Here is a 57,257-nt window from a genome sequence, read left to right as displayed (position 1 = left end):
GCGACCGGTCGACCGTATGCCTGTCCCCGCCTGGATTCGGCGCGCCGTGGCCGGAGGGGTTCGGCGCGACGGCGGTCGAGTACCGCGACTGGCTGATCGCCGAACTGGAGAAGTTCTCCGAACCGGTCGACCTAGTCGGGCACGACTGGGGTGGTGCGCACGTTCTCAACGCCGTCATGGCTCGTCCGGAATTGGTGCGCACCTGGGCCAGTGACACGGTCGGCGCGTTCGACCCGGATTACGTCTGGCACGACCTCGCGCAGGTATGGCAGAAGCCGGGCGTCGGCGAGGAAGCCGTCGCTGCGATGTTCGGCGCGCCGGTGGAAGCCCGGGCCGAGCGCCTGGTCAGTGGTGGCATGCACGAAGCGGTGGCGGCCAAGGTCGCCGAGGGAATGAACGACGACATGGCCCGTGCGGTGCTCCCGCTCTACCGGTCCGCGGCGCAGCCCGCGCTCGCGGAGTCCGGTCGGAATCTCGGACGCGCGGCGGAGCGCCCGGGTCTCGTCGTGCTGGCGACCGAAGACCACTACGTCGGGACGGACGAGCAGCGCCGCCGTTCGGCCGAGCGGGCCGGGGCGAAGGTCGCGGTGCTGGAGGGGCTCGGGCACTGGTGGATGACGCAGGACCCGGTCCAGGGCGCGCGGGTGCTCACGGAGTTCTGGGACTCGTCCAAATAGGACAGTTCAGGCCCGCGCGACGAGATGGAACACCCGGCTGAGCCGCCGGTACGGATCTCGTCGCGCGGCCTCCAGTTCGACCTCCGCGATCTCGCCGATCCGGCTCTCGTCGACGTCCAGGTCCATCCAGTCGGCGAACAGCCAAACCCCGTACCAGGCAAGCGGTTCGGCTCCCTGTCCGACGAGCAGCTGCGACAGCCTCGCGACCGTGTCGGCACGCGTGTCCACGCCGAGGACGCCTCGCTCGCCCTGCGCGTCGAACGCCGTCAGCGCGTCGCTCCACCGTCCTTCCAGCGCGGGGAGGACGGCCAGCGTCTCGGCGTTGAGCGCCATCACTGAGACGATCCCGCCCGGTGCCGCGCAGGCGCACAGTGCGTCGATCATCGGCACGGGATCGTCCACATACATCAGCACGCCGTGGCACAGCACCGCGTCGAATTTCTGGCCCGCGACCGCCGTGACGGCGTCCTCGCCGCGGCCGCGCACCAACTGGACGCGCTCGCGAACCTCAGCCGATTCCGAAGCGAGACGCTGCTCCGCCTTCGACAGCATCGCGTCGGACGAATCCAGCAGGACGACGTCGTAACCTAGGCGTGCCAAGGGGAAAGACTGATGCCCGGCCCCGCCGCCGACGTCGAGCACTGTCGCCGGCGGCGGAGGCAGGTGTGCCAGGAGCTGCTGGTGCAGGACGTACGTGCGCACTCGGCCTTTGACGGTCGCGTACGCGCCTTCCACGAACGGACTCGCCAGCGCGGCCCAGGCGTCGGTCTCCATGCCGTTCATAGTGCGCCCGAGCTGGGAGTGACGCGCGTCACATAAAGTCCATGTCCAGAATCCGCCCGCGCCTCCGACCACTCCGCGAAAGACCCCGAAACCACGAGGAGCAAGACGATGAAGTTCCTGATCAGCCTGCACATCAACCAGTCCGTTCTCGACGCGCTGACCGAGGAGGAGAAGGAAGCCCTCGGCAACGGCGTCACCGCGTTCATGGAGTCGACGAAGAAGTCCGGCGAACTGATCGCCGCCCAGGCCCTCGCCGACCCCTCGCAGGCCGCGGTGGTGTCGGTCCGCAACGGGCAGCCGGTGGTGACCGACGGGCCGTTTCTCGAGTCCAAGGAGTTCCTCGGCGGCTACTACATGATCGACGTCGAGAGCAAGGAACGCGCGATCGAGCTGGCCGCGCAGGTTCCGGACGCCGCGATCGAGGGGCTCGGCGTCGAGGTGCGCCAGGTGATGTTCTCGGAAGGACAATTGGACGCGTGACCACTCCATCCGTCGAGGACCTGCTGCGCGAACTCGTGCCGCAGGTTCTTGGCGTGCTGGTGCGCCGGTACGGCCAGTTCGAGGGCTGCGAGGACGCCGTGCAAGAGGCGGTCCTCGCGGCTTCTCAGCAATGGCCGGTCGAAGGCGTGCCGGACAATCCGCGCGGCTGGCTGTCGACGGTCGCGTCCCGGCGCTATGTCGACCAGTTGCGCAGCGACCTGGCGCGCCGCGAGCGGGAGTTGGCGAATGCCGCCGAGGCCGCGCCCGAAGTGCCGGACACCGACGACACGCTGCTCCTGCTGTTCATGTGCTGTCATCCGGCGCTGACCCCGGCGTCGCAGACCGCGTTGACCCTGCGTGCGGTCGGCGGTCTGACGACGGCCGAGATCGCCCGCGCGTTCCTGGTACCGGAGGGCACGATGGCTGCCCGGATCAGCCGTGCCAAACAGCGGATCAAGGCGGCGGGCAGTTCGTTCCCGAGCTCCGAGGAACCGGAGCGGCTGAATGTCGTGCTGCAGGTGCTGTACCTGATTTTCAATGAGGGCTACACCGCGTCGTCCGGCTCCGATCTGCATCGCGCTGACCTGGCGTACGAGGCGATCCGGCTGGCCAGGATGGTGCACGACCGGCTGCCGGACGACAGCGAGGTGACCGGTCTGCTCGCGTTGATGCTGCTGACACACGCTCGCCGAACGGCTCGCACGACACCGTCCGGCGACCTGGTCCCGCTGGCCGATCAGGACCGCACGACGTGGGACCGCGCCATGCTTGACGAGGGCACTGAGCTGGCGAAAGCGTCGCTGGCGGGTTCGGAGCTCGGTCCGTACCAGCTGCAGGCGGCCATCGCCGCGACACACGCCGACGCGGCGACCGCGGACGAGACCAACTGGCGGCAGGTGCACGCGCTTTACCTGATCCTGGAACGGATCGCGCCCAATCCGGTGGTGACGTTGAACCGGGCGATCGCGCTCGCCGAAACCGAGGGCCCGCGCGCCGGGCTCGCCCTGCTGTCCACATTGGACAGCGAGGAGCGGATAGCCCGGCATCACCGGTTGCTGTCGGTGCGGGCGCATTTGCTGGAGAAAGCCGGGGATCTGCCTGGCGCGTACGAGAACTACCGGCTGGCCGCGAAGGCGACGGCGAGTATCGCGGAGAAGCGTTATCTGGAATCCCGGGCCGCCAAGGTGCGCGAGTGAATTCTCCGTGCCCGGGCTCGCGGGCCGGTCGCGAAGTCGAGTAGGTTGCGCTGCGTGTCCCGGACGTCTGCGAGCGTGCCTGATGAGGTCATGCGCGGCTCGATCGTGGACCGGTTGTTCGCCCGCGCCGGCGACGAACGGCCGTTGTTCACCCACCAAGAGCACACTCGTGGCGTCGAGCACACGCTGACGTGGGCGGAATTCGCCGCCAAAGTCCGGATCGTGGCCGGGGAATTGCGCCAGGTCGCGGAACCGGGCGAGCGCGTCGCGATCCTCGCCGGACAGGAACTCGCTTATCCGCTGGCGTTTTTCGGCGCGCTCGCCGCCGGGATGGTGGCCGTTCCGTTGATGCTGCCCGGCAATCGCGCGCAGGCCGACCGGCTTTCCGGGGTCCTCGCCGATTCCGGTGCGCGTGTGTGGGCGACGTCGTCGGCTGTCGCGGCGAAGGTGCGCGAGTTCAGCGATCCCGGCGACCTCGTGGTGGTTGACGAGCTGTCCGGACCGGGCGTCGACCCGGTCCACGTGGCTCCGGAAAGCCCTGCCTACCTGCAGTACACGTCGGGGTCGACGCGCGAACCGGCGGGCGCGGTGATCCCGCACCGGGCGATCGTCGCGGCTTGCTGGCAGGCCAGCCAGGCGTACGACTCGGACGAGCAGACGACCTGCGCCGGCTGGATCCCGTTCTTCCACGACATGGGCCTGATCCAGCTGCTGTGCCTGCCCGTTTACGTCGGCGGCCGGTCGGTGTTCATGTCGCCGGCGGAGTTCGTGCACCGGCCGCAGCGGTGGCTGCGCCAGCTCTCGGACTATCCGGCCGTCTTCACCGCGGCCCCGAATTTCGCCTACGACCTCGCCGCCGACGTCGGCGCGGAGGACGACCTCGACCTCTCGGACGTCCGGGTCGCGCTCAACGGAGCCGAACCCGTCCGGCCGCGCACGGTCGAGCGGTTCCACGAGGTGTTCGGTCCGCACGGGTTCCGCGCCGAGGCGCATCGTCCGTCGTACGGGCTGGCCGAGGCCACGGTGTACGTCGCGAGCGCGGGCGAGGAAGGGCCGCGCGGCGCGGTGCTCGACCGGGAAGCCCTTGCCCAGGGCCGCGCCGTCGAAACGCCGGACGGCCAGCCGGTGATGTCGGTGGGACGGCCGGTCGGGCAGCTCGTCCGGATCGTCCACGACGGACACGAGCAGCCCGAGGGCGAGGTCGGCGAGATCTGGGTGCACGGCCCGAACGTCGCGTCCGGCTACTGGGGCCGCGGCGACGCGGATTCGTTCGGCGGGGTCCTCGACGGGCTCGACGGCTGGCTGCGCACCGGCGACCTGGGCGTGTTCCACCGCGGCGACCTCTACGTCACCGGCCGGCTCAAGGACCTGATCGTCGTCGACGGCCGCAACTTCCACCCGCAGGACCTCGAGGCGGCGGCGGGCGAGGCGCACCCGGCGATCCGGCGCGACCGGGTCGCCGCGTTCGGCGTCGCCGACGACCAGGGCGAGGGCGCCATGGTGGTCGCGGAATGGGTGCGCGGAGCGGAAGCCGAGGTCAAGGACGTGACCCGGGCCGTGCTGCGCGCGGTGTCGAGGGAGCACGATCTCACGCTCCGTGCGGTACACCTGGTCCCTTCTGGCGGACTTCCGCGCACTTCCAGCGGAAAGGTCGCCCGGTCGGCCGCCAAGGCGCGTTACGGTGGCGTCCGTGGGTGATCACTGCGCCGAGGTCACGAAGGTCGTCAGCGACACCTTCCGGCTCGACCCGGCCCTCGTCGTGCCCGACGCTCCGCTCGAGGAGCTCGGCATCGACTCGAAGGGCCGGATCCGGCTTCTCGCCGCGCTGGAGATCTACTACGACGTGTCGATCGATCTGGACGAGCTCGATCGGTTTACCGACGTGGAATCCGTGGCGGACGTGCTCGCGGAGGCCCTGACAGCTTGCCGAGCTGAGGAGAAGCACTGAAATGAGCGGTGGGGGCGGGTACACCGCGACAACCGAAGCGTTGTCGAAGGCGTCGAAGAAGATCGGCGACCTGGCGGAAAAGCTGCTTGACGACAATCCGGACCTCGAAACCTCCGAGCTGACCAAGGAGAAGTTCGGCCGGGTGCACCAAGCGCACGCCGACAAGTACCTCGAGGGAACCAAACAGCTGTGGGGCGCGCTCTCCGGCTACAGCAAGGCGCTCGAATCGTTCGGCACGAACATCAGCACCGCCGGGTCTGCCTACGGCACGAACGAGGACAACCAGTCCGGCGCCATCACCAAGACCGGCAACGGCGTCGACGGGATCCTCTGATGGCGGACGAAAACAAGCCGAAGACGTGGCCGGATGTCAAAAAGCTGCTCGACAACTCGGCGGTGCCGCCGGAGCTGAAGGACGGCCTGCTCCGGGCGTGGGTCCACGAGCACCCGCATCCCGAAGGCGACGAGGGCCAGGACGTCGCGAAGTACATCAAGTCGTACGGACGCACGTTCATCACCGTTCCGAACAACCCGTTCGCGGCTCCTGGCGGCGCCCCGCCGCTCGAGCAGGTCTACGAAGAGGCCCGGCAAAAAGGCCAGCAGGCCAGCTACAACCAGGACGAGAAGAAAAAGGAAGTCGACAAGGGCAAGGGCGAGCTCGACAAGAAGGCCCCGCCCGCCCCTGGTGAGGGCAAGGACGCCGGGGCCACCGGCACGAAGACGTCCGACGAACTCTTCGACCCCGCGGCGGCCGCGCTGAGGGTGTTCGAGACCTTTGGCGGGCTGCTCGAGAAGCTCCCCGACGACTGCAAGGGCAACACGCGCAAGCTCGACCTCGACAAGGACATCCGCGGTCCGTTCGACGAGCAGCGCGGCATCAGCTTCGAGGGTTTCGTCAACGACGCCATCCATTTCAAGCACGGCTCGGAAACCGTCAAGGCGACGCTGACCGATACCGGAACCGAACTGGGCACCCTCTTCGGAACCTGGACCGGGGCGGGCGCCGACGCGGCGTCGGACCGGTACAACGAGAGCATCCAGAAGAAGGCCGCGAAGCTGGGGGAGGACCTCAGCCACGCCAGCGAAGCGACGCTGCACACCACGAAGACGCTGTTCGATCTGTGCAAGGGGAAGGCCGACCAGGTCATCGCCCTGTACCGCGATCAGGTCGGCAAGGCCGACTACACGATGGCGCAGAAGGTCATCGCGGTCGCCAACGGCGAGCACGGCAGCGTCGACGACCTGGCCCAGATCGCCGGCTGGATGGACTACAACTTCGGCACCAACCTGGTCGACACCCTCAACGACCAGGGCTGCTGCAACGACGACGAGATCCAGAGCCACGGCAAGGACCTCGCCAAGCAGTGGATCATGAACCAGTTCAACCCCGACATGTGGGACACCATCTACAAGGGGTTCGAGAAGGCTTGCAAGGACGCCAAGGACCTCGTCGACAAGGCCTACGACGCCCTTGACAAGGAAATGGGCAAGATCAAGAACAAGTTCGAGGGCGCCAAGGACGGCGGGGCAGGCGGCTCGGGCGGTCCCGGTGGCGGTGGTCCTGGCGGTGGGGGTCAGGGTCCCGGCGGCGGTGGTCCTGGTGGGGGCGGCCAGGGTCCCGGCGGCGGCTACGGCGGCGGTCAGGGCGGGTCTGGCAACTATGGCGGTGGCCAGGGCGGGTCTGGCGACTATGGCGGTGGCCAGGGCGGTCACGGCGGCGGCACCGGTGGGGGAACCGGCGGCGGTCCTGGCGGCGGATCCGGTTCGGACACGCCGCAGGGCGACCACCCCGGTGGTTCCGGAGGCGGTATCGGGGGCGGATCCGGTTCGGGCGGCGGGTCCGGCAGCGGATCGGGCAGTGGTTCCGGCGGGGGCGGCGGGAAGGTCCCCGACCTGGACGTCCCGTCCGATTCGCCGGGCGGCGGCCCCCTCGGTGGCGGCTCGGGCGGAGGCCCCGGCGGCGGAACTGGCGGCGGCGGTCCGGTGGACGGCCCGCCGATCAAGACCGATCCCGGCGGGTCCGGCGGGTCTGGTTCCGGTGGTTCGTCGGGCTCGGGCGGTTCGGGTTCCGGCGGCGGACAGGACCAGCACCAGGCCGAGGAAGAGGCCAAGCAGCGGGCCGAGGAAGAGGCCAAACAGAAGGCTCAGGCGGAGGCCAAGCAAAAGGCCGAGGCCGCGATGGAGTCGCTGAAGAAGGACGCGCAGGGCAGCCACGGCGGCGGCCCCCTCGGCGGACCCGGCGGCGGTGAACCCGGCTCGACCGGCGGCGACGGCAAGGGTCCCGACGGCAAGGGCCCGGACGACAAGGTTCCCGGCGACGACAAGACCTCCGGCGACAAGGGCGGAGGCGGTTCACCTGGCGGCGGTGGTCCGGTGGACGGCCCGCCGATCAAGACCGACCCGGCTGACGGCGGCCCCGGCGGCGACGACGGCAAGCCCGGCGAGGACAAGAACCACGACGGCAAACCGGACGACGACGGCAAGGGTCACGACGGCAAACCGGGCGAGGACAAGAACCACGACGGCAAGCCCGACGACGACAAGGGCCATGACGGCAAGCCGGACGAAGACGGTCGCGACGTCCTGAAGGTCAAGCAGGGCGACAAGACCTTCGAAATGTCCGAGCCGGACCACGACGGCAAGATGGACATCAAGATCGGCGAGGGCTCCGGGAACGTCAAGGACTTCAAGATCGACTGGTCCGACGACAAGTCCGCGCACGGCGGCGACGGCCAGCACGACGACGCCCAGGTCCACCACCCCGGTCCGGACGGCAAGATCCATCTCCGCGACGGCGACACGAAGATCACCGCCGAGCGTCCGGACGGGCCGAACGGACCGACCGTCGTCACGGTCGACGACGGCAAGGGCAACCCGACGACCTACACGCTCGGCGAGGAAGACCAGAAGCAGGGCATCCACGAGGTCGACCACCGCCCGGACGCACCCGGCGACAGCACCGGACGGCACCACGCGGGCGACGGTCCCGGCGACCACAAGGGACCCGACCACAAGGGACCCGACGGCAACGGGCACGGCGGCGCCTCGCCCAGCAGCAGCCATCCCGGGCGTCCGATCGAGGGCGGGCCAGGTCCGGAGATGTCGCACACCGGCGGCCCGTTCGGCGAACATCCGGCGGGAGGCGGCCCCGGTCCGGCGCACCCCGGCGAGCCAGTTCAGCCGCTGCAGCACGGCGTTCCGAGCGGTGCGCCGGGCCATCCGATCGAGGGCGGTCCGGGTCCGGAGATGTCGCATTCGGGCGGTCCGGCCCAGCCGCTGCACCACGGCGTCCCGAGCGGGGCTCCCGGCCATCCGATCGAGGGCGGCCCCGGTCCGGAGATCTCGCACAGCAGCGGTCCGGGCGTGCCCGCCGGCGCACCGAGCGCTCCGCTGCACGGCGGGCCCGTGGTCGGCGTCGACCACACGCCGGTCGCCGGCACCCAAACCGGCGGCGGGTTCTCGCAGCCGGCGGGCGATCACTCCGGTCAGCCAGGTCAGTCCGGCAGTTCCGGGATGCCCGGCATGGGCGCGATGGGCGGCGGACACGGCGGCGGTGGCGGCGGCGGCGAAACCGAGCGGCGCGCGGCGTATCGCGTGGAGGGTGCGGTCTTCGACAACCTCGGCGAGCCCGCCAGCCGGATCACTGGTTCACTCGACGATGACGACGACGCGCCGATCATCCGGACCAGGTAGGAGGCACGCATGAGCGAAACCGCCGCGATGAAGGCCGAACTGGACGCGCTGGTCCGGGAGCAGGCCGATCGCCGGGCCCTGCGCGAGCAGAAGGCCGAGGAGATCAAGGCGCAGTCCCAGGAGTACATGACCAAGCAGGTGCAGGCGGCCGAACGGTACGTCCAGCACCGGCGGGAGATGGGGAAGCGCAAGACCAAGTCCGGGTGGAGCACGGACCGGCCGAGCACCGACCCGCCCTCGGCGTTCGATTCCGACGAGTTCGGCAACGAGCCCGGTTCGGCGTCGCCGTTCGCGGTGACTCCGAATCAGCCCGCGCTGCGGAGCGAGGCGCCGCGCCGTCCGACGCGTCGACCACGCCCGGTGGAAGACGACGAGGACGACGACGCTTTCCTCAACAACCGTTGGCGCGATTGAGGTTCTGACCAGGGAAGGGGGCCGTCCGGCCCCCTCCCTGCGGTCAGACCCGGACGAGCATTTTCCCGACGTTCTCCCCGCGCAGCATCCCGATGAACGCGTCCACGATGCTGGAAAACCCTTCTGTCACAGTCTCGTTCACGAGCACCTGCCCGCTGCGGACGTGCGGGATCAGGAATTCCTCGAACTCTTCGCGCGCGTCGAGGTGATTGCGCACCAGAAACCCTTCGATCCGAAGGCTTTTTCCGACCACGTCGAACAGGTTGTGCGGCGCGCTCGGCGGCGTGCGCAGGTTGTTGTACTGCGCGACTGAACCGCACCAGGCGACCCGGCCGCGCTCGCGGAGGGCGTCGATCGCCGCGGCCAGGTGGTCGCCGCCGACGTTGTCGAAGTACACGTCGATTCCGTCCGGAGTCGCTTTCGCGAGCAGATCGGTGACAGGACCGTCGTGGTAGTTGAAGGCGGCGTCGAAACCGAGGTCGCGCGTCAGGTGCTCGACCTTCGCCGCCGATCCGGCGCTGCCCACGATCCGTCCCGCACCGAGCAACCGGGCGATCTGCCCGGCCGCGCTGCCCACCGCACCGGCCGCCGCGGAGATGAACACGTCGTCACCGGGACGGACCTGCGCGATCCGGGTGAGCCCGACGTACGCGGTGAGCCCGGTACCGCCGAGAATGCCGAGGTAAGCGCTCAGCGGAACGCCGTCCGCGGGCGTGATCGTCCGGGCGTCGGCGCTGGTGAGGACCGCGTGAGTCGCCCAGCCGTGCCGATGGAACACCGTCGTGCCGACCGGCAGCGTCGGCTCCTTCGACTCGACCACCTCGCCGATCGTGCGACCTTCCAGACCCGCGCCCAGCTCCCAGCCGCCCCATTCCATGAACTCGCGCATGTACGGATCGACGGACAGGTAACGGTTTTCGACCAGCACCTGCCCGTCGGCGAGGTCCGGCAGCGGCTGGGTGACGAATTCGAAGTCGGCGGCGCTCGGCGCGCCCTCGGGGCGGCGGACCTGGCGGACGGCGGTCAGGGGCACGTGGATCTCCTTAGTCGGCTCTGACCAGCAACTTAAGCGCGCCGAAGCCGCCGCGGCAGACCTCCGGATCGATGGACCGCACCGATCCATGAATCCCGCTCATGGCCACGGCTAGGCTGGCCGCATGGATGCTGTCGACCTCACTCCGGGCGAGCTGCGCCTGTTGCTCGCGGTGGAGCGCACCGGCAGCTTCACCGCCGCTGCCGCCGAGCTGAGCCTGACTCAGTCCGCGGTCTCGCACGCGGTCCGGACCTGCGAACGCAAGGTCGGCGCCATCCTCTTCGACCGCGGCCGAACCGGTGCCCGCCCCACCGCGGCCGGTGCCCGCGCGCTCGTGCACGCCCGGCTGATCCTGCGCCAACTCGACGTTCTCCGCGCCGAAGCCCGGGGCGCGGCCGCCGGATCCCTCACCGGTCCGCTGCGGATCGCCGCTTTCCGCAGTGCCGCCGCACATCTGCTGCCCGCGGCGCTGGAACGCTTGACCGCCAAGCATTCCGGCCTGCACCCGCAGGTGCTGGTGGTCCCCGAACTGGGCCGCGGCACCGCGGGCGAGGTCGCCGACGGACGCGCGGACGTCGCCATCGCGACCCTCGGCGAGGACGAAACTCCGCCGGCCGGATTGGTCGCCGGAGAACTGTTCCGGGAGCCGTACTTCCTGGTCAACCCGATCGGACACGCCGAAGCGCGCCGCCTCCCGCTGCTTGACTGGCCGGAAAACTGCTCCTCCTACACGCGCTCCTGGTGGGCCCGACAAGACTGGCTGCCGTCCGCGAAAATGGAGGTCGCCGACGACGGAGTGGTGCTTTCCATGGTGGCACAAGGGATCGGCATGGCGATCCTGCCGAAACTCACCCTCGCCGCCACCCCGCCGGGAGTCGCCGTCACCCCGATCGCCGACCCGCCCACCCGGCGGATCGGGTACGTCGCCACCTACGCCGGTGCGCAATCCCTTGCGGTGCGCGAATTAGTGCGCGAATTGCGCGCAGTGGCCGAGGCGGAGTTCCTCGGCGCGGCTTGATCCCGGACAAAGACCATCGTCCCCGGGAATTTGACACCCTCCGCGCGACCGAACGGAGGTTGTGCCTCGCCGCGCGGCCGCCAGACTGGAGGCACGCGGGACGTGTTCCCGCCGCGATGACCCGCAGGTGGTCATTGGTCGAGCCCATTCCGGTAAACCGCCTGTTCGCTGCTCGTCGTTCGTTCGCCTCCCCGGCCAGGCGGGACCGAAGGAGGACGGATGAGATTCGACGGAAAGGCGCCCGCTGTCCTGGCGGCTGTCGTGGGAGTGGTGCTGTCGGTGGCCGGATCGGCGGCGCTGGCCGCCAAAGTGAGCGCGCCAGCGTGTTCGCCGGGCACGACGGTCACCACCGACGACGGTCCGGTGTGCGGGGTCGCGAGTGCGGAGATCAAGTCGTGGCAAGGGATTCGCTACGGCGCGCCGCCGGTCGGCGAGTTGCGCTGGGCCCCGCCGCAGCGGCCCGCGCACTGGACTGAACCGTTCGCCGCGACCGCGGAGGGCAACGAATGTCCGCAGCCGCCCGGCACCGGACCTGGTTCGGACAACGAGGATTGCCTCAACCTGACCGTGCGCACGCCGGCCAACGCCGGGCCCGGCCCGTTTCCGGTGATGGTGCAGATCCACGGCGGCGGATTCCTGTTGTGGAAGCCGGCGGACGCGAGCCGTCTCGTGACCGCGGGGCACGTCGTCAGCGTGGAATTCAATTACCGGCTCGGGATTTTCGGCTTCCTCGCACATGAATCCTTCGGTGCGCACGCCGGGAACTACGGCCTCCAGGACCAGCAAGCCGCGCTCCGCTGGGTGCAACGCAACATCGCGAAGTTCGGCGGAGACCCGCACAACGTCACCATCTACGGCGATTCCGCGGGCGGGTCGAGCGTCTGCGCCCACACCGCTTCGCCGGGCTCGGCCGGGCTGTTCAAACGCGGGATCAGCCAAAGCGGGGAGTACAACTCACTGCTCGGCGTCGACACCATCTGGCAAACGCAGGACTGCAAAGCACAACTGCCCACCGAGAAACAAGCGCAGCAAAAGGGAGAACGCTTCGCCAAGGCGCTGGGTTGCTCCACCGCGGCCTGCCTGCGTGCGCTGCCCGCGCAGGCTGTGCTCAAACAGGCCGACCACGGAAGGAACCCGGACAACGGCACGGTCGCGCCGATCGTCGACGGGGCAACGCTGCCGATGTCGCCCGCCGAAGCTTTCGCCACCGGGAACGTCAATCACGTAGCTTTGCTGTACGGCGTCGACCGCGACGAAACCCAGCTGCCGTTCGCCGAGACCGCAGCCGATTACGGCAAGTTTATTAAGCAGCAGTACGGAAAGCGCGCCGACGAGGTTCGCAAGACGTATCCGTTGAAACGCTTTCCCGCGCCGGCCCCGTTCCTCGCCTACCGGACCGCCGTCGCCGACTCCAACTCGGTCTGCCCCGCACTGCTCAACGACGAACGGCTCTCGCGACACATCCCGGTCTTCGCCTACCAGGTCGATGACACGGATATCCCACCGCAATTCTTCGTCGACCCAGCCAAACCGAATGGCGCCTACCACGTAGCCGAATGGCTGCTGATGTTCCCGAATGGCACCCAGTTGACCCCCAACCAGCAGGTGCTCGCCGACCAGATCCTGACCCAGTGGGCAGGGTTCGCCCGCACCGGAAACCCCACTGTGGACGGTGCGCCGCAATGGGATCCGTACACAAAGGACAATCCGGCGGTGATGGTGCTCAACGCTGCCGGAGACAGTCAGCTCACGATGGAGATCCCGCGACAGCACCACTGCGTGGAGCTCTGGGACCCGTTGACTCCCTTCGCGCACCACCGGTAGGCGCTCTGCAACGGTATTGCCCTCGCCGCAGAAATGACATACGGTTCCGCCACTGACACGCGATTCCGCAGAGGTGGTCGATGACCCAACGCGCCCTGGTGCTCGGCTGTGGCGGCACGCTCGGCTTCGCCTGGACCGCCGCTGCTCTCGCCGCGGTCGAGGACCAGCTCGGATGGGACGCGCGCGACGCCGACGTCCTGGTCGGCACGTCGGCGGGCGCGGAGATGGCGGCGTTCCTCGGCTCGGGCATCGGGGTCGGCGAGATCATGGCCGCGCTGCTGGGAGAGCCCGCCGACGACCGCGTCGTACATCATCTCGCGCAGCATCCGGGCAAGTTGCCGCCGTTGCCGACACCGCTTTGGCCTGGCCTCGGACTCGCCTTCGCGGGATTGCGCGGCCGGGTAGACCTGCTGGCCGGGCTAGCCGGAGCGTTGCCGAGGGGAAGCGGCGACGCTGGATGGCTGCGCGACCTCGGCACCGCGTTGGCCAATGCCGACGGCTGGGTCGACCATCCGCAGACCTGGCTCGTCGGAGCCGATCTCCGCACGGGGGAGCGGGTCGCGTTCGGAAATTCGGAGCGGACTCAGCTCGGTACCGCGATTGCCGCGTCCTGGGCCATTCCAGGCTGGTTCCCGCCGGTGACCATCAACGGCCGCGAGTACGTCGACGGCGGCACCGTCTCGCCGACGTCCGCCGATCTCGTCATTCCGACCGGGGTCGAGGAGGTCGTGCTCATCCCGCCGATGTCCACCTCCGGCGGCGCGCCCGGCCGCGGCTTCGCCCGCGTCGAACGGCTCGCCCGGCGCGCGATGACCCGGCGCGTCGACGCCGAGGTCAAGCAGCTCCGCGCCGCCGGGATCCGGGTGCACCGAATCGAACCCGGCCAGGCCGAACTGGACGTCATGGGCCCGAATTTCATGGACCTGCGCCGCCGCGCCGACGTGCTCCGCGCCTGCCGCACCCTGACCCCGCCGCGCGTGCGCGCCGCCATCGAGCAAGGAGCGACCCGATGACCTACCCCGAAATCGACCTCGACGGCGCGTCGGTCGCGATCACCGGCGGAGGCGCTGGGATCGGTCGTGCGGTCGCCAAGTTGTTCGCGAGCAAGGGCGCGCGCGTCGCGATCGGCGACCTCAACCAGACGGCCGCCGAGGAGACCGCTGAGCTGGTCGGCGGCACCGCGCACCACCTCGACGTCGCCGACCGCGACTCGTTCGCGTCCTTCGCCGCCGCGGCCGAAAAGGCCAACGGACCGTTGCATGTGCTGGTGAACAACGCCGGCCTCATGCCGAACGGCGGATTCCTCGAACTCGCCGACGCCACCGACCGGCTGCAGATCGACGTCAACCTCGGCGGCGTCCTCAACGGGATGAAACTGGTGCTGCCCGGCATGGTCGAACGCGGTTTCGGGCACGTCGTCAACGTCGCGTCGCTGGCAGGCAAGTTCCCGGTCAAGGGACTGGCCGTCTACAACGCGACCAAATTCGCCGTGGTGGGGCTGACGGCCGCGACCCGCTTGGAGTTCGCGGACGCGGGTGTCAGCCTCACCGCCGTGCTGCCCTCGGCGGTCGACACCGCACTCGCCTCCGGCCTCGACATGCGGCCGATTCCGAAGGTGCAGCCGGAAGACGTCGCCAGGGCGGTCGTCGATTCGGTGCGCAACCGCCGTGCCGAAATCGCCGTGCCCGGCTACGTCGGCCTGCTCGCCACCGCCGCGGGCGTCACCCCGGAACCGGTCCTCAACCGCATCCGGCGGCTGGTCCGCGACGACCGCGCGCTGCACGCGGACCACCCGGAACGCTCTGCGTACCGGGCGAATCTCGAAGCCCAGCAAGGAACTCGGCAGTAATCAGGCGACCAGACGCAGCCAAGCCTCGGCGAGTGCCGCGTGCCCAGCCGGAGTCGGATGGACGCCGTCCGCGGCCCAATACTCCGGACCGGTCGTCGTGGAAAGCTCGGCGAACATCCCGTCCGCCGCAAGCAAATGCGCGCCGTACTTGCGGGCAAGTTCGCGCACCACCTGGATCTTCGGGTCGAGATCGACGCGCCACTTCTTCCGCTCCGCAACGCCAAGCTGCATGTCGCCGACCTCGATGTCACCGCTGATCGGCAGCAAGAACGGCTCGATGAGAATCAGCTCGGCACCGGATTCGGCGAGCGGCGCGAGCAATCGGTCGTAACCGGCCGCGTAATCCTCGGCGGGAATGACGTAGCCGTCCGGGTCGTACGAATGCCAGCCGACGTCGTTGATGCCGACGAGGATCGACACCACGTCCGGGCGCGCGTCCAGAACGTCGGCCTGCCAACGGGATTCGAGGTCCATCACCTTGTTGTCCGCGATCGCGGAGTTCAGCCAGGTCACCGGACGATCCGGATGCCGGAGGCCCCATTCGCCCGCGATCCGCAGCGGGTAACCGAATCCGAGGCCGTCCTCGCTGTCGTTCCGCTGGGAGTCGGTGATCGAATCGCCGGTGAACAGCACAGTGCTTCCCGGGCGGAGAGTGATAGTCATGGCTGCTCCTAGTTTTCGCCGAACCACTGAGTTTTGGCTTGAATGAAAGATTCCTGGGAAAAGTCTCGGTCGCCCGCCCAGGCGACGATGCCGTCCGGACGCACGAGCACGGCACCCAATCCGAAGTCTTCTTTCGCCGGACCGGCCGCGTAACGCAATCGCCCCGCAGTCTCGCGCAGACGCTCGTCAGCGCTGAAATCGAGGACCACGCCGCGGCCGTCCCGCATCAGATCGCCGAGACGAATTCCGTTCGCCAGCTGGAAATCCGGCGCGTAACGACCGATCAGCGGATGCTCGTCGCCGAGGTCATAGCGGAGCGACGCGCCGGACATCTTCCCGTACACGTAGGTCGTTCCGTCACGGGTGCTGAGCAGGTCACGGAGAACGCCTTGCACCGCCTGGCCGTGCGCGTCCGGCCGCATTGCCGCCGCCTGCGCACGAGTCCAATCCAGCACCCAAGCCCCGATCGGATGGCGTTCGCGGGGGTAGCTGTCCAGAATCGCTTCCGGTGCCTCGCCTCGGACTACCGCGCCGAGCTTCCACCCCAGGTTCACGGCGTCGCTGATACCGGTGTTGAGTCCCTGGCCGCCCAGCGGGGAGTGGATGTGCGCGGCGTCGCCGGCGAGCAGCACGCGGCCGCGCCGATACGTCGTGGTCTGCATGGCGCGATCGGTGAACGTCGAGACGAGTCGGACGCCGGTCAGCGTGACGTCCGTGCCGGACACCCGGCGCAACACGGTCTGGAGGTGCTCGAGGCTCGGCCGCCGCGTGCGGTCGAACGCGCCGTGGTCGAAGTCCAGCACGCCGAAGTGGCCCGGCGCGGGCATCTGGACGTACATCCCGTTCGGCGTCAGGTTGAATCCCGGGCTCAGCTTCTCGGGATCGGCGACGTCGACGAGCATGGTGTAGCCGGTGAACTGCGGTTCGGTGCCGACGAACTCGAAACCCGCCAGCCCGCGCACGACACTGCGCCCGCCGTCGCAGCCGATCGCCCAGCGCGCCGCGTACTCCTGTTCGCCAGCCCGCACCAGCACGCCGTCTTCGTGCTGCTCAACGCCGGAAACCTCGACCCCGCGCCGGATTTCGACGCCGAACTTGGCCGCCTGCTCGGACAGCACCGCCTCGATCGCGTCGAGGTTGGTCATCATGCCGCCGGGCAGCGAACTGGGCAGCCAGTACGGCAGCGCATCGACGGCTATCTTGGCCGGATCCAGCACCATTCCGGCGAAATGGCCCGCCGAACGCGGCCGTTCGTCGCTGGGCAGGTCGTGGATGTCCGACGCCGCCAGCAGCGGAGGCAGCATCCCGCGCCGGTGGAACGCCTCGATCGACGTGGCCGACAGCCCGCGCAACCCGAGCGGCGCCGTCCGCCAAGGTGAACCCGGCTCGGGCTCCCGTTCGAGCACCAGGACCGAACTGCCCGCGAGTCCAAGCTCGCAAGCCAGGAACAGACCGATCGGCCCAGCACCCACTATTACTGCGTCATACATGGCAAACCCCCTGTGTTCTCCGTCGCTGCGACCACCTTGGCGACGGCCGCTCACACCGCCCGCACACGGCGCTCACGTGGGGGGCACATAGCGCTGACACCGGTGTTCGCGCGAAGATCGTCGAATGGACGGGAGCACGCGGCTTCGAGTCACGCTGCTCGGAGCGTTCCAGGTGACACGGGGTGCCGAGGCCCTCGCGATACCCGGTGCTCGGTTGCAGGGACTGGTCGCGCGACTGGCACTAGCCGGTGGACGTCCGGTCCAGCAGAGCGTCCTGGTCGACGCGATCTGGGGCTCGGATCTGCCCGCCGACCCCGCGCACGCCCTCCAAGCCCTGGTCTCCCGCCTGCGCCGCGCCCTCGGTTCACCGAGCGACGTCACGCAGGTCTCCGGCGGCTACCGGCTGACCATCGACCCTGCCGACGTGGACGCGCTGCGGTTCGAACAACTCGTCGCCGCGGCTTCGCTGGACGACGCCGTGACGCTGTGGGGCGACCGTCCCGGCGTCGAACCCCCAGCCGTCGCCGCAGTCGATCCTGCCACCGCGACCCGGTTAGCCCGCCTGTCGATCGAAGCCGTCACCGACCTCGCCGAAGCGGAGCTTTCGCAGGACCGTCCAGACTCAGCAACCGCCCGCCTGACTGCCCTGCTGGCCGAGCACCCCGTCCACGAACGCGCCGCCGCACTGCTCATGGACGCCCTCGCCGCGCAGGGTCGTCAGGCAGAAGCTTTGGCCCAGTACGAACAAATCCGCGAAGCGCTGGCAGACGACCTCGGCACCGACCCGGGCACCGCGCTGCGCGAACGCCACCTGAACCTGCTGCGCGCCGAGCCCGTCAAGGAGACCAAACCGGCTGCCTTGCCAGCGCCGTTGACCAGTTTCGTCGGCCGCACCGACGACCTGGCCCGGGTCGATGCCCTGCTCGCCACCGGCCGGTTGGTCACCGTGCTCGGTCCCGGCGGCGCCGGAAAGACGCGGCTCGCGTTGGAAGCCGCCCGCCGCCGGGAATACCGCGACGGCAGCTGGCTGATCGACCTCTCCCCGGTCACCGAACCGGCCAAGGTCGCCGCTGCGGTGCTGACCGCGATCGGACTGCGCGGCACCGCACTGTTCGAGGCCTCGGCCAAACCCGTCGGCGACCTGGACGTGCTGGCGGATGAGCTGAGCGGCAAGGAAACCTTGCTGGTGGTGGACAACTGCGAGCACTTGATCGACGCCGTCGCCCACCTCCTTTTCGCACTGCTGCCTCGCTGCGCCGGACTGCGGGTCCTGGCCACCAGCCGCGAGCCACTGGCGATCGACGGCGAGGCATTGGTCCCGCTCGGCCCGCTCCGCGACACCGCGGCCGTGCGGCTCTTCACCGAACGAGCGGCAGCCGTGCGTCCCGATTTCACCGTCGACGAGCGGAATCTCGACGACGTGCTGCGAATCGTCCGCGGCCTCGACGGCATGCCGCTAGCGCTGGAACTGGCCGCGGCCCGCCTGCGGACGCTTTCGTTGGCAGATCTGGCTTCCGGCCTGTCCGACCGATTCCGGCTCCTGACCACCGGCAGCCGCACGGCTTTCCCGAGACACCGGACGCTGCGCGCGGTGATCGCCTGGAGCTGGGACCTGCTCAGCGAAGACGCGCGAACGGTCGCGGAACGGATCGCGGTTCTGCCGGGCGGCGTCACTCCCGCCTCGGCCGCCGCGGTCTGCGAACTCCCGGTCCAGCAAGCCCAGGAACTGCTCGCCGACCTGGTCGACCGCTCGCTGCTCCAGCTCGTCCCCGGCCGGTACCGGATGTTGGAGACCATCCGCGAATACGGCCTGGAATGCCTTGCCGAACAAGGGATTCTGCCCGCTGTACGAAACCGGAGCGCGCAATACTTCGCCCAGCTGGTCGCCGCTAACGACCCGCTTCTGCGCGGCCCCAGGCAACGCGACGCGCTCCACCTGCTGACCGCCGAATACGACAACGTGCTGGCCGCCCTGCGCCACCTCTGCGACACCTCGGACGCCGGGCTCGCCCTCGCGCTCGACCTGACCTGGTACTGGCACATGCTGGGCCGACATGCCGACGCGTCGTACTGGCTCGGCCAAGCGACCGCCCAGCCAGGCATGCACCGCGACATCGCCGCCGGAGCGCTGCTGCTGGACGCTGGTGCCGCAGCCGACGAGGCAGTCAGCCGCCTGCTGAACTATCCGGAGTTGCCGCCCTTCGGCGTACTGACCGCTGCGGGACTGGCCGCCCGCGCGGGAATCGACGCGTCGCCGCTCCTCCAGCGGCTAGCCGACGGCCCGGACCGATGGCTGGCTGGATTGGCCCGGATCACCCGCGCCGAACTGGCCGAAAACGACGGCCATTTAGCCCAGATCGATACGGACGTCGCCGTCGCGCTGGACTGCTTCACCGAGGCGGGGGACAGCTGGGGCGTCGCGATGGCCCTGCCGATGCGCGCCCTGCTGCGGCAATACGACGGCGACCTGGCCGGTGCGCTGGCCGACCTGACCGAGGCCAAACGGCTGGCGCAGGAGTTCGGGTCGCTCAACCACAGCGACGAGACGTTCATCGACCTGCGCCTGATCGACCTGCACGTCCGGCTGGGCGAAACCGAGCAGGCCGCGGCGATGATCGCGGTGACCAGGGACCGCACGCTGCGCTCGACCATGCCCGAAACCGTCGTGCTGCTCGACGCGCGAGAGGCCAGCTTCCGCCTGCGCACCGGTGATCTGACCCGGGCCCGCGAGCTGATCGAAGCGGCCGAGGCCGGACTGTCCACCCCGCTCCCGTTCGGCGGCGACCACGGACAGGCGCTGGTCAGCGCGGTACGAGCGGAACTCTGCCTGGAACTCGGCGACGGCCCCGGTGCGGAGGCGGCGCTGGACCGGGCGTACGCGGCCGCGGTCAACAGCAAGGACCTGCCGATCGTGGCCACCGTCGCGGTGACGGTCGCCGGCCTGGCCGAGCTGTACCGCCGGTTCACGGACGGAGCGGAAATCCTCGGCGCAGCGGCCCGCCTGCGCGGTGCCCACGACCGGACTGACCTGCAGGTACGCACGCTCAGCAGTCGTGGCCGACTGGCCCTCGGCGAGGAACGCTTCGCCGCCGCGTACGAGAGAGGCTGGCAGCTGCCCGCACCGGCGGCAGTGACCCGTGCCGATCCGGCCCGTCTGCACCGGAACGGTTCGTTTTCCGGATAGTCCCGGTGTTCGGTTCCGCCGCTAGACCATTCCCCGCAAGCCCTGCACGGTGGAGACAACCCCAGTTCGTTCCGGAGCGGAAGGCCGGAAACCGAGCCTGAGATTCAGCGGTGCCTTCGGGAACGATTCCCCGTCGCGGCGTTGGCCACACAGACGACAGGGAGAACCCCGCTGATGTCCGAGACAACCGAACGGTCGCTGCGCCCCGGCGACCTGGCGATTCGCTGTGGGCCGCTGGGCTCCCTGGTGCTGGTGAGACTGAGCGGCGCACTGGATCTGGCCACCGCCGACGAGCTGGCCGACGTACTGAACACGCAGCTGCGGACCGGCCGCGACATCGTGCTCGACTGCACCGGCCTGGACTTCATGGCCGTCATCGGCATGTCGCTGATGCTCGACACCCACCGCGCCGCCACCGCCCGGCACCGAAAACTGATCGTGGTGACCGGCGGCAACCGGGCCGTCCTGCGCCCGCTGCGCGTCACCAGGGTCGACGCCATGCTCCGCCTCGCCGCCACCATCGACGACGCCTGCTCCCAGCTCGGCGGTTTGATCCCCGACCCACGCGGGTAACCGGGGGCCTGCCCCGCGACGAAGCACGTCGGAGGTCCTCGCACGACGCCCGAGGACCCGCCGGGGTCGCTTTGTCGGCGTGGGACGGAGGACGAACCGGCGGATGTCCGCTCCTGGACACTTGGTGTTCGACAGCGACGACTTGGAGCGCACCGAAGAATTCCTCTCCAAGTCCTACGCCCCGATGCGCATCGGCAGCGGAGGCCGCGCCGCGGGCGCCCACATCACCCGGGTCGCCTCGGACAGCGTCAGCGCCGACCAGCTGGACCTGCACTTCGAGATGAGCTACGACGTCAGCCCGCTCGGCCGGATCTGCCTCTGCGACATCGAGACCGGAACCATCGAAGACCACCGGCCCGCCAACTGGTCCGAACCCGCCGACTTCGGCCCCGGAGACCTGTTCTCCTTTGCCCCGCCAGACCGCCCGTACACCGGCCGGATCTGCCGGGCGCGCTACAGCATCACCATGCTCGACCCAGACGTGCTGGCCCGCGTCGCCGGAGTCGAAAAGCCCGTCGAACTGCTCGACCACAACCCAGTGTCCGCCGCCGGTGCCCAGCACCTGCGGGCCGCCATCACCTACGTGCGCGACCAAGTCCTCTCCGCGCCGGACATCGCCGAGCACCCACTGCTGGTCAGCACCGCCACGCAGCACCTCGCCGCGGCTGTCCTCGCGGCTTTCCCCACGACTGCACTGGACGAACGCGCCGGCACCTCACTCGACGCACATCCGGCAGCTTTGCGCCGCGCTGTGGCGTTCATCGAAGCGAATCCCGAACGCGACCTCACGGCCACCGACCTAGCTCAGGCCGCCGGAGTCTCCGCACGGGCGGTGCAGTTGGCGTTCCGACGGCACCTGGATACGACCGCGATGGCCTATCTGCGGCGGGTGCGTCTTGACCATGCACGAGCTGAGCTGAGGGCTGCTACGCCGGGGGAGACGACGGTTACGCAGGTTGCGGCGCGGTGGGGGTATATGCGGCCTAGTGCGTTTACTGCGCATTATCGGGCTGCGTATGGAGAACTTCCTTCGCAGGCTCTTCACGATTGAACGGAATTCTTCGCGAATTACCTCATTGACGAACGCGCTGCCTCGTTATTCGAGGTCTCATGTCGTCGGCTGTGTTGCGAGAAACGCCTGTGCCAGCGGGAATCTGAGGCTACGCTCGGCGTTCGGGGAGACGCATGGGGCAGCCGCGGGGGTGGGGATGGCCAGTCGTACGTGGAATGCGTTCACAGTGCCCGGGTTCCGGGTGGTGTGGGTCGCGGGTGTTTTGTCGACGGCGGGGGATCAGCTCGCGCGGGTCGCGCTGACGATTTTGGTGTTCCAGCGAACGGGGTCCCCCGCGTGGAGTGCCGCGACGTACGCGTTGTCGATGTTGCCCGCGTTGTTGTCCGGAGCCCTGCTGTCGTGGCTGGCTGACCGGTTCCCGCGGCGGCGGGTGATGGTGGTCTGCGATCTTGTCCGGGCGGGGCTGGTCGCGCTGATGGCCGTGCCGGTGGTGCCGTTGCCGTTGCTGGCGGTCTTGCTGGTGCTGGTGCAGTTGGCGGAGGCCCCGTTCTCGGCGGCGCAGGGCGCGGTGTTGCCGGAGCTGCTCGGCGGCCGGTACGAGGCGGGCCAGACGGTGCAGCAGGTGACGAACCAGTTGTGCCTGGTCGCCGGTTTCGCCGCCGGCGCGCTGGTGGTCACCGGGGTGGGGCCGCACACCGCGCTGGCGATCGATGCGGTCACCTTCGCCGTGTCCGCGGCTCTCCTCCGCGTCGCACTGGGTCCGCACGTGCCGCCGGTGTCTCTGCCCGGCGACGCCCTCGCTTCACGGTGGCGTCGTTCCTGGCGTCAAGTCGCCGGAGGGGCGGTCGCCGTGTTCGGAGATCGTCGGCTCGCGACCCTGCTGTGGCTGGGTTGGCTGGCGCTGTTCACCGTCGTCCCGGAAGGGCTCGCGGTGCCGTTCGCTCAGGAAATCGGTGTCGGCGGAGGATGGATCGGGGTGCTGCTCGCGGCCGAACCCGCCGGAGCCGTCGTCGGGGCGGTGCTGCTGAGGTTGGTGTCCCGGCGAACGCGGCTGCGAGCTTTGGGGCTGCTCGCGATCGGCACGTCAGTGCCTCTGCTTGGCTATTGGTCCGGTCCCGGCTTCGTTCCGGCGCTGGTGCTGTTGTTCGGATCGGGGCTGTGCTCGGCCTACCAGGTCACCGCCGGAGCCACGTTCGTGCAGCTTGTCCCGCCCGGCGTCCGAGGCCGCGCGCTGGGGTTCGCCCGCACCGGCATGGTCGCGGGCCAAGGCCTCGGCATCGTCCTCGGCGGGCTGCTCGCCCAGTTCACCGGCCCGGCCACGGCGATCGCGGCGGCGGGGACCGCGGGAGCGCTGGTCGCGCTCGCCGCGGCTGCCGTCTGGTCCCGCCGGGAGCCCCAGGCGATCAGCGCCGTTCTTCCCGCGGAGTCCTGAACATTCGTCGTCACCAGCCCTTGTCGCGCATAGTTGACGCCTCCCTTCGCGGCTCACCGGGTACGGGACACCTGAAATGGTCCCAGCCGGGCCGGTCGGCGGCAGAGGGATGACATCGGACCGCGACGCGGCTACCGTTCGTAGACGGGTGATTACAGACACAGCAGGCTTGGGGAGGCGCTGTGATGCATATCGGTACGCCCAGCAGAACCTGGCTGCCCGCTCGCTGGCGGATGTGGTCTCTGCCGAAACCGGCCCGGGCGTTCGTGCTCGTCGTCGACGTCGCGGCGGTGGCCGCGGCGGTCTTGGCAGCCCGCTCCTGGCCGGCCTCCGGGCAGTGGGCGCTCGCCGGTTGGCTCGCCGGCTGCGCGGTGATCCACCTGCACGCCTCGCACGCCATCGAGCGGATCCGGCGCGACCAGTCGCACTCTCCCTACGTGGACCTGTGCAGCGTATGGATATTCGCCGGTGTGCTGACGCTGCCGCTGCTGCTCGAGCTGGGTTTGATCGCCGTGATCTACGGCCATCGCTGGGTACTGGTGAACCGATTCGACGCGCACCGGCCACCGCACCGCACCGTCTTCACCGCCGCGACCCTCGCGTTGTCCGCGACCGCGGCCACGACCGTCCTGCACGCCGCGGGCCACCCCGCCCTAGCCGGTTCAGCAATCCGGCCGGACTGGTCCGACGTGCTGGTCATCATCGCGGCGGCGGCCGTCCAGTGGACCGTGAACACCGTGCTCGTCGCGGTGGTCATCCACTGCACCACGACCGTCAAGCACGCCGGCGAAGCGCTGGGCAGCCGGTCGGACAACCTCCTCGAAGTCAGCCAGCTCGCCCTCGGAGTATTCGTCGCCCTCGCCCTGTGGTGGTGGCCGCCGGCCGCCCTGCTCATGATCATCCCGGTGCTGGCACTGCACCAATGCGTCCTTCTCGACCAGCTGCGCCTCGCCGCGCGGACCGATCACCGCACCGGACTGCTGCACGCCATCGCCTGGCAGGACCAAGCCAAGGCGGAACTCGCTCGTGTCCAGGCGGAACACGGGCAGGTCGCCGTCCTGATGATCGATCTAGACTGGTTCAAGACCATCAACGACACCCACGGTCACCTGGTCGGCGACGAGGTCCTCCTCAAAGTCGCGAAAGCGATCACCACCTCGGTGCGGCGAGGTGACAGCGTCGGCCGCTACGGCGGTGAAGAGTTCGCTGTGCTTTTGCCAGGGGTCGACGAAGCCGAAACCCGCGACATCGCCGAACGCATCCGCACCCGGATCCACGCCCTGAGTCTCAGCGACCCCAGCGGCCACCCCATACACCTCACCGCCACCCTCGGCGGCGCGGTCTACCCCGATATTCCCGAAGAGAGCATCGAAGGACTGCTTCGCGCCGCCGACGCCGCTCTGTACGCTGGCAAGACCGCTGGGCGTAACCGAGTCGCCCTCGCCGCACCGTAGTGCGGGTTCTGAATCGGACCACAGCGCGGCTGGTCGGCTTGGCGGCTCAGGTGAGGTGTTTCCTTGAAGCTCGAGCGCGCAGAAGACGCGGGCCCGCCGCAGCGAAGCACACCCTCGACACATGCGGTTTTCCCCAACGGGGCAAGGCTTTCCTGCTCGGTGAGCGGGGAGAGCCCACCGCGAACATCCGCGGGATCCCCAGATAAGAACATCCCCGCTGATCAGCGGGGATGTCGGTAGTGGTGGGCCGCCTGGGGCTCGAACCCAGAACCTACGGATTAAAAGTCCGCAGCTCTACCAATTGAGCTAACGGCCCGCGCGCTCAGTCTAGCGGGCAGCGCCCGGCCCCTCATCGGGGTGGGTACCCACCCCTAGCCTCACCGCCGCGAGCGGAGTCGAGACACGAAGACACGAACCGCGCGAGGTCTGCGGCGTAAGCCTCCGGCTGGTCCATCGCGATGAAGTGATGCCCAGCCGGATTGTCATCAGGCCAGTGGACGATCTCAGACTCCCTCGAGGCCAGCCGGCGGATCCCCGGCACTCCGCTGTACACCCCGGTCGGCGCGTCCTTCTGGCCTCGCGGCCAGGCGAACCCGGCGCTCGAGTAGTACGACCACGACGAGGTCCCGAAGGTCTCCGTGAACCAGTACACGCTCAGGTTCGTCAGGAACCCGTCCAGCATCTCGTCCAGTGCCCGGCCGCCACCGCCGAACTCGTGGAACTTCTGCGCCATCCACGCCAAAGCACCCACGGGAGAGTCGTTCCAGCCGTAAGCGAACGTCTGCGGTGCGGCGCGCAGCAGGGCATGGTGGTCGACGCCGTTCATCCAGTCCTGCGACATCATCTCGGTGAACGCCGCGCGCTCCGAAGAATCCAGGTCAGGCAGGTCGGCTTCGGTGGGAATCCCCAGGCCAGCGGTGATGTAGACGCCCAGCACCGGACCGACCCGGGCGACTTCGGGGGCTACGTAGGCACCGTAATCGCCGCCTTGGACGACGTAGTCGCGGTAGCCGAGGCGGCGCATCAACTCGGCCCATGCGCGGGCCACGCGAGTGGCATCCCAGCCTGGGCCGGGGGCGGAAGAGAAGCCGTAGCCGGGCAGGGACGGGACCACGACGTGGAAGTCCGAAAGGTGCTTGATCAGGTCCGCGAACTCGACGAAGGAGTTCGGCCAGCCATGCGTCAGCAGCAGCGGCGTGGCGGACGGTGCGGCGGACGGGACGTGCAAGAAGTGCAGGTCGACGCCGTCGATCTCCGTGTGGAACTGCGGGAATTCGTTCAACCGGGCCTCGTGGGCGCGCCAGTCGTAGCCGGTGGCCCAATAGGACGCGACCTCGCGCAGCCAGTCGACCGGGGCGCCGCGGTCCCAGCCGTCGCCGGGCAAGGGGGACGGCCAGCGGGTTTGGGTGAGCCGGGCGCGCAGGTCGGCGAGGGCGGCGTCGGAGATGTCGATGCGGAACGGGCGAATGGTCATGAGAAGGACGTTAGAGAGCATGTAGGGCAGGTATGGTCCTAGATCATGAGTGCGGCGCGGTTGTTGCAGTTGCTGTCCTTGTTGCAGGTGCCGAGGCAGTGGCCGGGCAGCGAGCTCGCGGAGCGGCTGGGCGTCGAGGGGCGCACGGTTCGCCGGGACATCGAGCGGCTGCGGGAGCTCGGGTATCCGGTCGAGGCGACGATGGGTGCGGAGGGCGGATATCGCCTGGTCGCGGGCAGTGCGATGCCGCCGTTGCTGCTGGACGACGAGGAGGCGGTCGCGATCGCGGTCGGGTTGCGGATGGCGTCGGGGCACGCGGTGACCGGGATTGACGAGGCGTCGGTGCGGGCGCTCACGAAGCTGGAGCGGGTCTTGCCGTCTCGATTAAGGCGCAGGGTGAGTGTGCTGAGCAAGGCGACGGTGCCGTTGCCGCTGAACGACGGGCCGCGGGTGGATCCGGAAGCGCTCACGGTCCTGGCCACGGCGATCGCCAACCGCGAGCGGCTGCGGTTCGGCTATCTCGCGAACGACGGCAAGGCGACGAAAAGGCTGGTCGAGCCGCATCATCTGGTGTCGTCCGGCCGGCGCTGGTACCTCCTGGCGTTCGACAGTGACCGCGACGACTGGCGGGTCTTCCGCGTCGATCGCATCGAGAAACTGCAGGCCATCGGGACCCGGTTCACCGCGAGAGACCTGCCTGCCAAGGACCCGGCGGAGTACGTGACCACGAAGCTGCATACCTCCCGCCCGACGCATCGCGCGGTGGTCACCGTGCACGCGCCGGCCGACGAAGTGGTGCGGATTTGGGGCGCGGCAAGCGAAGTGACCGCGGTGGACGATCGCACGTGTCGCGTCGTCAGCCCGGCCGACACCCTGGAGTGGCTGGCGTTCCGGCTGACCAGCCTCGGCCGCGAGTTCCAGGTGCACGAACCGCCGGAGCTGGCGGAGCACCTGCGCGAACTCGGCGGCCGGGCGTTGCGTGCGGTCAGTCCGGGGTGATCAAGCCAGCTCCGCCAGCGATTCCCGCAGCTTCCCGGTCACCTCGACCGGCCGCCGGGACTCGCGATCCACGAACACGTGCACGAAATGTCCTTCCGCCACCAAGGTTTCCGACGCCGTGTACATCCCGATCTCGTACCGCACGCTCGACCGCCCGAGGTGCGCCACTCGCAGGCCGATCCGCAGCGTGTCCGGGAACGAAACCGAGGCGTGGTAAGCACAACGCGATTCCACGCACAGCCCGATCACCGGCCCGGACTCGATGTCGAGGCCGCCGCGTTCGATCAGCCAGGTGTTGATGACGGTGTCCATCAACGAGTAATGCACGACGTTGTTCACATGGCCGTAGACGTCGTTGTCCTTCCAGCGCAACGGAACCGTCTGCCAATGCGGATAGTTCACCACAGCCGCACCGAATTCCGGAGAATCCCCGCCAGGTCCTCTTCGGACGGTGTGCGCGGCGCGGTGGCCAGCAAGCGTTGCTGTTTCAAGGTTCCCTCCACCAGGGAGTCCACATCGGACTCGCTATAGCCGACCGCGCCGATTCCGGCGGGCAGGCCGATCTCGCGCATCAGCATCGTCAGCACGGCGGGCAGGTGGTCGGCGAAGTCGCCGGACCATTCGAAATCCGGGGCCAGCAGCCGGGCGACGCGCTGGTGCCGCTCCGGGTTCGCGTCGAAGGTGAACCGGAACGCGGCGGGCGCGGTGAGCGAGACGGCCATGCCGTGCGGCACCATCGCTTCCTCGCCGGGGTAGCCGTCGGGGTGGAAATCCCGGACCTGCCCGGCGATCGGATACGCGTTGGCGTGCGGGATGTGCACGCCGGCGTTGCCGAACCCGAGCCCGGCGAACGTCGCGGCCAGCGCCATCGCTTCGCGCGCGGCCATGTCGTCGCCGTCGCGCACTGCGGCGGGCAGCGCCCACGACAGCAGTTCCAGCGACTTCTCCGCGAACATGTCCGCCAGCGGATTCGACCCGCAGTAGGGCACCCGCTCCTCGGGCCGCTTCCGGCCGAACTCGGTGTAGGGCTTGGCGGTGTAGCTCTCCGCGGCGTGGCAGAGGATGTCCATCCCGCTCGCCGCAGTGACCCCGGCCGGCTGGCTGACCGTGAGCCGCGGGTCCACGACCGCGAGCGTCGGGCGCAGCCGCAGGTGGCTGATCCCGCTCTTCACCCGCAGCGACAGCACGTCCAGCACGCACACCGTGGTGCTTTCCGATCCGGTCCCGGTCGTAGTCGGCACCGCGACCAGCGGCTTGAGCGGGTTCGCCGGCGCGCGGCCGCCGCCGACCGGCGCGTTGACGTAGTCCATCAGCTCGCCGTCGTTGCTGGTCAGCAGGTTGGCGGCCTTCGCGGTGTCGATGCTGGATCCGCCGCCGACCGCCACGAACGCGTCGTACGGGCCGGTGCCGCGAGCGAAGTCCACTGCCTTCTGCATGCTGACGTCGGTGGGCTCGACGTGCACGCCGTCGAAGGTTTCGGCCGCGATCCGGTAGCCGCGGATGCCTTCGGCGATCCGCTCCGGCCAGCCGGTCGCCGCGACGACCGGGTCGGTCACCACCAGGACGCGCCGGGCGCCGAACTGGGCAAGATCGTATCCGATCTCGTCGCTCGAGCCGGTTCCGTATTTGAGCGCCGGAGCCCCATAAGTGAAAACAGTCTCATGTTCGGCGGATGTCACGACGGCGTCCTCCCAACTGGTGGGCAGCCCGATCCGGCAATTGGCACAATCCCGCGGCGAGTTGTTCAAGATCACTTGACGCCGGTTCACGGTGCCGCCCTAAGCTCTCCTCATTAGATACCAAGTGGGAACCACCGTCGCGCAAACGGCCGTACGCGTCTTGAACGAGGCCCGGGTCCGCCGGGTGTACGCGGTCGTCGGCGAGTCGTTCCTGGAATTGCTCGACGCGCTGCGCCGCGAGCGCGATGTCACGCTCGTTTCGGCCCGCCACGATTCGGGCGCCGCCTTCATGGCCGAGGCCGAGGGCAAGCTCACCGAACGCCCCGCCGTGCTGCTCGCGAGCCGCGGTCCGAGCGCCGCCGCGCTGGTCATGGGCGTGCAGACGGCGTATCAGGACGAGACGCCGATGGTGGTGCTGCTCGAAACCCCCGCGCTCGATCCGGTGCTCACCGGCGAGGTGCCGACGTCCGATTCGACCGGGATGTTCGAATCGATCGCCAAATGGTGCGTCCGCGCGGACGATCCCGACGACGTGCCGCATCTGCTCGCCGAAGGTCTCGCGCGGTGCCGCGAAGGACGGCCGGGCCCGGTCGTGATCGGCGTGCCGAGCGACGCGTGGGGCGTCCCGTACGACTCGGCCAAACCGGTGGCGAAGGTGCGCCCGCCTGCCACCGGAACGCTGGGCCGTTCGGCGGAAGCGGTAGCCGGGCTGGTGGACGAAGCGCGTTACCCGGTGGTCATCGTCGGCGGGCGGGCACGGTCGGCGCGGGACGAGCTGATCGCGGTGGCCGACGAGCTGGCGCTGCCGGTGTACAACGCTTTCCGCCGCCAGGACGCGTTCCCGGAGAACCACGCGCGCTACGCCGGGCACCTCGGCCTCGGCATCCCCGCGCGCCAGCTCGACGCGCTCGAACGAGCCGACCTCGTGCTCGCGCTCGGCACCCAACTCGACGAAGTCACGACACAGGGCTCCCGCTATCCGACTCCGCAGCAGACGCTTGTCCTTGTCGGCACTGGCATCGACGAGCAGCGCCGTCGCGGCCTGACGTTCCGTGTGGACACTGAGGTCGAGCCGTTCCTGAAGGAGCTGCGCGCGATCGCTTCGCCGCGTACGCGCAGAGCATCAGCGGCGAACGCTGCCGTGCACACCTTTATGACGCCGCCGAACACAAGCAACAACACGCGCGTACATCCAGTCGACGTCGTGCGCGCGTTGCGAAAGCTCGCGCCCGAGGACACCATCGTCACCAGCGACGCCGGCAACTTCGCGCAGTTCATGCACCGCTACTGGTGCTTCACCGCTCCGCGCAGCCAGCTCGGTCCGAGCAACGCAGCGATGGGGTACGCGGTGCCTGCGGCCGTAGCGGCCAAGCTCGCCGAACCGCGACGCGCTGTGGTCGCGATGGTCGGCGACGCGGGCACGCTCATGACAGGGCAAGAGATCGAGACCGCTGTGCGCTACCGCGCGCCAGTGATGGTGGTCGTGTTCCAGAACGGCTTGCACGGTCCCCTCGCGATGCATCAGGCGCGTACGCACGGACGGCTGTCCGGAGTGACCATCCCGCTGACTGACTTCGCGTCGTGGGCGCGCGGGCTCGGCGCGGCCGGGTACACGGTGGACGATCGCGAGCGGCTCGAACCGATCATCGCGAGCGCGCTCGTCCGGCAGCGGCCGTGCGTCATCGACGTCCGGACGGACCCGGACGTCGTGACCCCCGACGTGCGGCTGAGCACGCTTCTCGGAGCCCCGCGTCCTTCCGGGACCTGAAATCTTCCTGAGAACACAGGGAAACGCCGGGAATGTTCGGTAGCTGGCGGGGGTTGGCTCAGGTAACCTGACGGTGTTCCCGGGGTTCGGCATCCGGACCCGGTTCGCCCCGCGAGGTTCGCTGGCGTTCGGTTGGGGAAATTCCCGGGTGGACACGTTCCCCGGCTCGGTTCGCGGCCATTCGGCGCGTTTCAGGGGTGGGGACAACCGGTTTCGGCCGGATTTTGTCGGTGCCGGATGGCACCATCGCGGTCATCGCCCCGCTTGCCGCGGGGAAGGAACGAGGGGAGTTCGTCATGGCCGACGAAAAGGACGGGAAATCCCGTACCGCCGCGGCGACGGCTCGCGGCCGGGCCCGGTCCGCGCGGGCCGGTGCGCTGGTGTCGGTAGTGCGCGAGGAGCCGGAACAGGGCCAGGCCGTCGAGGTGCCTGCCCAGACCCGGTCCGGGGTGGTTCCGGTGCTGTTCAGCGCCAGTGCGGAAGCCCACGACGTAGCCGTGGTCGCGCCTGATCAGGGCGCTGACTGGCGCTCGCCGTTCGGTGCGCCGCTCCGCCACGCCAGCGGGGAGTGACCCGGCTTCGCGAACTGGGGTGAGTCGGCTTGTCCGCGCCCGCTCCGCTGTGCTTTACTTTAGTTGGTCTCGATTTTTGTGTTCGTGGTAAAGCACGCTCGCAGAACTCAGCGGGCGTGGGCCTCCTCTCTGGGGAACGCATCTCGCCCGTGTCTGGGCCCAGGACGTCGGTCGGCTTCCTGTTTTGGTGTTATGTATGGAGATTGTTTAGATGACTGAGGGCACCGTGAAGTGGTTCAACTCCGAGAAGGGGTTCGGCTTCATCACTCCCGACAACGGCGGCGGCGACGTCTTCGTGCACTACAGCGAGATCCAGGGCAACGGTTTCCGTACCCTCGAGGAGAACGCTCGCGTGCAGTTCGAGATCGGCCAGGGCCAGAAGGGCCCGCAGGCCACGTCGGTCAGCCTGATCTGACCTGCGTCTAATCGCTAAGTCGCCACCACTCCCGGTTGCGGGGGTGGTGGCTTCTTTCGTCTCTGCCGCCGAGCGCTCGTCCCACCATGCGGATTGTCTTGCCGGACAAGGCTTTGCCTGCCGGACCGGCCATTGTGGATCACCCGATCGTGGGCTGTCCAGATGCTCGTAGGCTCGCGGGCATGAGCGAAAACACCTACCTCGTCACCGGCATGTCCTGCGGCCACTGCGCGCAGTCGGTCACCGAGGAACTGACCGAGGTGCCCGGGGTCGAGAACGTGACCGTCGACGTCGAAACCGGGCACGTGACGGTCCGCAGCGCCGAAACCCTTGACGAGACCGCCGTCCGCGCCGCGGTCGAAGAAGCCGGGTATACCTACGAAGGGCTTGCTTCTCTCGTTTGAACGACCGGTAGCCGCGCGGGAACCCAGGGTAGGCTCTGGCCGGCGTGGAGGCACGGCCGATGCAACGTCCGTGCAACCCTTTCCTCCGCGTGACCGGACGCGTGTGCTGGTCCCCTGGCGGCAGTGGACTGAGGGGTGCTCGATGGGGGTAGTCGTTGCGGGGATCGTGGCGAACCCGGCGTCCGGTCAGGACATCCGAAGACTCGTCACGCAGGCGTCGGCCGTCCCGGTCGAGGAGAAGGCCAACCTGGTGCGCCGGCTGCTGTCGGCATTCGCGGTGACCGGCGTCGAGCGTGCCCTGCTGTCCACTGACCTCAGCGGTATCTCCGCCGCCGTGCTGCGCGACCTCGGCCGCGAGCCGCTGCCCCGCGTGGAGTTCTGCGACGAGGACACCCTCACCGGCACCGCGCAGGACACCATCAACGCAGTGCGCCGGATGGTCGAGGCCGGAGCGGGCGTGATTGTGTGCCTCGGCGGTGACGGCACCGCTCGGGTCGCCGCGAAGGCGTGCGGTGACGTCCCGCTGCTCGCGCTGCCGACTGGCACCAACAACGCGTTTCCGCAGGCCGGCGAGGCCACTGTGGCCGGGCTCGCCGCCGGGATGGTCGCGAGCGGCCAGGTCGACGCCGACCTCGTCACCCAGCGCGTCAGCATGCTCGAGGTCGTCACCAAGAACCGTCGCGAGATCGCGCTCGTGGATGTCGCGGTCTCGATGAACAAACACGTCGGCGCGAAGGCGCTCTGGGATCCGACCGCGCTCACTGAGCTGTACTGCACCTTCGCCGAGCCGGACGGCATTGGCCTGTCGAGCATCGCCGGACAGCTGTGTCCGAGCTCTCGTTCCAGTGCGGACGGTGTGGCGCTGCAGCTTGGCCCGGTCGACAGTTCCGCGTACGTGGTGCACGCCGCGATCGCGCCCGGCGTGGTGCGTCCAGTCGGCGTACGTGGCTGGGGAGTGCTGCGTCCGGGCGTACGCGTGGACCTTGCCGCAGGTGGCGGCGTTATCGCGGTAGACGGAGAACGCGAACTGGAACTAAAGAACGGCGAAGGAGCGTACGTCGAACTGCGCGCCGACGGCCCGTGGTGCGTCGACGTACGCGCGGCAATGGCCGAAGCGGCAACCCAGGGGTTGCTACGCAGTACCGCTACGAGCGGAACCGTCGAGAAAGGCCGAAGCCGCGGTCAGTGCGCTGGCTGAGATCACGTGCAGGTGACACCTTCCGGGTGTCGTTCGCTGCGCCTCGCCCGACCGGCTACCTTCTGCGAGTGGCACACGGGGAGGATCGGGGATGAGCAGCACTGCGACGCGGCCGGAAACGACTGCCGAGCCCCCACCGGAGAAATTTCGGGGCCGCAGCGGAATCGCCGGGCTGCTGGACCTGCCCGGGCAGGCGGTGCGCGCGGTCGTCAGATCCACGACCACCACGCCCGGCAAGCTTTCGCTGATCGCGGTCGCGCTGGTGCTGCTTTCGCTGGTGGCCGGGCTCGTGGGCGTGTTGTCGGTGAAGGACAAGGACAACACCATCAACGGCCTGATCGACCACCGCGAACCTCTCGCGGCGGCCGCGCAGCAGGTGTTCCGCTCGCTGTCGGACGCGGACGCGACCGCGGCCAGCGCTTTTCTTTCCGTCGGCACCGAACCGCCCGCGCTGCGGAAGCGGTACGAGCAGGACATCGCCGAAGCGGGATCCGCGCTCGCCCGCGCGGCGTCCGACACCACTGACGTCGGCACCGCCGCCCACCAGGTGGACATCCTGAACCAGAAGGTCCCGGTCTACACCGGGATCGTCGAGACCGCGCGCGCGAACAACCGGCAGGGTTTCCCGTCCGGCGCTTCGTATCTGCGCGAGGCCTCGCAGCTGATGCGCACGACGATCCTGCCCGCCGCGGACGAGCTCTACAAGGCGCACACGCAGAAGCTCACCGGCGAGCAGGACAGCAGCAGCGACGTGCCGTGGGTGGCGGTCGCGCTGGTCGTCGTTCTCCTCGCGGCGCTCGTGGCCGCACAGATCTACCTGACCCGGCGGACGAACCGGGTGCTGAACATCGGGTTGCTCGTCGCCACCGGCTGCATCGTGCTGTCGCTGCTGTGGGGCGCGGTCGCGCTCGTCGTGCAGGGCAGTCTCGTCGCGACCGGGCGCACCGACGGCACGTCGCAGGTCGACATCCTGGTTCGCGCCCGGATCTACGCGCTGCAGGCCCGCGCGGACGAAACCCTGACGCTGGTCGCGCGCGGCGACGGCGGCGCGTACGAGCAGCAGTTCATCAAGCTGGCCGAGAAGCTCGTCGGTGCAGACGGCAAGGGCGGCCTGCTCGGCGACGCGCGCGGCCTCGCCTCCGGCACCGCAGGCGAGCAGAAGATCGAAGCGGCGGAACAGGCCGCGCGCGAATGGTCGCTGGCCCACCTTCAGGTCCGCCGCCTCGACGACGGCGGGCAGTACCAGGAAGCCGTCGACTTCGCGACGAGCGTGAGCCCGAACAGCGCCGCCGCCGCGTTCGCGCGGCTCGACACAAACCTCCAGGCCGCGATCGACGTCTGCCGGCAGGAATTCCTCGACAGCACCAGATCCGGCGACAACGCGCTCACCGCGCTCGCGGCGGGCGTCGGGGTGCTGGCGGTGCTCGCGGCGGGCGGCATCACAGTCGGCGTGCGAGAGAGACTGAGGGAGTACCGGTGATCCGGTCGCGGCACTTCGTCCGGACTGCCGTGCTCGCGGTGGTCGCGGTTCTCGCCGCCGCCTGCGGGACGGCGGTCCAGCCGATGGAGGCCGCGCCGGTCACTGACGCGGCCTGGCCCGCCCCGGCGGGCGTCGGCGGCCCGGACGCCGCGGCCGGCGGCGATTCCGACACCAGCTGCAACCCGCTCGCCAGCCTCGCGCCGAATGGTCTGGACACCTCCGGGCCGAGCCTGCAGAAGATCAAACAACGCGGGAAGCTCATCGCGGGCGTCGACCAGACGACCTATCTGTTCGGCTTCCGGAATCCGAAGACCGGCAAGCTCGAGGGCTTCGACATCGACCTGGTCAACGAGATCGCCAAGGTGATTTTCGGCAGTTCCGAGGGTCACGTGCAGTACCGGGCGATCACGTCGTCGCAGCGCGAGAACGTGCTCAAGGAACACCAGGTCGATGTGGTGGTCCGGACCTACAGCATCACCTGCGCGCGTCGGAAGCAGGTGCAGTTCTCGTCGGTGTACTACGTGGCCGGGCAGAAGATCCTGGTGCCGAAGTCGTCCAACGCGCAGTCGCTGACCGACCTCGCCGGGAAACGCGTGTGCGCGGCGGCGAAGTCGACCTCGCTCGCGAAGATCGCCACCGACCCGGCCAAACCGGTCGCGGTGTCGGTGCCGAACTGGTCGGATTGCCTCGTGATGCTGCAGCAGGGCCAGGTCGACGCGGTGTCCACCGACGACACGATCCTGGCGGGCATGGCCGCGCAGGACCCGACGGTGAAGGTCGCGGGCGATCCGATGACACAGGAGAATTACGGCGTCGGGGTCCCGAAGGACGAGGAGGACCTGGTCCGCTTCGTGAACGCGGTGCTGGACAAGATCCGCGGCGACGGCACTTGGGCGAGCAGTTACCAGAACTGGGTCGGCGCCCGGCTGGGGCCGGCGAACCCGCCGTCCCCGCAGTACGGGTGACCTGGCCAGTCGCGCTGCGTGAGTTGTACTTTTTGAGCGGCAGGTTTGCCGCGGGGAGCTCGGGAGGTAGTTGTGTCGGAGGAGGCGCGCCGTCCTCGGCACGCAGCACCGGAGGGGGACGGCGACGAGGCGAAGGCCGCGGACCAGCCGTCCGGGCGGGGCGAGGCGGCCGACGCTTCGTGGACCCCGCCGCCGCCCGTGCGCTGGGACACCCCGGAACCGTCGGTGTCCGGGCGGCTGAACCCTCAGGCCGATCCGGACGCGGAGACGTTGATCAACGCACCGGTGCAGCGTCCGCAGGGCGGGCAGCAGGCTCAGTCGGCTCAGCGGGGCGGTCAGCCGGGCCAGCCGGGACAGGTCGCGCCGGCGGGCCAGCCCGCTCAGCCGGGTCAGGCGCAGCCGGGGCAGGCCGGGCAGCAGCCGCGGACGCAGGGCCGTCCGGCTCCGCGCGGGGGCCAGCCGATGCCGCCGCAGGGCCGTCCGCAGGGGCAGCCGCCGTCGCAAGGCCAGCCGTACCCGGGACAGCCCGCGCCGCCGTCGCAGGGGCAGCCCTATCCGCCGCAATCGCGCACCGGACAGCGACCGGCCCCGCCGAACCATCCGCAGCAAGCGCAGGGGAACCGCCCGTCGCGTCCGCCGGAGAACCGCGCCACCGGACCGAACTCCGGCCCGATCCCGATGGGCGCCGCGGCGCAGGGCAAGCCCCCGGCTGACGGCGGCGACGCCCCCACGCGTCCGCCGGGCGACCTCGCGCCGGCGATCCTGCCGCAGTCGAACCAGCCGGTCGCCCCCGTTGACCCGGCCGCGCCGATGCCGACCAGCGTGCTCGCCAGCCCGACGCCGCACACCCAGAGCATCATGCCGCCGACCCCGCGGGTTGCTCCCGCCGACGGCGGCCCGCTGCCCGACCACGGCACGGACAGCGTCCTGCCGTCGGGCGGCAGCGAAGGCCACGGCACCGGCACCCACGGTTCGCAGGGCTCGCAAGGCACCGGTACCGGCACAGGCACGGGTTCGTTCCCCGGCACCTCCCGGCGCACCGGCTCGCGCGGCACCCGCCGCTCCCGGCGCGGACGGCTCGGCGCGGGGCTCATCGACGTGCCTCCGGTGCCGTATCGCGATCCGTCGACCGCGGTGCTGGCCAACCCGGTCGTGGCCGAGGACAAGCGGTTCTGCGGCAACTGCAGCGCGAAGGTCGGCCGCGGCAAGGACGGTCAGCCGGGCGAGCCCGAGGGCACCTGCGAGAAGTGCGGCACGCCGTTCTCGTTCATCGCGAAGCTGAAGGCGCACGAGGTCGTCGGCGGCCAGTACGAGGTGCTCGGCGCGCTCGCCTACGGCGGTCTCGGCTGGATCTACCTGGCCAAGGACCACAACGTGTCCGACCGCTGGGTCGTGCTGAAGGGCCTGATCGACACCGGCGACTCCACCGCGATGGCCGCCGCGGCGAACGAGCAGCGGTTCCTCGCCGAGGTCGAGCACCCGAACATCGTCAAGATCCACAACTTCGTGCAGCATCCGGACGCGCAGACCGGCAACACCGTCGGTTACATCGTCATGGAGTACGTCGGCGGCCAGTCGCTGCGCCAGCTCGCGCTGCAGCACCACCGGGAAAGCAACCGGCCGGAGCCGCTGCCGATCGGCCAGGTCATCGCGTACGGCCTGGAAATCCTGCCCGCGCTCGGCTACCTGCACGGCCAGGGCCTGCTGTACTGCGACCTCAAGCCGGACAACGTCATCCAGACCCGCGAGCAGCTCAAGCTGATCGACCTCGGCGCGGTGCGGCGGATCGACGACTACGAGAGCCCGCTGTTCTTCACCACCGGCTACAGCGCGCCCGAGCTGGCGTCACAGGGCGCGTCGGTGTCCTCGGACCTGTACACGGTCGGCCGGACGCTCGCCGTGCTGAGCTTCGAGTTCGCCGGCTACACCCGCGAGTTCAAGAACACGCTGCCCGGACCGGACGCGGTGCCGTTGTTCGCGCTTTTCGGGTCGTACTACCGGTTCCTGAAGCGGGCCACGCATGCCGATCCGGACCGCCGGTTCATCGCTGCTGACGACATGGCCGACCAGCTGACCGGGGTTCTGCGCGAGATCATGGCGCTCGGCACCGGTCAGCCGCGGCCCGCCGCGTCGACGGTGTTCGGGCCGGAGAGCCGGACGTTCGGTGTCCATCTCGTGGTGCCCGAGCAGGGCGAGCGGGTGCCGTTGCCGGACGCGGCCGAGGTCGTTGCCGGGCTGCCGATTCCGCAGGTCGACACGGATGACCCGGCTGCTGGTGTGCTGGCTACGACGACCGCGCTTGATCCGCACGAGGCGATCGAGGCGCTGGCTACCGCGCCGCGCGAGTCGATCGAGGTGCGGCTGCGGATTGTGCGTGCCCGGATCGAGCTGGGCGAGTTCGTGGAGGCGCAGCGGCAGTTGCAGGCCGCGCAGTATTTGGCGATCCGGCACGGGTTCCCGCATGACTGGCGGATTGACTGGTACCGCGGGTTGATCGAGCTGGCCGGTGGTCGGCCGCGGGTCGCGCATGTGGCGTTTGACGCCGTTTACGACGACCTGCCGGGGGAGATCGCGCCGAAGCTGGCGCTGGCGGTTAGTGCTGAGGGCGTGGGGGATTACTTCGGTGCTGCTCGGTTCTATGAGCTGGTTTGGCGGACGGACCGGACTTATGTGAGTGCTGCGTTCGGGCTTGCGCGGGTGTATTTGGCGCAGGGGGCGCGGGAGAGTGCGGTGGAGGTGCTGGAAGGGGTTCCGGCTACTTCGACGCATTATGTGGATGCGCAGGTCGCGGCTATCAAGATCAAGACTCGGGCGCAAGGTGTGGGTACCGGGGAGCATCCGACTGTGACCGAGGGCGATCTTGTGGACGCTTCTGGGCGGTTGCAGCGGCTGAATCTTGATGCTGAGCGGCATACGCGGCTTAGTGCTGAGGTGCTTGAGGCGGCTTATGACTGGCTGAAGGTGCCTGGGCAGGCTAAGCCGGTTACTGCTGCGAAGGTGCTCGGGTGTGAGCTGGAGGAGCGGGACGTCCGGTTCGGGCTGGAGCGGTGTTATCGGTCGTTGGCTCGGTTGACGGATGACGCTGGTGATCGGATTGCGTTGGTGGATCGGGCTAATGCTATTCGGCCTCGGACGCTTACCTGAGTTTCGGCTCGTCGCCTGGCGGCGACATTGCGCACGCCGTGGTTGCGTGGGGCACCCCGAAGGTTGATTGTGCAGGGGAGCTTCGTATCGGGGTTGGGGGAGGGCTGGGTGCCTCGCTCGTCGGGTGCATCGGCTGCGGTTTGGGGTTGAGTGCCTCGATGGTTGGGTGCATCGGCTGCGGTTTGGGCGGGGGTTAGCGCCCCAATGTGGCATTGGGTGCGTTGGATGCACCCAATGTGGCGTTCGGTGCGTGGGATGCACCCAATGCCGCATTGGGGCGGCATCCCGGGCGGGCGGCGGCTGGTCGTGAGGGGAACCCTGACGGAATCAGAGTCAATGAGGGTGGCCCTCACGAACCGCGGGAGGGGCGCAAAGCAGCTGGATCAGGGGTTGATGTCCCACTCGCGTTTGTTGCGTCGGTGCTGCTCGGCTAGCTTCTCCAACGCCTGCGGGTCGCCGTGGGTGCTGAAGTGCTCGAAGCCTACTGCGATGAAGACTGCTCGGGCGTTCACCGCGATGGGGCCGTCCGTGGCGTCCAGGTGGCCGTCTGCGCTGACGTAGATCTTGCGGCCTGCGACTCCGTCCAGCCGGGCCTTGATGTACAGCGTCGAACCGACCGGTACTGGGCGGCGGAAGTCCGTCTCCAGTTTTCCCGTTACCGCGGGGCGGTGCAGCAGGTTGCCGACAGTCGAGCCGAGTGCCTCGTCGAAGGCGCAGGCCAGCAGGCCGCCGTGGGCGAGTCCGGGGGCGCCTTGATGGGCCGACGTCACGGTGAACTTCGAGTGCACCGTGTAGCCCTCGCCGATGGCTGAGCGGAGGTGCAGGCCGTCGTCTACCTCGTCGCCGCAGCCGAAGCATTCGGCGAAGTGGGCGCCTAGTTCGGTGCCGGGGGCGGGGGCCTTCGGGTGGATCTCCGGCGGCTCCACCGGCACCGGCGGCCACGGGCCGGAAACAGGACTCATGGGACGACGTTAACCCGGCGGAAGGACCCGTCGGCACCCGCCCTGACCGGCGCGGGCGCATTTCCTAAGCGCAGGGTAGTCGGAAAATTCCGCACGGTAGAAATTTCGCGACTCACCCTGCCAGCTTGGTTCAACAGGTCAAGACTGGGGAAATGTGCTCCAACGGATGGACCGGGACGTGTGCAGGAGGAGGTCACCGCCGGGATGAGTGAGCCAAAGACGGGGAAACCCGAGGTCGATCAGAGAACAGTCAAACGCGCGGTGATCGCGTCCGCGATGGGTAATGCGACCGAGTGGTACGACTACGGCGTATTCACCTCGGGCGCGATCGCGACGAGTATCGGGACACTGTTCTTCCCCGGCGAGGGCAACGCGGTGCTGAAATCGCTTGCCCTGCTGGCCGTCGGCTTCATCGTACGACCGTTCGGCGGAGCGTTCTTCGGCCCATTGGGGGACAAGCTCGGCAGGCAGAAGGTTCTCGCGCTCACCATTCTGCTGATGTCCGGCTGCACCTTCCTGGTCGGCGTGCTGCCGACGTACTCAGGCGGCTACAGCATGGGCATCGCGGCGCCGATCGCGATCCTGCTGCTGCGCCTCATTCAGGGCTTCTCCACCGGCGGCGAGTACGGCGGCGCGGCGACGTTCATCGCGGAATACGCGCCGACGAAACGGCGCGGTTTCTTCGGTTCGTTCCTGGAGATGGGCACGCTCGCCGGTTACGTGCTCGGCAACTCGGTCGTGCTGATCACTTACCTGTCGCTGTCGACCGAGCAGTTCGACTCGTGGGGCTGGCGGATTCCGTTCTTCATCGCGCTTCCGATCGGTGCGATCGGTCTGTACCTGCGGTCGAAGCTCGAGGACACGCCTGAGTTCCGCAGGCTCGAGGCGGCGGGCGAGAAGTCGGAGAAGGCTCCGCTCAAGGAGACCATCCAGCGCAACTGGCGGATGATCCTGAACCTGATCGGGATCGTGCTGCTGCTGAACATCGCCGACTACATGCTGCTCACGACGATGCCGACGTATTTCACCGACACCTTGAAGATCGGCGACACCGAGTCCAGCCTGATCATCATCGGGGTGGAAATCGTGCAGTTCGCGCTGCTGATCCCGCTGGGCGCGCTGTCCGACCGGATCGGCCGGAAACCCTTGCTGCTCACCGCGGCCATCGGGTTCATCGTGCTGAGCTGGCCCAGCATCAAGCTGATGCAGAGCGGCAGCCTGCTGTGGCTGATCGTCGGCTTCCTGGTCGTGGCGATCCTGCTGGCGCTGATGCTGGCGGTCATCGGCTCGACGTTCCCGGCGATGTTCCCGACGCGCGTGCGGTACGGCTCGTTCGCGATCGGCTACAACATCTCGACGTCGCTGTTCGGCGGCACCTGCGGCGTGATCGTCACGGCGTTGATCGGCAGCACCGGCAACGCGGACTGGCCGGCGTACTACTTGATCATCGCCGCGCTCATCGCGCTGGTCCCGATCATCAAGATCCCGGAGACGGCACGCGTGCCGATCGAGGAGATCGACACGGCGGACCACGGCGGCAAGCTCGCCGGCGCCAGCAAGTAAGCGAAACGAAAACCGCCCTCCGTCCATTGCGGACAGAGGGCGGTTTTCGCGTCCAAGTCAGCTGTTCTGCGTCGCCTCGACCGCCTGCGGAGCGAAGCGCTTGCGGGCCCAAGCTGCCAGGCCACCGGCGACCACGACGGCAACAACGGTTTCGATCATCAGTGCAACGAGCACCATGGTGCTTCCTCCTCAGGTTCTCGGGCCGGCCAATCCTGTGCCGGCTGAGCGACTGGTTCGACGGCCGCTCCGGCCGCCACTGAGAACATCGCCCCGAAAGCCCGGGATATTTCGTCGAAAACCCACTTGATCTGGTGACGTCGGCCACTCTTGCCGCGAAAGCGTTTCAGCCGGAGGTTGAGCTGGGTAACGAGGTGCTTCCCGCAGGTGAACGCATGGACGCGGGTACCCGGTCGGTCGTGGTCGGATACGCCCGCGGCGGTGCGGGCGCCCGCGACGTGCCCGCCCGCGGACCGGACGGCTCCACCGGCGGTTGCCGGTCCGGCGAGCCAGGGCTCACCTCTGGACCGGGCGTCGGCACCTGGGCCGGACCCGACGGGACCTTCTTCGGCGCGACCGGACTGGACGGGGCGGGCGAGACGGTGGCCAGTCCCGGCCCGGCAGGCATCACCGGCGGCTGTTCGGTCCCGCGGCTGCCCACCGCGAGACCGGCCACCACGAGCACCGCGACCGTCGCGGCGGAGCTGCCCGCGACCGCCCAGCGCTTGCGCTTGCGGCGGACGGCAGCACCGCGCACGATCACGTCCGCGGCGTCGACCTGCAGGGGCGGGCCGTCCGGCGTCCGTGCGAACAGCGCGCGCACATCGTCGGCATCATCGGAGACCATCTCGTTCACCTCCCTCCAGGGACGGGCAGTGCCTCGAAATGCGGGCCCAGCCGGGTCCGCAGGGTAGCCAGACCGCGCGCGGCCTGGCTTTTCACTGTGCCGGTCCGGCAGCCGAGCGCCGCGGCGGTCTCCTCGACGGACAGGTCCTCGAAGTACCGCAGCACCAGCACCGCGCGCTGGCGCGGGGCCAACGCGGCGAGTGCCTGCTGGATCAGCTGGTCGTGCTCAGTCTCGGCGGCAGGAGCCGGGACGTCGGGTGGTGCGTCGGTGAGCCGCTCCCGTTTCCAGCGGCTGCGGCGGTTTTCCGCGAGGAAAGTGCGCAGCACGATTTTGCGCGCGTAGGCGTCGAGCGCGTCGTGCCGGGCCAGCCGCGGCCAGGCGAGGTACAGCTTGAGCAGCGCCGCCTGTGCGAGATCTTCGGCCCGGTGCCAGTCCCCGCAAAGGAGGTAGGCGGTGGACCGCAGGCTGTGCGCGCGCTCGCCGAAGTACCGGGCGAACTCGCCGTCCCACGGCGAGCTCTGCCCGGACGCCGGACGGGAGCGGGAGGGCACCGGGCGATCAGCCCCAGACCGAGGGCAGGTGCAGGTCGCCGGTCGGGCCCGCGGGCACCGCGGTCGGGACGCGCTTGGACTTCGCGGGCTGACCCGGCGCGGCGACCTTCGGCGCGGCGGTGGTCTGACGGTCCGCGGGGGCCGGGGCCGGCGCCGCGGTGGGTCGCTCGGCCGGGGCGGTCTGCGCCGGGGCCGGCTGCACCGACGGCGGGCCGTCCGCGGCGAAAGCGACCGCGCCGCCGGTCAGTGCGCCTCCGGCGAGCAGCAGCGAACCGATGGCGAGAGCGAAGCGAACACGCACGAGTTTCCTCCTGGTTCAGGCGAGCGCCGGGTGGCGCTTCTCTGCTCTAGTCATGCGGTCGGCGGTCGCCGGGGTTGCATCGGGTTTTTTCTTTTTTCCGGCCGGGACAGCCGAACGGCCGGGAGCGTTCGAGAGCTCCCGGCCGTCCGGTTGACGCTGGTTCGGTTCGCGGTCAGGCGGCCAGCGCCGACAGCTTGGTCCACGACGCCCAGTCGTAGGTCCAATCGCTGTAGTCGCCGTCCTTCGCGCCCAGCTGCTGGGTGCTGCCGGAGATCTCCACCGGGTCGCCGGGAAGGACGCTGTCGTAGTAGATCTTCGCGTTCGCCGGCGACAGGTTGAGGCAGCCGTGCGAGATGTTCTTCTTGCCCTGCGCCCAGATCGATCCGGCGAGACCGTGGATGAACTCGCCGTTGTTGGAGATCCGGACCGCCCACGGCACGTTCACGTCGGTGTAGTTGTAGCGCGGGTTGCTCATCGAGTACGTCGAGTGCTTCGACATGACCACGTGCGTGCCGCTGTGCGTGACGCGGCCCGGGTCGGAGTCGAGGCCGTAGCTCACCGGGAAGTCCATGACCTGCTGGCCGTCGCGGATGACCTGCATGGTGTGTTCCTGGGTGTTGCCCTTGACGATCTGCGAGCGGCCGATGGTGAAGCTCGCCGAGACGTCCTGCTTGCCGTAGACGCCGTCGCCCATCGAAACGCCGTAGATGTTGGCCGAGACGACGACCTTCGTGTTCGGCTTGAAGTACTCCTTCGGCCGCCAGTGCACCGAAGTGTCGCCGTTGAGCCACGCCCACGCGCCCTCGGTCTTCGGCGTGGTCTCCACCGACAGCGCGCGCTCGACGGCGGCCTTGTCCTTGACCGCGCTCGGGAACGTGAGCGCGATCGGCATCGCGATGCCGTAGGTCTGCCCGTCGCCGACGTTCAGGCTGCCCTGCATCTGGCGGCGCGGTTTGACCGTGGTGAACGAACCGTTGATCGGGACCTGCTTGCCGTCCTCGCCGGTGGCCTGCCCGGACCAGGTATAGGTCTTGCCGTAGCCGAGGTCTTCGGTGCTGCTCCAGCTCTTCTTGTCCGGGGACTGCTGTCCCTGCACCTGTTTGCCGTCGGCGTTCGTGAGCGTGACGCTCCCGATGGTGCCGTTCGCGACGGTCACCTTCGCCGGTTCGCCCGGCGCGACGTTGCCCGCCCCGGACGCCGGCGTGAGCGCGACGGCCGCCGGTTTCACCGGAGTGGCCGGCGCCTCGGTAGGCCCGCCGCCCGCGGTCCCGCCCGCGTTCACGCTCGACCCGCCGCCGCTGCACGCCCCGAGCGTGAGCGCGGCGACCAAGCCCAGCACCGCGACGCCGGCCCGGCGGCGTGCGAAGTGTCGGATTGTCACACCGATCCCCAATCTCCCCTTGGTACCCCGAACACCCAGACGTCCCGAGACACCTTCACGTTCACCGGAAACGGGGTGACCAGCATCACACTGCACCGAGTGACCATCACGGAAGCGGCTCGAACGACCGCGCACTGTGCATCCCCGAAGTGCGCTGGGTGTACTGGATCAGCGTAGCCGCGGGTCCGACTTCGGTGCGTAGGCAGCGATACGACGTTCCGGTGACGCGCGCACGTCGGAACCGATCCTTGCGATCAACGGGGTTCAGATTTGGTGAGATCCCGGTAGGCTGCTGACCAGGCCGTCGTTTTGCGTGTTCGTGGCTTCACACTCGCGGAACTTCTGACGCGAGCCGTGGGGCCGTAAAGCTCTTCGCTCGTCTCGTTGGAACCGCCCGGGACGGCCTGGGTGCCGCTTTGGTGGCATTCGAAGCGGATCTGTTACGAGGAGTACAGCGGTGGCGCAAGGCACTGTGAAGTGGTTCAACGCGGAGAAGGGCTTCGGCTTCATCGCGCAGGACGGCGGCGAAGGCGACGTTTTCGTGCACTACTCGGAGATCGAGGGACGCGGCTTCCGCACCCTCGAGGAGAACCAGCGAGTGGAGTTCGAGGTCGGCCAGGGGCAGAAGGGCCCGCAGGCCCAGAAGGTCCGTGCGATCTGAGTCAGGCCCGCGCGTTTTCTCAGGCCTGAAAGAAGGGCCCCGACGGGATTTCCCGTCGGGGCCTTTTTTCATTGCGGCTTCCGTTGTGGGGAATGTTTGGAGCGACGGTTACCGCGGTTGATCCTGGCGGGAGTTGGGGCGGCGGCTGCCGGGTGCTCGGGTTCGGGGGTCGCCGGTCGAGGGCGGGTTTCGGCGAGGCTCCCGGCACGTACGGGCGACGCCGGATCGGATGGTTGCCCCACTGCGAGTGGGCGCGCGTGATCCGACCCGATCGGGTGACGCTTGCCCCCTGTGGCCGGTTGCTGGCGGCCGGGTCGGTCGCTGGAGTTGGCGGATTGGCTTCTCGCGAGCCCCGCTGTACCGCTCTTGGCGGGCGATCGTGCGGCCGCTCGACGGCAGTGGGTTCGGCTGTCGCCCTTGTCGTGAGCTATCCGCCGCGCCGTCCGTTTCGCGGCCAAGACCGCGTCGTCGGCGGCGGAATCCGGGAGCGTCCCGCTCACCGGGACTCCGGCCCTCCGGCGACCCCTGGAAAGGGAAAACCCCCGGCCGTCGGGGGAAGCCGGGGGTTTTCGTTCAGGGGGCGGGGATCAGCGCCCGACGAGGGGCTGCTCGAACGTCTCCGCCGGGAAGTGGAATTCGTCGGTCATCGCGTCGGAGTGGCGGCGCTCCTGGGCGGAGGCGGCCTGGCCCTCCCACGAGAGGCGCTCCAGGATCCATTCCTGCGCCAGGGCCTGCGGGGTCAGGTTCCTGGCGACGGCGATGTCCTTGAGCTGCTGGCTGGCGATGAGGTTCATCCGCAGCTGGTAGACCTGCGCGTCGCCGAAGCGGCTGCCGGTCCCGGTGCTCTCCGGGTCGGAGTCCGGGGCGAGCGCGGCGAGGTAGCTGGTGAGCTCCTTGTCCTCGACGACTTCGTCGCCGGCGGCTTTGGCGGCATTGCGATGCCGCCCGCTCGAGACGGCTTTGAGATTCGTGCGGCTGCTGAGGCGGCCGAGGGAGGGAAGAGGCACGCGGTCACGATAACGGTTGGGTCTCGGCAAAGAAACCACTGTGAGCCACGACACACGCATTTCCGTGCCCGGCAAGCCTAATTCGATCACCTGTTCAGCCCAGTCGGTAAACACATTTCGCGACTGTCTGTTGATCAGGGGTACGGAGAGTAGATCCGCAGGTCGGTGCCAATGTGCGGAAATGGAGAGACCCCCGCGCCAGGGGGAGGAACGCGGGGGTCGGAGGGGATCTCCACAGGCGCTGACCGGGGGTGTGTCAGCAACACCGATTGTTGCACGAGTTCCGGGGATCGGCGAGGGGAAGCCGGGAGAAATCGTTCTGCGCGATCTTGGAATGCGTTACCAGGGAAGCTTCGGAGAGTGTTCACAGGTTCACTCTCCGGGGGGCTGCCGGGGCTGCTCGCCGCTGGTTAGCCTCGCGGCCAGTTGTTGCGAACCGCACGGAGGGGCCATGAGCGGATCGGTCGAAGTTCGTCAGTTCCTCCTTCGGTACGAAGGTGCCGACGGGGGAAGCACGTCACTGTCCGGCGGCGTGCCGGCGCAGCGCGGGTCGTCGGAAGGGCAACGGGTCTCCGACGACCAGGTCCACCGAGCCCGCCTGGCCGTCGCGGCCGGTGCGCTCGACGTCGAGGACTGCGCGCAGTTGCTGGAGATGCTCGGGCTGAGTCCGGGTGACGACGGTCAGGCGCCCGTGCAGCGCTGAGCGGCTGGACGGCCGGAGCTGTGTGGGTTTCGGCGGCCTGGACTCTCGGCGTGCGCGCTCGTCTCCGGCGTAGAGTGGCGTGGCACACACCGATCGTCCGACTCGGCTTCGAAGCCGCCGATCGGCGGGAAGCGGCCCGGGTGGGGCGTAGGCGCTGGCGTTACCGCAGGTCGGAGGCTCGCCAATCGCTTAATGAACCCCCCGTGCAAAGCCCTTGGAACGTGCCCTATGCTTGTAATCGCTCCCAGGGGAACACCTGAGAGCGCGGTCGGTCGGTCCACCGAAACCGATCGGGCTCCCATCGTTCAGTGGCCTAGGACTCCGCCCTTTCAAGGCGGCAACGCGGGTTCGAATCCCGTTGGGAGTACGCAGTACCAGTAAGGCCCTGTGGCGCAGTTGGTTAGCGCGTCGCCCTGTCACGGCGAAGGTCGCGGGTTCGAGTCCCGTCAGGGTCGCAAGATCGTTCGGCTCCTAGCCGGCGTTCCCGGCCAGGTAGCTCAGTTGGTACGAGCGTCCGCCTGAAAAGCGGAAGGTCGCCGGTTCGACCCCGGCCCTGGCCACAGCGAATTTCAGCCCCCATCCCAGCGGATGGGGGCTTTTTCGTCGTCTCGGTCTTCCCTTCGGAAGCAGTCTTGCCAAACCTTCGGAGCCCTCCCTAGCCTCGAGGACATCTCAAAAGGTCTGGACCACTGGAGGTCGAGGATGCCGGGAGATGTGGGACGTCGAGGTTTTCTGGCCGGATCGGCGGCGGTGGGGGTCGGGGTGATGGCACCGTTCGGAGCCGAGGCCGTCGAGGCACGGTCCGGGGTGACGGTTTACGCGAACAACGTCGGTTACGTGCCCGGCGCGCCCAAGCGGGCGGTACTCGCCGCTGAGTCGCCCCGGGCGATCCCGAAGTTCACCGTCGCGGACCTCGCCACCGGAAAGGCCGTCTTCACCGGCAGCCCGCGACCGGCGGCTCAGGTCTCGGGATGGGACGACCGGCATTACTGGACCGCGGACTTCTCCGCTCTCAAGACCGAAGGCGAGTACGTCCTGCTCGCCGCGGACGGGCGGTCGCAGCCGTTTCGCATCGACCAGCTGGTGCTCGAGCGCCACACGCTCTCCCACGTCGTGCACTACTTCAAGGGCACCCGCAGCTCGGACCGGTTCGATCGCCAGGACCGGCAAGCGCCGATCGGCCCCAAAGGCACGCAGGTCATGGACGCGCACGGCGCCTGGTACGACGCGACCGGCGACTTCGGCAAGCATTTCACGCAGCTGTCGGACCGCAGCTACTTCAATACTCTCCAGATCCCGCTCACCGCATGGGTCCTGGCCAAGGCGTACCAGCGGCTCACCGCGCGCGGCGACACCAACTTCACCCAACTGCGGACCTGGCTGGCCGACGAAGCGCTGTTCGGCGCCGACTACCTGCACCGGGTCAAACTCGACGGCGGCACCTTCGTCACCTCGGTCATCCAGCCGGGACCGCCGAAGGATCCGAAGCTGCGGTACGTCCTGGCGAACAGCGACGGCGACCCCGTCCAGGTGAATTACCGCGAAGGCGGCGGGGTCGCGATCGCAGCGCTGGCCGCGGCGACCACGCTGGATGCTTCGGGCGACTACTCGCACACGGAGTACTTGGCGACGGCGGAAGCCGCGTTCGAATACCTGGAGCAGCACAACGTCGAGATGACCAATGACGGCAAGGAAAACATCCAGGACGACTACGGTGCGTTGCTGGCGGCGGTCGAGTTGTACCAGGTGACTAAGAAGCCAGTCTACCGCGAAGCAGCGGATCGCCGGGCGCACAACCTGTTGCAGCGCTTGGTGTCCTGGAAGTCCTACCGAGACTACTGGCGCGCGGACGACGGCGACCGGCCATATTTCCATCCCTCGGACGCCGGCCTGCCCGTGATCAGCCTGCTCGCGTACACCGAGATCGCCGACGCGGCAACGGTTTCTGACGTGCTCAAGGTGGTGCGGCGCTCGCTGGAGTTCGAGCTTGCGGTGACCGCCGAGGTGCCTAACCCGTTTGGGTATGCGCGGAATCTTGTGCAAGATGGGGAGGGTAAGAGGTATAGCTCATTTTTCTTCCCGCACAACGTCACTCCGCGAGCGAAGGACCAGTGGTGGCAGGGGGAGAACGCGCGGATCGCTTCCCTGGCGACCGCCGCTCGCCTTGCCGCGCCACGGTTTCCCGGCGAGTTCGCGGCACGCCTGCGGTCGTACGCGGCTGATCAGCTGAACTGGATCTGCGGCAGCAACCCGTACGGCGTGTGCATGCTTGACGGCAGCGGCCACGCCAACCCGCAGTACAGCTGGCTCGGGTCGTGGCAGTTCCTGCCCACGGCGGGCGGAATCGTCAACGGCATCACCGGCTTGAACGAGGACGGCAGCGGGATCGCCTGGGACCGCGGCTACGTGGTCACCGGAAAGGACGACGACTGGCGGTGGGATGAACAGTGGCTGCCCCACTCGACGTGGTACCTGTACGCGGTCGCGGTGGGAGATTGATCCAGGCAACGGCGCGGAACCGGATCGTCTCTGACGCGAGCTTGCCTACTGCCCGGCTTGTCGCTGGGCTGTGGCGTCTCGCATGCGGTGCGTGCCGCGAGCCTGGAGTGCTGGCATGGGCTTGCTGGGCCTCGGCTTGTCGTAGCCGGTCTGCCGGGCTGTGGCGCGGAGTCTCGTCGTGCCCAGCTCGGGTTTTGTCCGGCCACAGCCTGTTGTAGACACTCGCTAAGCCACAGAACGTGATGCGTGCCCGGCACGAACTGAATCGTGCCGGGCACGCCACCAACCGCAAAATCGAGCCCTAGATCAACGGCCCCCGGAACTTAGTCGTCCCCGGGACAAGCTGCACAGTCCCAAGCCCACCGTGCGCGCTCGCATACTCCAGCTCGCGCGACAGATCGCCAACACCGTTCGTCCCCGGCTGGGGCAGCAGGTTCAGCGTGCTCAGCACCCCGAGTGCGTTGCCGTCGCGGTCGAGGAAGCCGCTGCCGGAGTCGCCGGGGATGCCGGGGGTCACGGTGAATACCGTGTGGCTCCAGCCGCCGCCTGTGTCGCCCAGGCTGGTGCCCTGTTTGGGGGACAGCTGGGTGATTCCGCCGCGTAGTTCCGAATTTCCGTAGCTGAGCACGGTGGCGAGTTGCTTCGTGCCGGTGGTGTTCACGCCGGTCGGTCCGCCCCAGAACGGCAGGCTTGGGTTCACCTTCGACACGTCCGCGGGGTCGACCTTCACGAGCGCGAGGTCGTTGTACTGGCACGTGTTCGCGTCCGCCTCGTGGCGGGACTGCATGGTCAGCCACGAGTTGTAGACGAGCGTTCCCGGCTTGCTCGCCCCGGCGATCTCGACGGGGGTGCCGAGCGGGAGCGAACCGGCGGAGCAGCCGTTCGTTTCGGTCGAGCCGCCGGTGCCGGAGCAGTGCGCGGCCTGTCCGAGGAAGACATCCGTTCCGTTGCTGTACACGAAGTTCGAGGTGCATTGCGCCCCGTTGGTGTGCGTCTGCACCCCAGGGTGCACGGCGGCGGTGTCCGCCGGGGCCCAGGTCGGGGCCGCTGCCCACGCGGTCGCGGGCAGCAATGCGGCGGCGGTGGCCAGTGCCGTCACCGCACTGGCCCGGGCCAGTGGTCGAGGGGTCTTCATCGGGCTCCCTTCGAGAAAGGCCAGCACTCACTCGGACGTGTGCTACTGACTGGTAGGCATCGGGGGTACATCACACCAGAGAGTGGTGCCAGTCACAACCGTTGTGACCCTGGGTGACTATTGACCTAGAGCTAGCTGGAGGTTGCACACTGGTCGCATGACTGGGGAATGGAACATCGAGGCAGCAGACGTCGACGCTTACCTCGCGCGCATCGGACAGCGGCGGGAGGAACCGTCCGTAGCGGCGCTGGGGCGGTTGGCGCGGGCGCACGTCGAGGCGATCCCGTTCGAGAACGTCGACGTGGTGATCGGCCGCCATCGCGGGATCGAGCTGGACGTCGTCAGCGAGAAGCTCGTCGGACGTCGCCGGGGCGGGTACTGCTACGAGCAGGCCGGGTTGTTCGCGGCCGTCGCCGAGCAGTTGGGTTACCAGGTGCAGCGCACGGTCGCGCGGGTGCAGCCGCGGAAGAGCGGGCCGTACACGCACATGACGCTCGTGATTACCGTTGAGGGGCAACAGTTTCTCGTGGACGTCGGGTTCGGCGCCGGGATCCTGGTGCCGATGCCGTTGATCGACGGGGCCGAAGTGGACCAAGCCGGGTGGACGCATCGGATGACTCTCCGCGACGGCTGGTGGGTGCTCCAGAAGCAGGACGGCGACGGGTGGGAAGACCTGCACGAGCTGCTTCCGCTGGTGCACAGCCGACCGCTCGACTACCAGGTGTTCCACCACTACACGTCCACGCACCCGAAGTCCCCGTTCACCGGGCGGGTCGTGGTGATGCGGCTCGAACCGGGACGGTTCCGCAGGCTCCTCGGCCGCGAGTACCAGGAAAGCCACCCCGACGGCACGGTCGAGACGCGCACGATAGAACCGGTCGATCTCGGCAAGACCCTGGAGGACCTCGACGTCTTCCTCACCGAGGACGAGCTAGCGGCGCTGCTCGAGACTTACTGAAACAACTCCGCGGCAGCCAACGGCCGGCCCAGGTGGTAACCCTGGGCCTGGTCACAGCCGAGCTCCCGCAGCAGCGCCAGCTCTTCCGCCGTCTCGACGCCTTCCGCCACCACCGTCAGATCCACCGCGTGCGCCATCGCGATGATGCTCGTGACGATCGCGGCCGCGTCGCGGGAATCGGCGATTCCGGTGATGAACGAGCGGTCGATCTTGAGCGTGTCCAGTGTCAGCCGACGGAGCTGGGCCAGCGACGAATAGCCAGTGCCGAAGTCGTCGATCGCCAGCAGAACGCCCAGAGAACGCAAGGCGGACAACACTTCCGCGGCCGCCGACGTATCGCGCATGAGGGCGCTTTCGGTGACTTCCAGCGTCAACGATCCGGGCGGCAAGCCGGTGGTGGCAAGGGCATCGCGGACCGCGGGCACCAGGTGCGGGTCGTCCAGCTGCCGGACCGAGAGGTTGACCTTCAGACTCAAGTCGAGGCCCCGGCCGGTGCGCAGCGCGGCCAGTTCGCGCGTGGTGTCGCGCAGGACGTACTTGCCCAGCACGTTGATCAGTTCGCTTTCCTCGGCCAGCGGGATGAATTCCGCGGGCGAGATCGCGCCGTGTTTCGGGTGGGTCCAGCGCAGCAGGGCCTCGACGCCGACCATTTCGCCGGTGCGCAGGTCGACCACCGGCTGGTAAGCGGGCCATAGCTGTCCACTGTGGACAGCGTCGCGGAGGTCCTGCTCCATTCGCAACCGCCGCTGCATGCGTCTCCGCAGGGCGACGTCGAAGAATTCGAACCGGCCGCGGCCGCGGGATTTCGCTTGGTACATCGCGACATCCGCGTCGCGCAGCAGATCCTCCGCGCTGCGGCGGTCGTCCGGTTCCACGAGCACGATGCCCATGCTCGCGTCCAGGTGCAACTGCCTGCCGTGCACCGAAACCGGTTCCGCCAGCACCGAACGCAGGTGTGCGGCGAACACGCCGACCTGCGCGGGACCGGTCGTCGCGGACGTGACGACCACGAACTCGTCGCCGCCCAGCCTGCCGACGACGTCGTCGGGACCGGTGGCCCGGCGCAGCCGTTCGCCCGCGATGCGCAGAACCTGGTCGCCGACCGGGTGGCCGAGGGAATCGTTGATCAGCTTGAACTTGTCCAGGTCGAGGAACAGCACGGCGGCCGCCTCGCTGCCGTCGCGGCGGTCGAGCCGGTCCAGCACCAGGGTGCGGTTGGCGAGCCGGGTGAGCGGGTCGTGGGTCGCCTCGTGGGCCAGCCGGGCGCTGATCGCGCGCCGTTCGGTGATGTCGGTGAAGGACGTGACCACCGAGACGCCCTTCGGGTCGTCCGAATCGAGCAACCGCGAGGTCAGCGACACCCACACGTCGCGACCGTCGGGGCGGCGCAGACGCACGACCAGGCCGTTGTGCGTGATCCCGGTGCGGCGCGTGTGCATGGACGGCAGCTCGTCGTCGGGGATCCGGTTGCCGTCCTCGTCGAACAGCACGAGCGTCGTGCACGGTACGCCGAGCAGGTCCGCTTCGGGGACGCCGAGGATGCGGCAGGCGGCCGGGTTCGCCGACTGGATCAGCCCGGTCGGGTCGATCACCAGCACGCCCTCGTCGAGCGCGGCGACGACCGTCGCGTAGTGCTGTTCGACGCGGCGACGTGCGGTTTCGTCCGTGCAGACCAGGAGGAAGCCGTCGACGGTCTCGGTCGCGGACACCCGGACCTGCCGCGGCGAGCCGTCCCGGCAGCGGTGCGTTTGCTCGGCGTCGCCGTCGCGGATCGAGGCCGGGGACGGGTCGATGCCGAGCACCTCGTGCACCCGCCTGCCGAGCGCTTCCGAGGCGGGCCAGCCGTAGACGGTCTCGGCGGCCGGATTCCAGCCGGTGACGATGCCCTCGGCGGTGATCGTGACGACGGCGTCGCTGACGTGTGTGACCAGCGCTTCCTGCGCGCGGACGGCGGCCGCGGCGGCGTGTTTGACGGTGCTGTCGCGGATCACCACCTGGAACGACGGCGGGTTCGAGTCGCTGGTGCGCACCGAAACGGTTTCCGCCACGAATTTGCTCCCGTCCAACCGTTTCAGCACCGCTTCGCGGGGTTCCGCGCTGGGATCCTCCAGCAGGTCCGCGGATTCGGCAGCCACGAAGTCCGCGAACTCGCGGCTGACGACCTCGTGCGCCGCCCGTGCCGCGAACAGGTCGAGCGCCGCCTGGTTGGCGTAGGTGACGACGCCGCCGGAGTACACGCAGATCGCGTCCGGGCTCTGCTCCATCAGCAGCTGGTACCGGTCGGACAGCTCCGCGAGGTCGGACTTCTCCGGCACCGTCTCCGCGACCGCCGAAGCGACGCCGAGCAGGCCGGTCGTGTGGTCCTGTTCGCCGACGGTCCGCGCACGCAGCCGGATGCGGCGCGCGGTGCCGTCGGGACCGTCCTGCGGCTGCTCGAGTTCGAAATCGCGGCCGGGCGGGGTGCGGCGGAGGTTCGCGGTGAGCGGGCGGAGCAGCTCGGTGAGCCGGTCGCACAGCTCCTTGCCGGTCGCGCCGGGGAGGCCGAGCACCGCGTCGAGGCCGGGCAGCCAGGTGAGGGTCGCCGGTTCGGAGGCGTGCAGGGAGAACAGGACCCCCGCGCCGGCGTCCGGCCGCAGGCCCGCTAGCTGGGCGCGCCGGGTGATTCCACCCGGTTCACCGGCCAGGGCGTCAGCCTCCATGGTGCTTCCGATCCCCCTTGTCGGCGTATGGCCCGTCGATTACACCACCGAGTGAAGCCTGTGTATATCCGCACGGGGAGCTGCTTGCGTCACTCGTCCGGACGATGAAGGTGGGTGCTATCGGGCGATGCGGGGCACGCTGCGCAGTCGCGGACCCCACACGAGCAGGCCGAAGTGGGCCGCACAGGCGTGTCCGAGGACCGTCACGACGGAGGCGAGACTGGCCGGATCGTCGGTCACGTAGACGCCGATAACGAATAGCTCAAGGGCCACGATCCCGGCGATCCGAGCCCTCCCGCGCAGCAGCGCGACAAGCACGCCGGCGGTGGTGAGGAAGCCGTAGCTGACCCCGATGTCGAGCCAGCGGCCCGCGGAATGCGGCAGGACGTCGGTGTGGATCAAGGCCATGACCGGCAGTTCGGTAGCGATCGTGGCGAGCACGTGCCCGCTGAAGAAGACCAGCGCCGTCCGGAGCCCGCCGAACCGCCGCTCGAACGGGGCGACAGCGATCGCGAAGATCACCGCGTACGGCAGCCAGCCGCCGTCGGCGATCCAGAACGCGCTGGTCAGGAGCGCGGTGAGGGGGTGGCGCGCCATGTTGTGCGCGTCGGTGCTGGAGACCGCGAGGAGCTTGTCGGTGAGCTTCGAGCTGCCGAAGCGGAGGAGCAGCGAGGTGCCGAGCAGAAGGACGAGGTAACCGAAGGTGAACGGCGTGGACCGCGGGCTGGGGACGAGGCTCAGCCAGGCGCGCTTCGGCCGCCAGCTCGCGGGGACGGCGGCTAGGAAGGGGAGCCTCGGCACGGGCTGGACGAGTTCGAGCGAGCTGGCGGCCGGGTCGTCCTTGGTCAGCACGGCCGTCGCCGTCGGTCGCGAGGACCCGTCGATGATCTCGACCAACTGGGTGCCGCCTGCTCTGGTGGGGGCCGCTGCCGCGGCGGTGCCCGGGTTGCCCGGTTCCGGCTTCCCGGCCATCGGGACGGAGACCGGCTGGACGGCGGGCGTCCGTCCGCGCAGCCACGTCAAGGAGCGCCACTTCCGGGGAGTTCCGGTGGCGGCAGCACTGCGTGCCGGGCGGGGCGCCGGGTCCGGCTCGCGCAGCGACATGCGTCCAGAGTGGCTGGGCATGCTGGGATTTTGGCTAAGCGCAGCTGTGAATGCGCTGTGATTCACACCAGCTAGAGTGAGCACTCTGGGTAGAAGGTTTCTCTCTTTGTCACCCGTTCGGTGGCCGCATCCGGTAGGAATAGGCCACTCCTGGTGAAAGGTCTCGCTGGTGAACGACGAGGTTTCGGTCGCCGAGCTGTTGGTGCGCGAAGGACACGAACGACGGATCCCGCCGCCGTCCCGGTCCAGGTGGCGCATGGTTTCGGTGATGCTCGCGGTGATCGTCGGCTGCGGGGCTGCGGCAATGCTCGTCTCGTACGGGACCACGGCGAACGACGGGGCCGCCCGGATCACCGAGATGCGCGTGATCGAGATGCCGGACCGCACCGGCGGCGCGGGCGGCGTCGACGAGACCAACCCGCCGACGCCCACCGGCGAGGAGACCGAAGAGGGCACTGCCGGCGCGGGGGACGCGCCTTCGACCAAGGCGAACGTCAATCCGTTCGGCGAGCACAGCACTGCCGAGCACCCGGCTGATTCCGCTCCGGCGCGTCCGTCGTCGAGTGAGCGGCCGGAAACGACCGGTCCGACTGGGCCGACTCAGCCGTCGACGAGCACGTCGGCGCCGTCGAGTTCGAGCCAGCCGGCTTCGTCGAGCAGCCATGAGCCGCCTTGTGTTTTGAACATTATTTGCCTTTAGGGGTCTGAGCGCGTCAGCGCGTTACGCGCGTTACGCGCGTTACGTGGTGTTGCGGAGGGTTGGGCTGGATCCGCAGGCGGGGGCCGTTGGTGTTTGTGGGGTGATTCGGCTCGTCGCCTGGCGGCGACATTGCGCCCGTTGGTTGCGTGGGGCACCCCGAAGTTTGATTGTGCTGACGGTTCGGGGGTGCTTGTCAAGGCGGGAAAGATGCCTTGACAAGCACCCCCGAACCGCAGGGGAGCTTCGTATCGGGGTGCGGGGGAGGTGTGGGTGCCTCGCTCGTTGGGTGTGTCTGCTGCGGTTTTAGGGTCGTGAGGGGGGCCCTGAGGGAATCAGGGGGTGTGAGGGTGGCCCTCACTGCTCGGGCAGGGTGCGGGCTATAGCGGTTAGGCGGTTGGCCAGTAGGTCGATGTCTGCCTCGGTGGTGCGGTGGTTGGTGACGCAGGCGCGGACGCAGGCCTGCCCGTTTACCTTGGCTGGGCCCAGCATTGCGGTGCCTTCTTCGTGGAGTCTGGTGAGGAGTTCTGCGTGTGCTTCGGTGTTGCGGCCGGGCATTCGGACGCAGACTGCGGTGAGCGTGACTGGGTTCATCAACTCCAACCCGGGGGCGGCGGCGATGTGGGCGCCTAGGTGGGTGGCCAGGGTCAGGCAGCGTTCGGTGACTGTGCGGAAGGTGCCTACGCCGAAGGTGCGCAGGGCAGCCCAGACTTTCAAAGCCTTGAAACTGCGGGAAAGTTGCGGGCCGTGGTCCATGTAGTCGAGCAGGTGGGCGTCGTCGATTGCGGTGAGGTAGGACGACGACGAGGAGAAGGCGAAGGCGTTGCGCAGCTTCGCCATGTCCTTGACCAGCAGGGCTCCCGCCTCTAACGGAGCGAAGAGCAGCTTGTGCGGGTCCAGGGTGATGGAGTCTGCCCGGGACAGCGGGAGCAGTGCGTCGCGGGTTGAATCGGCTAGGACGAAAAGGGCGCCGTATGCGCCGTCTACGTGTAGCCAGAGTTTTTCTTTTTCGCAGAGGTCTGCGATGGGGCCGATGGGGTCTATCGAGCCGGTGGTGACTGTGCCTGCGGTCGCTACTGCGCAGAACGGTTCTTTTCCGGCGGCGCGGTCTTCGGCGATCGCTCGGGTTAGCAGGTCGACACGCAGTTGGAAATGGGCGTCGGTGGGGATTGTGCGGACGTTGTCCAGGCCGATTCCTAGCAGGGCGGCGGCCTTGACTACGCTGCGGTGCGCTTCGTCGGAGGTGTAAAGCACTAGCGGGGCGCGGGATTCTTGGAGACCGCGTTCGCGGAAGTCTGGTATTCGGTCGGCGATGGCGGTAGTGAGCGCGTCCATTGAGGATTTTTCATCCTGTTGTTGCTGGTGGGGGTG

At 68.8% G+C, this 57,257-nt stretch carries 49 protein-coding genes and 4 tRNA genes (1 of these 53 running past the window's edge); 35 read left to right on the top strand and 18 right to left on the bottom strand.

Going from position 1 to position 57,257, the window contains the following annotated elements:
* Window positions 1–677, top strand: partial view of an alpha/beta fold hydrolase gene (locus EIZ45_RS24550; protein ID WP_134663802.1) — the 3' portion only. Its footprint begins 70 nt before the window's first position; 677 of the gene's 747 nt are visible here — the last part of the coding sequence; its start codon lies off the left edge, out of view; its stop codon occupies window positions 675–677.
* A gap of 6 nt (window positions 678–683) precedes the next feature.
* Here the strand turns inward: EIZ45_RS24550 and EIZ45_RS24545 are convergent, their stop codons facing one another.
* On the bottom strand, window positions 684–1,451 hold the full coding sequence (locus tag EIZ45_RS24545) for a methyltransferase (RefSeq protein WP_134663801.1): 768 nt from the start codon (window positions 1,449–1,451) through the stop codon (window positions 684–686).
* A gap of 117 nt (window positions 1,452–1,568) precedes the next feature.
* On the opposite strand from EIZ45_RS24545, the gene EIZ45_RS24540 reads away from it, so the two are divergent.
* The 7 genes from EIZ45_RS24540 to EIZ45_RS24505 all read left to right on the top strand — a co-directional run bounded on the left by EIZ45_RS24540 (window position 1,569) and on the right by EIZ45_RS24505 (window position 9,191).
* Complete coding sequence (locus EIZ45_RS24540; RefSeq protein ID WP_037807377.1) at window positions 1,569–1,940, top strand: YciI family protein; 372 nt, start codon at window positions 1,569–1,571, stop codon at window positions 1,938–1,940.
* The gene (locus tag EIZ45_RS24535) at window positions 1,937–3,136 is read left to right on the top strand and encodes an RNA polymerase sigma factor (RefSeq protein WP_134663800.1); all 1,200 of its coding nucleotides are present in this window, start codon (window positions 1,937–1,939) and stop codon (window positions 3,134–3,136) included. Before EIZ45_RS24540 ends, EIZ45_RS24535 begins: the two co-directional genes overlap by 4 nt.
* Before the next feature lie 90 nt (window positions 3,137–3,226).
* Entirely contained in the window at window positions 3,227–4,834 is a 1,608-nt protein-coding gene (locus EIZ45_RS24530) for a fatty acyl-AMP ligase (RefSeq protein WP_134664137.1), read from the top strand.
* Window positions 4,827–5,084: an acyl carrier protein gene (locus tag EIZ45_RS24525; protein WP_037807706.1), complete on the top strand. Its 258-nt coding sequence runs from the start codon at window positions 4,827–4,829 to the stop codon at window positions 5,082–5,084. Before EIZ45_RS24530 ends, EIZ45_RS24525 begins: the two co-directional genes overlap by 8 nt.
* A 1-nt stretch (window position 5,085) precedes the next feature.
* Entirely contained in the window at window positions 5,086–5,418 is a 333-nt protein-coding gene (locus EIZ45_RS24520) for a hypothetical protein (RefSeq protein ID WP_037807383.1), read from the top strand.
* Window positions 5,418–8,777 carry a WXG100 family type VII secretion target gene (locus tag EIZ45_RS47515; protein WP_167756545.1) on the top strand — a complete coding sequence of 1,120 codons (3,360 nt, stop codon included), beginning with the start codon at window positions 5,418–5,420 and terminating at the stop codon, window positions 8,775–8,777. Before EIZ45_RS24520 ends, EIZ45_RS47515 begins: the two co-directional genes overlap by 1 nt.
* 9 nt (window positions 8,778–8,786) lie before the next feature.
* Window positions 8,787–9,191, top strand: a complete 405-nt coding sequence (locus EIZ45_RS24505; RefSeq protein WP_037807387.1) for a hypothetical protein — start codon at window positions 8,787–8,789, stop codon at window positions 9,189–9,191.
* A 43-nt stretch (window positions 9,192–9,234) separates the two neighbouring features.
* On the opposite strand, the gene EIZ45_RS24500 is transcribed toward EIZ45_RS24505, so the two are convergent.
* Window positions 9,235–10,224: an NADP-dependent oxidoreductase gene (locus tag EIZ45_RS24500; RefSeq protein WP_240690686.1), complete on the bottom strand. Its 990-nt coding sequence runs from the start codon at window positions 10,222–10,224 to the stop codon at window positions 9,235–9,237.
* A 124-nt stretch (window positions 10,225–10,348) separates the two neighbouring features.
* Here EIZ45_RS24500 and EIZ45_RS24495 point away from each other — a divergent pair, with 124 nt between their 5' ends.
* The 4 genes from EIZ45_RS24495 (at window position 10,349) to EIZ45_RS24480 (ending at window position 14,915) form a co-directional block, all read left to right on the top strand.
* Window positions 10,349–11,242: a LysR family transcriptional regulator gene (locus EIZ45_RS24495; protein ID WP_134663798.1), complete on the top strand. Its 894-nt coding sequence runs from the start codon at window positions 10,349–10,351 to the stop codon at window positions 11,240–11,242.
* A gap of 219 nt (window positions 11,243–11,461) precedes the next feature.
* Window positions 11,462–13,066, top strand: coding sequence for a carboxylesterase/lipase family protein (locus EIZ45_RS24490; RefSeq protein WP_134663797.1), 1,605 nt, complete (start codon window positions 11,462–11,464; stop codon window positions 13,064–13,066).
* An 80-nt stretch (window positions 13,067–13,146) separates the two neighbouring features.
* Window positions 13,147–14,079, top strand: coding sequence for a patatin-like phospholipase family protein (locus tag EIZ45_RS24485; protein ID WP_134663796.1), 933 nt, complete (start codon window positions 13,147–13,149; stop codon window positions 14,077–14,079).
* On the top strand, window positions 14,076–14,915 hold the full coding sequence (locus tag EIZ45_RS24480; RefSeq protein ID WP_134663795.1) for an SDR family NAD(P)-dependent oxidoreductase: 840 nt from the start codon (window positions 14,076–14,078) through the stop codon (window positions 14,913–14,915). The genes EIZ45_RS24485 and EIZ45_RS24480 overlap by 4 nt, the downstream gene beginning before the upstream one ends.
* On the opposite strand, the gene EIZ45_RS24475 is transcribed toward EIZ45_RS24480, so the two are convergent.
* Window positions 14,916–15,578, bottom strand: a complete 663-nt coding sequence (locus tag EIZ45_RS24475; protein ID WP_134663794.1) for an SGNH/GDSL hydrolase family protein — start codon at window positions 15,576–15,578, stop codon at window positions 14,916–14,918.
* A gap of 8 nt (window positions 15,579–15,586) precedes the next feature.
* Window positions 15,587–17,068: an FAD-dependent monooxygenase gene (locus EIZ45_RS24470; protein ID WP_134663793.1), complete on the bottom strand. Its 1,482-nt coding sequence runs from the start codon at window positions 17,066–17,068 to the stop codon at window positions 15,587–15,589.
* Window positions 17,069–17,192: 124 nt separating this feature from the next.
* On the opposite strand from EIZ45_RS24470, the gene EIZ45_RS24465 reads away from it, so the two are divergent.
* The 5 genes from EIZ45_RS24465 to EIZ45_RS24445 all read left to right on the top strand — a co-directional run bounded on the left by EIZ45_RS24465 (window position 17,193) and on the right by EIZ45_RS24445 (window position 24,723).
* Entirely contained in the window at window positions 17,193–20,252 is a 3,060-nt protein-coding gene (locus EIZ45_RS24465; RefSeq protein WP_134663792.1) for a BTAD domain-containing putative transcriptional regulator, read from the top strand.
* Window positions 20,253–20,426: 174 nt separating this feature from the next.
* Complete coding sequence (locus tag EIZ45_RS24460; RefSeq protein ID WP_134663791.1) at window positions 20,427–20,825, top strand: STAS domain-containing protein; 399 nt, start codon at window positions 20,427–20,429, stop codon at window positions 20,823–20,825.
* A gap of 103 nt (window positions 20,826–20,928) precedes the next feature.
* A complete protein-coding gene (locus tag EIZ45_RS24455) occupies window positions 20,929–21,876 on the top strand; it encodes an AraC family transcriptional regulator (protein ID WP_134663790.1) in 948 nt (315 codons plus the stop codon).
* A gap of 157 nt (window positions 21,877–22,033) precedes the next feature.
* Window positions 22,034–23,269, top strand: coding sequence for an MFS transporter (locus EIZ45_RS24450; protein ID WP_134663789.1), 1,236 nt, complete (start codon window positions 22,034–22,036; stop codon window positions 23,267–23,269).
* Window positions 23,270–23,454: 185 nt separating this feature from the next.
* Window positions 23,455–24,723: a diguanylate cyclase gene (locus EIZ45_RS24445; protein ID WP_240690685.1), complete on the top strand. Its 1,269-nt coding sequence runs from the start codon at window positions 23,455–23,457 to the stop codon at window positions 24,721–24,723.
* 240 nt (window positions 24,724–24,963) lie between these two features.
* On the opposite strand, the gene EIZ45_RS24440 is transcribed toward EIZ45_RS24445, so the two are convergent.
* Together EIZ45_RS24440 and EIZ45_RS24435 are read right to left on the bottom strand one after the other, a co-directional pair.
* Window positions 24,964–25,039: transfer RNA gene (locus EIZ45_RS24440), tRNA-Lys, on the bottom strand.
* A 33-nt stretch (window positions 25,040–25,072) separates the two neighbouring features.
* Complete coding sequence (locus EIZ45_RS24435; protein WP_134663780.1) at window positions 25,073–26,197, bottom strand: epoxide hydrolase family protein; 1,125 nt, start codon at window positions 26,195–26,197, stop codon at window positions 25,073–25,075.
* A 45-nt stretch (window positions 26,198–26,242) separates the two neighbouring features.
* Between EIZ45_RS24435 and EIZ45_RS24430 the strand changes: the two genes are divergently transcribed.
* On the top strand, window positions 26,243–27,196 hold the full coding sequence (locus tag EIZ45_RS24430) for a YafY family protein (RefSeq protein ID WP_134663779.1): 954 nt from the start codon (window positions 26,243–26,245) through the stop codon (window positions 27,194–27,196).
* Here EIZ45_RS24430 and EIZ45_RS24425 read toward each other — a convergent pair whose 3' ends face one another.
* Complete coding sequence (locus EIZ45_RS24425; RefSeq protein WP_037807429.1) at window positions 27,197–27,601, bottom strand: thioesterase family protein; 405 nt, start codon at window positions 27,599–27,601, stop codon at window positions 27,197–27,199.
* Window positions 27,595–28,875, bottom strand: coding sequence for a hydroxyacid-oxoacid transhydrogenase (locus EIZ45_RS24420; RefSeq protein WP_134663778.1), 1,281 nt, complete (start codon window positions 28,873–28,875; stop codon window positions 27,595–27,597). The genes EIZ45_RS24425 and EIZ45_RS24420 overlap by 7 nt, the downstream gene beginning before the upstream one ends.
* Window positions 28,876–28,999: 124 nt before the next feature.
* Here EIZ45_RS24420 and EIZ45_RS24415 point away from each other — a divergent pair, with 124 nt between their 5' ends.
* The 8 genes from EIZ45_RS24415 (at window position 29,000) to EIZ45_RS24380 (ending at window position 38,821) form a co-directional block, all read left to right on the top strand.
* Window positions 29,000–30,643 carry a thiamine pyrophosphate-binding protein gene (locus EIZ45_RS24415; protein WP_134663777.1) on the top strand — a complete coding sequence of 548 codons (1,644 nt, stop codon included), beginning with the start codon at window positions 29,000–29,002 and terminating at the stop codon, window positions 30,641–30,643.
* Between the two features lie 230 nt (window positions 30,644–30,873).
* Complete coding sequence (locus tag EIZ45_RS24410) at window positions 30,874–31,215, top strand: hypothetical protein (RefSeq protein WP_037807433.1); 342 nt, start codon at window positions 30,874–30,876, stop codon at window positions 31,213–31,215.
* Between the two features lie 211 nt (window positions 31,216–31,426).
* Window positions 31,427–31,630 carry a cold-shock protein gene (locus EIZ45_RS24405; RefSeq protein ID WP_009071749.1) on the top strand — a complete coding sequence of 68 codons (204 nt, stop codon included), beginning with the start codon at window positions 31,427–31,429 and terminating at the stop codon, window positions 31,628–31,630.
* Window positions 31,631–31,812: 182 nt separating this feature from the next.
* Window positions 31,813–32,034 carry a heavy-metal-associated domain-containing protein gene (locus EIZ45_RS24400; protein ID WP_134663776.1) on the top strand — a complete coding sequence of 74 codons (222 nt, stop codon included), beginning with the start codon at window positions 31,813–31,815 and terminating at the stop codon, window positions 32,032–32,034.
* Window positions 32,035–32,176: 142 nt separating this feature from the next.
* Entirely contained in the window at window positions 32,177–33,232 is a 1,056-nt protein-coding gene (locus EIZ45_RS24395; RefSeq protein ID WP_134663775.1) for an ATP-NAD kinase family protein, read from the top strand.
* 91 nt (window positions 33,233–33,323) lie between these two features.
* Window positions 33,324–34,712 carry a hypothetical protein gene (locus EIZ45_RS24390; RefSeq protein WP_037807438.1) on the top strand — a complete coding sequence of 463 codons (1,389 nt, stop codon included), beginning with the start codon at window positions 33,324–33,326 and terminating at the stop codon, window positions 34,710–34,712.
* Between the two features lie 29 nt (window positions 34,713–34,741).
* Complete coding sequence (locus tag EIZ45_RS24385; RefSeq protein WP_134664131.1) at window positions 34,742–35,677, top strand: glutamate ABC transporter substrate-binding protein; 936 nt, start codon at window positions 34,742–34,744, stop codon at window positions 35,675–35,677.
* Between the two features lie 678 nt (window positions 35,678–36,355).
* Entirely contained in the window at window positions 36,356–38,821 is a 2,466-nt protein-coding gene (locus EIZ45_RS24380) for a tetratricopeptide repeat protein (RefSeq protein WP_134664129.1), read from the top strand.
* A 383-nt stretch (window positions 38,822–39,204) separates the two neighbouring features.
* On the opposite strand, the gene EIZ45_RS24375 is transcribed toward EIZ45_RS24380, so the two are convergent.
* Entirely contained in the window at window positions 39,205–39,783 is a 579-nt protein-coding gene (locus EIZ45_RS24375) for a PaaI family thioesterase (protein WP_167756544.1), read from the bottom strand.
* 204 nt (window positions 39,784–39,987) lie between these two features.
* Between EIZ45_RS24375 and EIZ45_RS24370 the strand changes: the two genes are divergently transcribed.
* Window positions 39,988–41,346 carry an MFS transporter gene (locus EIZ45_RS24370; RefSeq protein WP_134663774.1) on the top strand — a complete coding sequence of 453 codons (1,359 nt, stop codon included), beginning with the start codon at window positions 39,988–39,990 and terminating at the stop codon, window positions 41,344–41,346.
* A 343-nt stretch (window positions 41,347–41,689) separates the two neighbouring features.
* Here the strand turns inward: EIZ45_RS24370 and EIZ45_RS24365 are convergent, their stop codons facing one another.
* From EIZ45_RS24365 to EIZ45_RS24350, 4 genes are all read right to left on the bottom strand, one after another.
* Window positions 41,690–42,190, bottom strand: a complete 501-nt coding sequence (locus EIZ45_RS24365; RefSeq protein WP_134663773.1) for a hypothetical protein — start codon at window positions 42,188–42,190, stop codon at window positions 41,690–41,692.
* A 5-nt stretch (window positions 42,191–42,195) separates the two neighbouring features.
* Window positions 42,196–42,741 (bottom strand): SigE family RNA polymerase sigma factor, encoded by a 546-nt coding sequence (locus EIZ45_RS24360; protein ID WP_037807444.1) that lies wholly within the window; start codon window positions 42,739–42,741, stop codon window positions 42,196–42,198.
* A 7-nt stretch (window positions 42,742–42,748) separates the two neighbouring features.
* Window positions 42,749–43,042, bottom strand: a complete 294-nt coding sequence (locus tag EIZ45_RS24355; RefSeq protein ID WP_037807446.1) for a hypothetical protein — start codon at window positions 43,040–43,042, stop codon at window positions 42,749–42,751.
* A gap of 172 nt (window positions 43,043–43,214) precedes the next feature.
* Complete coding sequence (locus tag EIZ45_RS24350; RefSeq protein ID WP_134663772.1) at window positions 43,215–44,423, bottom strand: Ig-like domain-containing protein; 1,209 nt, start codon at window positions 44,421–44,423, stop codon at window positions 43,215–43,217.
* A gap of 457 nt (window positions 44,424–44,880) precedes the next feature.
* On the opposite strand from EIZ45_RS24350, the gene EIZ45_RS24345 reads away from it, so the two are divergent.
* Window positions 44,881–45,084: a cold-shock protein gene (locus tag EIZ45_RS24345; protein WP_003097368.1), complete on the top strand. Its 204-nt coding sequence runs from the start codon at window positions 44,881–44,883 to the stop codon at window positions 45,082–45,084.
* A gap of 587 nt (window positions 45,085–45,671) precedes the next feature.
* Here the strand turns inward: EIZ45_RS24345 and EIZ45_RS24340 are convergent.
* Window positions 45,672–46,091 (bottom strand): hypothetical protein, encoded by a 420-nt coding sequence (locus EIZ45_RS24340; protein WP_037807455.1) that lies wholly within the window; start codon window positions 46,089–46,091, stop codon window positions 45,672–45,674.
* A 451-nt stretch (window positions 46,092–46,542) separates the two neighbouring features.
* On the opposite strand from EIZ45_RS24340, the gene EIZ45_RS24335 reads away from it, so the two are divergent.
* The 5 genes from EIZ45_RS24335 to EIZ45_RS24315 all read left to right on the top strand — a co-directional run bounded on the left by EIZ45_RS24335 (window position 46,543) and on the right by EIZ45_RS24315 (window position 49,293).
* The gene (locus EIZ45_RS24335) at window positions 46,543–46,794 is read left to right on the top strand and encodes a hypothetical protein (RefSeq protein WP_134663771.1); all 252 of its coding nucleotides are present in this window, start codon (window positions 46,543–46,545) and stop codon (window positions 46,792–46,794) included.
* 294 nt (window positions 46,795–47,088) lie between these two features.
* Window positions 47,089–47,161 (top strand) — tRNA-Glu (locus EIZ45_RS24330).
* Between the two features lie 14 nt (window positions 47,162–47,175).
* Window positions 47,176–47,249: transfer RNA gene (locus tag EIZ45_RS24325), tRNA-Asp, on the top strand.
* A 31-nt stretch (window positions 47,250–47,280) separates the two neighbouring features.
* Window positions 47,281–47,354, top strand: a tRNA-Phe gene (locus EIZ45_RS24320).
* A gap of 205 nt (window positions 47,355–47,559) precedes the next feature.
* Window positions 47,560–49,293: a glycoside hydrolase family 9 protein gene (locus EIZ45_RS24315; protein ID WP_240690682.1), complete on the top strand. Its 1,734-nt coding sequence runs from the start codon at window positions 47,560–47,562 to the stop codon at window positions 49,291–49,293.
* Window positions 49,294–49,594: 301 nt separating this feature from the next.
* Here EIZ45_RS24315 and EIZ45_RS24310 read toward each other — a convergent pair whose 3' ends face one another.
* Complete coding sequence (locus EIZ45_RS24310) at window positions 49,595–50,428, bottom strand: hypothetical protein (protein WP_037807464.1); 834 nt, start codon at window positions 50,426–50,428, stop codon at window positions 49,595–49,597.
* 157 nt (window positions 50,429–50,585) lie between these two features.
* On the opposite strand from EIZ45_RS24310, the gene EIZ45_RS24305 reads away from it, so the two are divergent.
* Window positions 50,586–51,386 (top strand): arylamine N-acetyltransferase, encoded by an 801-nt coding sequence (locus EIZ45_RS24305; RefSeq protein ID WP_134663769.1) that lies wholly within the window; start codon window positions 50,586–50,588, stop codon window positions 51,384–51,386.
* Here EIZ45_RS24305 and EIZ45_RS24300 read toward each other — a convergent pair.
* The gene (locus EIZ45_RS24300) at window positions 51,380–54,085 is read right to left on the bottom strand and encodes a bifunctional diguanylate cyclase/phosphodiesterase (protein ID WP_134663768.1); all 2,706 of its coding nucleotides are present in this window, start codon (window positions 54,083–54,085) and stop codon (window positions 51,380–51,382) included. The genes EIZ45_RS24305 and EIZ45_RS24300 overlap by 7 nt on opposite strands.
* Window positions 54,086–54,202: 117 nt before the next feature.
* Window positions 54,203–55,210: a rhomboid-like protein gene (locus EIZ45_RS24295; RefSeq protein WP_240690681.1), complete on the bottom strand. Its 1,008-nt coding sequence runs from the start codon at window positions 55,208–55,210 to the stop codon at window positions 54,203–54,205.
* Between the two features lie 148 nt (window positions 55,211–55,358).
* Between EIZ45_RS24295 and EIZ45_RS24290 the strand changes: the two genes are divergently transcribed.
* A complete protein-coding gene (locus EIZ45_RS24290) occupies window positions 55,359–55,889 on the top strand; it encodes a hypothetical protein (RefSeq protein ID WP_134663766.1) in 531 nt (176 codons plus the stop codon).
* Between the two features lie 354 nt (window positions 55,890–56,243).
* Here EIZ45_RS24290 and EIZ45_RS24285 read toward each other — a convergent pair.
* The coding region (locus EIZ45_RS24285; protein ID WP_240692033.1) for a pyridoxal-dependent decarboxylase at window positions 56,244–57,257 on the bottom strand (1,014 nt) is incomplete at its 5' end.

It is taken from the genome of Amycolatopsis sp. CFH S0740, from assembly GCF_004522315.1.
Classification (GTDB): domain Bacteria; phylum Actinomycetota; class Actinomycetes; order Mycobacteriales; family Pseudonocardiaceae; genus Amycolatopsis; species Amycolatopsis nivea.
Note: the sequence above shows the minus strand (reverse complement) of the source record. Positions and strands in the feature narration are given on the sequence as shown.

Bases quoted from the DNA above. Each gene is read 5' to 3' on its own strand.
- EIZ45_RS24310 (WP_037807464.1), bottom strand. From the start codon at position 50,428: ATGAAGACCCCTCGACCACTGGCCCGGGCCAGTGCGGTGACGGCACTG.
- EIZ45_RS24405 (WP_009071749.1), top strand. From the start codon at position 31,427: ATGACTGAGGGCACCGTGAAGTGGTTCAACTCCGAGAAGGGGTTCGGC.
- EIZ45_RS24460 (WP_134663791.1), top strand. From the start codon at position 20,427: ATGTCCGAGACAACCGAACGGTCGCTGCGCCCCGGCGACCTGGCGATT.
- EIZ45_RS24445 (WP_240690685.1), top strand. From the start codon at position 23,455: ATGCATATCGGTACGCCCAGCAGAACCTGGCTGCCCGCTCGCTGGCGG.
- EIZ45_RS24505 (WP_037807387.1), top strand. From the start codon at position 8,787: ATGAGCGAAACCGCCGCGATGAAGGCCGAACTGGACGCGCTGGTCCGG.
- EIZ45_RS24380 (WP_134664129.1), top strand. From the start codon at position 36,356: ATGGGCGCCGCGGCGCAGGGCAAGCCCCCGGCTGACGGCGGCGACGCC.
- EIZ45_RS24315 (WP_240690682.1), top strand. From the start codon at position 47,560: ATGGCACCGTTCGGAGCCGAGGCCGTCGAGGCACGGTCCGGGGTGACG.
- EIZ45_RS24305 (WP_134663769.1), top strand. From the start codon at position 50,586: ATGACTGGGGAATGGAACATCGAGGCAGCAGACGTCGACGCTTACCTC.
- EIZ45_RS24470 (WP_134663793.1), bottom strand. From the start codon at position 17,068: ATGTATGACGCAGTAATAGTGGGTGCTGGGCCGATCGGTCTGTTCCTG.
- EIZ45_RS24485 (WP_134663796.1), top strand. From the start codon at position 13,147: ATGACCCAACGCGCCCTGGTGCTCGGCTGTGGCGGCACGCTCGGCTTC.
- EIZ45_RS24430 (WP_134663779.1), top strand. From the start codon at position 26,243: ATGAGTGCGGCGCGGTTGTTGCAGTTGCTGTCCTTGTTGCAGGTGCCG.
- EIZ45_RS24435 (WP_134663780.1), bottom strand. From the start codon at position 26,197: ATGACCATTCGCCCGTTCCGCATCGACATCTCCGACGCCGCCCTCGCC.
- EIZ45_RS24300 (WP_134663768.1), bottom strand. From the start codon at position 54,085: ATGGAGGCTGACGCCCTGGCCGGTGAACCGGGTGGAATCACCCGGCGC.
- EIZ45_RS24455 (WP_134663790.1), top strand. From the start codon at position 20,929: ATGTCCGCTCCTGGACACTTGGTGTTCGACAGCGACGACTTGGAGCGC.
- EIZ45_RS24465 (WP_134663792.1), top strand. From the start codon at position 17,193: ATGGACGGGAGCACGCGGCTTCGAGTCACGCTGCTCGGAGCGTTCCAG.
- EIZ45_RS24450 (WP_134663789.1), top strand. From the start codon at position 22,034: ATGGCCAGTCGTACGTGGAATGCGTTCACAGTGCCCGGGTTCCGGGTG.
- EIZ45_RS24495 (WP_134663798.1), top strand. From the start codon at position 10,349: ATGGATGCTGTCGACCTCACTCCGGGCGAGCTGCGCCTGTTGCTCGCG.
- EIZ45_RS24530 (WP_134664137.1), top strand. From the start codon at position 3,227: ATGCGCGGCTCGATCGTGGACCGGTTGTTCGCCCGCGCCGGCGACGAA.
- EIZ45_RS24490 (WP_134663797.1), top strand. From the start codon at position 11,462: ATGAGATTCGACGGAAAGGCGCCCGCTGTCCTGGCGGCTGTCGTGGGA.
- EIZ45_RS24375 (WP_167756544.1), bottom strand. From the start codon at position 39,783: ATGAGTCCTGTTTCCGGCCCGTGGCCGCCGGTGCCGGTGGAGCCGCCG.
- EIZ45_RS24395 (WP_134663775.1), top strand. From the start codon at position 32,177: ATGGGGGTAGTCGTTGCGGGGATCGTGGCGAACCCGGCGTCCGGTCAG.
- EIZ45_RS24370 (WP_134663774.1), top strand. From the start codon at position 39,988: ATGAGTGAGCCAAAGACGGGGAAACCCGAGGTCGATCAGAGAACAGTC.
- EIZ45_RS24545 (WP_134663801.1), bottom strand. From the start codon at position 1,451: ATGGAGACCGACGCCTGGGCCGCGCTGGCGAGTCCGTTCGTGGAAGGC.
- EIZ45_RS24520 (WP_037807383.1), top strand. From the start codon at position 5,086: ATGAGCGGTGGGGGCGGGTACACCGCGACAACCGAAGCGTTGTCGAAG.
- EIZ45_RS47515 (WP_167756545.1), top strand. From the start codon at position 5,418: ATGGCGGACGAAAACAAGCCGAAGACGTGGCCGGATGTCAAAAAGCTG.
- EIZ45_RS24540 (WP_037807377.1), top strand. From the start codon at position 1,569: ATGAAGTTCCTGATCAGCCTGCACATCAACCAGTCCGTTCTCGACGCG.
- EIZ45_RS24365 (WP_134663773.1), bottom strand. From the start codon at position 42,190: ATGGTCTCCGATGATGCCGACGATGTGCGCGCGCTGTTCGCACGGACG.
- EIZ45_RS24475 (WP_134663794.1), bottom strand. From the start codon at position 15,578: ATGACTATCACTCTCCGCCCGGGAAGCACTGTGCTGTTCACCGGCGAT.
- EIZ45_RS24390 (WP_037807438.1), top strand. From the start codon at position 33,324: ATGAGCAGCACTGCGACGCGGCCGGAAACGACTGCCGAGCCCCCACCG.
- EIZ45_RS24400 (WP_134663776.1), top strand. From the start codon at position 31,813: ATGAGCGAAAACACCTACCTCGTCACCGGCATGTCCTGCGGCCACTGC.
- EIZ45_RS24335 (WP_134663771.1), top strand. From the start codon at position 46,543: ATGAGCGGATCGGTCGAAGTTCGTCAGTTCCTCCTTCGGTACGAAGGT.
- EIZ45_RS24480 (WP_134663795.1), top strand. From the start codon at position 14,076: ATGACCTACCCCGAAATCGACCTCGACGGCGCGTCGGTCGCGATCACC.
- EIZ45_RS24295 (WP_240690681.1), bottom strand. From the start codon at position 55,210: ATGCCCAGCCACTCTGGACGCATGTCGCTGCGCGAGCCGGACCCGGCG.